The following is a 57,671-nucleotide window of genomic DNA, read 5'->3' as shown; positions in this document are numbered from 1 at the left end:
GTGGACCAGGCGGCGAAGGCCGGGCCCTGATCGTCGGTGACCGCCTCCACGCGCAGGCCCGGGGCTGCGACCTCCACGATTCCGGCCTCGATGAGGGCGATGAGCTCCGCGGTGCGGGAGACGGGCGGACCGATGGAGACGAAGGCGTTGAGCGGGGTGTACCAGCCGTCCAGGTCGTCCCGGTGGGAGTTGCCTTCCAGGCCGCGGTGGTCGACGGCCAGCCGGATCTCGTTCCGCAGGTCACGCATGACGTCCAGGGCCGCCTTCAGGGGGCCGCTGACGTTGCCGGCGCGCGCGTGCACCACGTCGGCGCGCAGGTGGTCCAGCAGCCAGGCGCGGTAGCTGTCGGAGTCGGGGAACTCCCGGTCCCCGTAAGGACGGGATATCCGCTCCCAGTCCCAGTGGTCCTCGGAAGCAATGCCGGCTTCGACGAGCAAGTCAGCGCGCTCGGCGCCCGGTTGGGCCGCCAGGTAGCGTTCGGCGAAAGCGTCCCCGTCTGCGCCGCGGCCGGTCAGCAGGGCGGCGTAGTACACGCTCTCCACCTCGGCGGAGATCATCGGCCACAAGTCGGTGCCGAAGCGGACCCAGTCGCCGCTCTCGGCACGGGCGCGGAACTCGGCCGCCTTCTCCGCGGTGAGCAGCCGAGGCCAGTACCGGCCGTGCGGGCCCTTCTCGTTCTCACCGCGCGAGTGGTACGGAATCCCCCGCCGCGATCCGGTGAAGATGCGGGGCTCACGCCCGGAGGGGTGGTAGACGAGCCGCCCCTCTATGTCCCGCTCGAAGGAGCCCCCGCGACCGGCGGTGAACAAGGCCATGTAGTCGAAGAAGTTGAGGCCCATGCCGCGCAGGATCACGGTCTCTCCCTGCGGAATCCGGTCGACGTCGACGTCCGCGGGGTTGGCGGGCGGCAGGTACTGCAACCCGTTGGCCTCGGCGAACGCGGTGAGTTCCGCCTCGGTAGGGGTGAGCTGGGCGGGCAGGTGGCCCTGGGCGAGGATCACCGCGTCGAGGCCGCCGATGACCGTGCCGTTCGACAGGGTGAGCTGCTGCGCCGGCGCACCTCCGTCGGCACCTTCGGGAGCCATCGCCGAGGCGTCGTCCAGGGCGACGGCCTCCGCCCGGTGCGTACGGATCTCCACGTGGGCGGGTGCGGTCTCCACCAGGCGGCCGAAGACCCACTGGAGGTAGTGGCCGTAGATGGCGCGCGTGGGGTACGAGTCGGGGCCCAGGGCGCGCGCTTCGGCAAGCCCCTCCTCGGTGAGCAGAAGCCCCTGCTCGTCGAGGTCACCGCGAAGTTGGCACTGCAGCCACTCGTACAGGCTGGGTCCCTCCTCGATCGGGCCGTCAATGGCCAGGCTGGCATCGGTGAAGACGCTGACCTGGCAGGCCACGGTGTTCATCAGGAGGTGGCGTGACTGGTCGGTGCGCCAGACCCGGCCCGGTCCGGGCGGTGTGGGGTCGATGACGTGGACGGTGATGCGGTCGCGGGAAGGGGACTTGCGTTCCTGGGCGCAGATGCGCTCCAGGACGGACAAACCCCGGGGCCCCGCGCCGACGATGCCGATCTGTGCGTGTCTGGTATTCACCTGTGAGTCTCCACTTGAACGGTGGGACGGAAGTACTGCGTGCTGCGCTTACGCCGGGGTGTTGTTCCAACCCACGTCCCCCAGGGGCTGGTTGGTCTGCCCGCCGCTACCGATGACGTTCCAGCCGACGTCGCCGGAGAGCACGTCGTACTGACCGGCGGGCGCGGCGTTCCAGCCGACGTCAGCCAGTGGCGCGACCCCGGCCCCACCCAAGCGCCTGGGGAGGCTTCCGGTGGCCGTGCCGACGGCAACGGTCGCGCTGAGGACAGCCCCGAGAACGAGTGCAGCGATGGTGTGCCGCCCCTGGACACGAAGCGGACGTGACGTCAAGGAGATCTCGCCGAGCATGATGTCGCCCTTCATCTTTCGTCCCGAAAATCCGGATCTGTCATTGAGGGTTCTGAATACGAGGGGCGCGCGGTGCATTTTTTTGAGCCGCAGAGCAGAGGAAGAGCGTCCGTCGTGATTGAATACAAACCGACATTCAGACGAACGATTTCAGCATCCGACTCGTAACCTGAGATCTCGCTTGTGGTCACCGAGAATTGGGCTTGTGCGGCAGCCCCCTGTCACGCCAACAAAAGTGCCAGGTTCGGAGAGCGGGTAGAAGATCGCGGATGCTTCGGGTCGGCGCACTGCCGTGAAGCGAGGGATCTCATTGCAGACTTATCCACCTGAATACGGCACATCGGACACGCTCGGACAGTGTCAAAGTGGTACACACCAGGCTGCGACTCCTGATGTCGTAGCCTCACTAGGCTTGGAGGTGTCACAGGCATTGCGTGACGCCGCCACCACCCTTCAGGAGTTGGCGAAGACACTTGAGGTCTATTCGGAGGCCCTTAATCCGCTTCTTTTGGAAGGAATGCGTCAGCAGGCCGGCCACGCAAGATCCGGCACGGCATCCCCTGTCACCCCGGTGACGGCTCCGGGTTCGCCTTCCAGCCCCGCCCCCGGCTCCGCTCCGAGTTCCGCTCCCGGTCCGGTGCCCGGCTCCGCTCCGGGTTCCGCCCCCGGGTCCGCTCCGGACCAGGCCTCCACGCCCCTCGGCGTACCCAGTCCTTCTCCCCTGTCCGGGTTCGCCGGCTCGAGGACAGCGGGCAGCGGCTTCGCCCATGTTCACGGTCTGGCCGAGATCGCGGAGGCTGTGCAGCACGCCCTGGACAACGCCACCACGGAGATCCTCACGGCGCAGCCGGACGGCCCGCGTCCAAGCGCCGTACTGACGGCGGCGCTCAATGCCGTCCGCCGGCAACTCGCCTCCGGGATCTCCATGCGGACCCTCTATCAACACAGCACACGCTTCGATGAACCGACCAAGGAATACGTACGTGCCGTAACGGGCTACGGAGCGCAGGTCCGAACCCTCGCCGAGTTCTTCGACCGGCTGATTATCGTGGATCGTCAGACCGCATTCATTCCCGCAAACGCAGATCGCACAAGTGCGGCCGTGGTGACCGAGCCGGCCGTAGTGAATTTCCTGGCCGATATCTTCGAAAGGGCCTGGGACCGCGCCGAGCCGTATCCATTTCTACCGGTTCGCGCGGCGGACGCCGCAACGGAAATCGGCCCAGCAATACGTGACGCCGTATGCAAACTGCTCGTCGAAGGCCGCTCGGACCGGGAGATCGCTCGCCGCCTCGGATTCAGCCTGCGTTCGCTGCAATCGCACGTCGCGCGCCTCAAGGAGGAGTACGGCGCCGAGCACCGGCTTCAGCTCGGCTACCTGATGGGAGTCAAGGACACCAAGGAGGGCATCGTGACCGGCACCGACACGGCCCACCTCGATGTGGCTCCCGATGATGCCAGAGACATACAAGGGGATCTCACGGAGCCCGGATCCGCCTCATAAGCCCGCGGTAGACGCGGCGCGGCGCGGAACCCACCGCCGAAAACCAGCCTCCAGCCGTGCCGGGAGGATTGAGTGCCATGTGTCTTTGTTCCGTCACGCTCCGCACGGCCTCATCTATGTGTCCCCCCAGCGACCCCGGCCCGCGAGGCTCGTGCACCTCGCACCCTAAGGAAATGCGGGGCGGGACGCATGGCCGCTCACGTGTTCCATTCCCGCCACCCGGCACTGTGCACGCACCTTTGCCGTGCCTGCCCCTTTGACACCTGTATGCGAAAGGTATTCCTGTGGCCTCCTCTCCCTACGGTCTCGCCGCGAATGAGAATCCTCACTCACCCCTGCCCGCGGTCCAGGACCTCCTGGCCACTGAGGCGGCCCGGGTCAACCGCTACCCCGACCGCTTCGCCACCGAGCTCATCGCCGCCCTCGCCGACCGGCTCTCCGTGCCGGCCTCGCACCTGGCCGTGGGCGCCGGTTCCGTCGGCGTCACCCAGCACCTGCTGCACTCCCTCCTTGTCGCCGCCGGACCACTGCAGGGACGGTCCCCGGGCGGCGAGATCGTCTATGCGTGGCCGTCGTTCGAGGCGTACCCGCACCTGACCGCGATGTGCGGCGGCCGGTCGGTCCAGGTGCCGCTGACCGACCACCGCCACGACCTGGAGGCCCTCACCGACGCGGTCACCGCCGAAACCAGGGCTGTCATCGTGTGCAACCCCAACAACCCCACCAGCACCGTCGTACGGCGCCAGGAACTGGAGCGGTTCCTCGACCGGCTCCCCGCCCACACCCTCGTCATCCTGGACGAGGCCTACCGGGAATTCGTCCGTGACGCGGAGGTGCCGGACGGTGTGGAGCTCTACCGGGACCGGCCGCAGGTGGTGGTGTTGCGCACCTTCTCCAAGGCATACGGCCTGGCCGGCCTTCGGGTGGGGTACGCCGTGGCCCACGAACCGGTTGCGGCCGCGATCCGCGCGGCCGCCGTGCCGTTCGGGGTGAGCTCGCTGGCCCAAAGTGCGGCTGTGGCGTCGCTCGACGCCGAACACCAGCTCATGGAGCGGGTGGACACCGTGGTCAAGGAGCGCCACCGGGTTCGTGAAGGTCTCCTCGCGGCGGGCCTCGAAGTGCCGCCCTCGGAGGCCAACTTCCTGTGGTTGCCACTCGGCCGACGCACCCATGGGTTCGCCGAAGCCTGCGCCGCCGCCGGGGCCCTGGTGCGGGCCTTCCCCGGTGAGGGCGCCCGGGTGACCGTCGGCGAGCCGGAGGCGAACGACATCGTCCTCGCCGTGGCCGCCGAACTCGCCAGGCAGAACTAGGGCCGGGCAGGCACCGTCCATCGCCCCGTCGCAACGCCCGGTCCCTGACGGGCGAACGACGCATGCCCCAGGGCCGGAGGCCGGGGCGCCCGAGGGCCCACCTGGCTCGGGCGCCCCGCCGTGTCCGGTGCGGTCGGCGGGCGGCCCCGCCGGACCCCACCGGGCCGCGTCGCCTCCCCGAAGCCTTCCGAAGTGCCTCGCGGCCCCTCGCGACCCCGCGGTACGTCACCTGTTTCGCGGCGTGCGGCTGTCGTCACCGGGTGACCGGTTCAAGTACCAACTCCCCCAGGAACCAGTGCTCCACCTGTTTCAGCCGTTCCACACATTCGGCCCGGTCCCGGCCACTCACCAAGGCCATGACCAGGAAGTCGGACGAGGCCGTCGCCGGACCCATCACCTGGCCCGGCTGTACGAACACCGTGAACCGCTCGATCCAGGGGAAGTCCGGGGCCTCCTGCGGCACCGAAACCACCCGGCCGGGTCGCTTCATCAGCACCATCTGACCGGCCATCCGCCGCGGTAGCCCCCCACCGCTGCCCAAGTCCTCCTGCAGCGGCAGACCGAGCTGCGCCCGTACCCACGCCTCGGTGGGATCCACCCCGGACATGACCCGCACGATGTCCCGAATAGCGGCGCCCCCGGTACGGCAGGCGATCTCACAGAGCACCAGCCGGTCGTCCGGGGTGTGGAAGACCTCCGCGTGGAAGGCGAAGTGCTCGGGCCCGGGCATCGCGTCAAGGAGCCGTTCGGCGAACTTCAGCAGCCGCTCGGCCAACGGATCGTCCGCATCGAGCGTGAGGTCCATCCGGGGGCCGGTGTCGGTGGCGTACGTGGCCAGCGCGTACTGGTACTGCGAGGGCCAGGCGAAGACCGTACGGCCGTCCACCACCAGCCCGTCCACATGGCACATCCGGCCCGGCACATAGGCCTCCACCAGCAGCTGGGACTGGTCGGCCCCGTCGAGGTCGAGGTCCGTCGCCAGGCAATCCCGCAGCGCCTGCTCCGTGTGCAGGATCCGCACGCCCATGGACCCGGCGCTGTCCCGGGGCTTCACGACCAGGGGAAAGCCGAACTCGGCCGCGAAACCGAGGAGCTCGCTCGCGCACTCGACCTCCCGCCACGGGGCCACCTCCAAGCCGGCCTCGGTCGCGATCCGCTTCATCAGCGCCTTGTCACGGAATGGCTCGACCGAGTCCATGCGCTGACCCGGCAGGTCCAGAACCTCCCGCAGGATCGCGGCCCGTTCCAGGTCCCGCTCGTGACAGGCCACCAGGTGTCGCACCTCGTGCTCCCGAGCGAGGTCCAGGGCCCGCTCCTCCAGCAAGCCGCTGTGGTCATAGCCCGGGACGGCTTCGGCCAGGGCGTATCCCGAGCCGGCCGCGGGCAGCTCTTCCGCCACCCCTGCCAGGTTGTCGGCACAGGTCAGCAAGAGGACGTCGCCGTCGTAGTCGGCCAGCCACCGGTCGTACGGAGCGGCTTGCACCGAACCGATCTGGTGCAGTACCAGCACACTCATCTCACGCCACCTCCGAGGTGTTTGCGCTGACCACGGTCATGTCGGTCCGGACTGTGGGGGCCAGCGGGGCGGCCTGGGCGCGGGTCTGCGCACGCAGGTCGCCTGGCCGGTAGCGGAGGCTGTCGATCCGCCAGCCACCGTGCGCCTCGTACGCTGCTTCCACGGCGTACGGGTGCCCGGCCCGGAGCGGCAGCGCGCTCAGCACCGCGTCGGTCACCGCAAGACCCGCGCCCTGGTGGCGGCGTCCGTCCCGTACCGGCTCCACCGTCAGTCCGGCCAGTGCCGAGGCGGCTGTACCGCCCTGCCGTCCTCGAATGAAGGCACGCAGGGCCGCCTCGCCGTCCGGTACCGCCACCACCTCGCGCTCCGGTCCCCTGCGCCGGCGGACCGCGAGGGGGTAGCCCCAGGCGTGGGCGGCCCGGTAGAGGTCCAGCACCCGGCGGACCCCGGCCCGTTCCACCACCGGCAGCCCGGCCCGCCGCAGCCAGGTCTGGGCGGCGACGGAGTCAGCGAGGACCAACGCCTCCTCGCGGCTCTGGCCGGGTAGCCCCAGGGTGTCGCGGAGGGCGGCGGCACGGAGTTGGTCGGCGGGGTGCAGGGCTACCACGGCACTGAGAGTGTGCCGCGCGGCCAGGTCCAGGACGGTGGTTTCCACGGCCGCGGACGAGGGGTAGCCGGCCAGGGCGTGGACCTCAGCGATGTCGGGGTGGATCCCGGGGGTGTCGGTCACGAGCACCAGTTCGTGACCGGCCTCGGCGAGCCATGCGGCGTAGGGCAGCGGGCCCCCGGGACCCGTACGGTCCAGGATGACCACGGTCATCGCTGCTGACCTCCTTCGAGTGGGTGGGGTCCATCGACCCGGATGGTGAGGCGGGTCGCGAGGAGTTCCTCGCAGAGCCGGACTGCCTCGTCGGTGTCGGACGCGGTCACGGCGAGCATGCCGAGCCGGTCCCAGTTGTCGCGGGCCGCCCGGGTCAGCGCTCCGGGACGGGCAGCAACGTCCACGGCGAGGACGGCGGGGTGCAGCCACAGCGCCTCCACGCCCTCGACGGCGACCACTCGGCCGGCGCTTGCCACCAGTCCGCGGGCGCATCCCGCGGCCCGTGGACGCGGACGCTCCGCCAGCGGTTCCACCAGACGGAACGGCCAGGCCAGGCTGTAGTGGGCCAGGTCGATTCCGTACGAGGCCCGCACCAACTCCTGGATGTGCCCGCCACCGTTGCGGTTGTGGCCCTCGATGATCAGGGGGCCACGCGGGGAGAGTCTCAGCTCGGTGTGGGCGGGGCCGTCCGTGATGCCGACGGCATCGAGGAAGGCGGAGACCGCCTCGGTGACCTGCTGTTCGCGCGAGGGCGTCAGACGCGCGGGCAGGGCGTGGCCGAGCTCCGCGAAGTGGTTCTTGTCCACCAGCTTCTCGGTGATGGCGACGACCACGTGGCGGCCCTCGAAGCTGAAGGACTCCACACTGAACTCGGGCCCCGGAATGTACTCCTCCATCAGGAAGTCGGCGACCCGGTACAGCGTCGTACCCCGGTCCACGCCGTGCGCGCGGACAGCGCAGATCTCTTCCCAGACCGTCCCGGCGTCCTCGGGCCCTTCGACCTTGAAGATCCCGAAGCCGGCGGTCAGGTCCACCGGCTTGACCACGAAGGGGTAGCCGTGGGCGGCGCCGAACTCCGTGAGGTCGCCCTGCTCCACCAGCGGCGCTGCCCCGATCGCGAAGCGTGGTGCCGCCTGCGCGAGGTGGCGGCGCATCGCGAGCTTGTCGCGTAGCAGCCGGGCCGGTTCGTACCCGGTGCCGCCGAGCCCGAACAGGTCATTGATCCGTCCGGCGTTCTCCAGGCCCGGCTCGGTCAGCGAGAGGGCCGCGGAGAAGCCCCAGATCTGGTGCGCGGCGCGTGCCAGGGGTTCGACCACCGCCCAGTCGGTGAAGTCGGCGACCAGGGTGACATCGGCCAACCGGGCCTGCTCGGGGTCGAACTTGTCCTTGTGCTGGATGAGGATGACGTTCAGGCCGAGGGCCTTGGCCTGGCGGATCGGGTCCGTGAGGTGGCCCAGGAGCAACAGGGTGCGCTCGGGCACCATGGGCTGGGTGGGTGCGGTGGTGACCGCGTTCACCAGGGGGGCGCGGGTGGTGACGCGCAGTAGTGAGGCAGCTTCCTCGGCGCCGCGGTCGGCTTGTTGGACGTCGTCGGCGCCGAGGATGACGAAGCCGTGGCGGCTGGCCGAGTTGGTGGTCTCCGGCAGCGTGTCACCGGCCTGGAAGTGGAAGGACACCTCGGCCACCTGGGGCAGGGCGCGCACCTCGTCGAGCCCTGCCACGTGTTCCACGGTGCCGGGCTCGAACTGGAAGAAGCGGATGGCTCCGACGCGGGTGGCCGAGCCGAGGACGGCCGCGCGGCCGGCGAGGAGTTCGAAGATCGCCGCCTCGATGTCGAAGCCGGTGGCGATCCGGACGAGGTGGGGGATCCGGTCCCCGCCGAGCCGGGCCTGGGACTCCACGATGCGGGGGCCGTCAGCAGTCAGGATCAGCTCGGTGTGCGCGGGGCCGAAGCGGTGGCCGGCCGCATCCAGCAGCGCCAGGACTTCCTTCTCCATGACCGCCGCCGTGTCCTCGGGCAGCGGAGCGGGGAAGAGCTGACCGGTCTCCACGAACAACGGGGCGGACGTGGTGCGCTTCTGCGTGATGCCGATGACCTGGTGGCTGCCGTTGGCGCTGAGGGTCTCCACACTGTACTCGGGGCCGGCCAGGAACTCCTCGACCAGGACGGGCCCGTGGTAGCCGAGGGCGTCCAGATCGGCGGCCCACTGGTCCAGGTCCGCCCGGCACCGCACCAATCGGACCCCGGTGCTGCCGGAGAGCCCGGTCGGCTTGACGACGGCCGGGTAGCCGAACTCCGCCAGGACCGCGGCGGTACCGGCCGCCGAGTCCGCGGTGACGGTTCGGACCGGGGACAGGCCGTGCTCGGCGAGGACCTCGCGCATGGCCGCCTTGTCATTGAGGCGGCGTAGGGACTCCGGGGGGTTGGGCGCCAGGCCGAGGGCGTCTGCCTCCTCGGCCACCGGGAGCATGGTGCTCTCCTTGCCGAGGTGCAGGACGTGGGCGACCTCGTGCGCGATGGCGGTCCCGCGGATCAGGCGGCGCAGGCCGGCCTCGTCGTCGAAGTCCGTCAGCAGGAGCTCTTCGGAGTGGGCGGCCACCTCGCGCAGGTAGTCCTGGCTCTGCAGGGTGGGGTCCCAGATCGACCACACCCGGAAGCCGGCGGCCACGGCCTTCTCGACGAGTTGCCGGTAGGGCATCACCATCAGGATGCGGTTGTTGGCGGTCATTGCAGTCTCTGCCTTCCTGTGGAGCCCGCGCGGGGCTCCATCGCTGAGGTCCGTGTGCAACGCCCCGGGGCCGGGGGCACCCCCCTTGCGGGGCGGCGTCGGGGTGTCCGCCGGACCGGGGGCCGGTGGCGGGGCCGGCGCGGCGGCCGTTGCAGGGATCGGTGCGTGGGCCGGTGCAGGGGGTGGTGCGGGGGTCGGTGCGGGGGCAGGGACGGTAGCCGGCGTGGAAGCCGAGGCGGGCTGGTCTGGAACGGGGGTTCGCGCCGTTCGTACGTGGACGCCTTCGGGAACGTCCGTCATCACCAGGGTCATGGCGCCGATCAGGGCGCCGTCGCCGACCGTGATCGGGCCGAGCAGGCTCGCGCCGGCGCCGACCGTCACGCCGTCGCCCAACTGTGGGTGGCGGCGGGCCTGCCCCGCGGGCTCCCGCACCCGATCGTGCCACCATCCGGTCGAGCCGAGGGTGACCTGGTGGAAGAGCGACACGTCGTCACCGAGTACGGCAGTCTCACCGATCACCACACCACTGCCGTGGTCGACGAAGAAGCGACGGCCGATGCGGGCCCCGGGATGGATCTCGACACCGCCGGTGAGTACCTTGGCGACCGCGGAGGCCAGCCGGGCGGACCGGTGGTGGCCCCCGCGGTAGAGGCGGTTGCCGATCCGGTGGCCCAGCAGGGCGATCACGGAGGGGTGCAACAGCGCCTCGCTGCGTGAGCGCACCGACGGGTCGCGGTCGACGATCACGTCCAGGGCCTCCATGGCCCGCAGGTGCAGCGTACGCAGCGATCCAGTGCGGGGAAGGCTTGTACGGAGCGGCCTGGCCTGCCCTTTCACGTGGCCACCGCCGCCTTCTGCCGCTCGGCGGCACTGCGGGCGGCAACCAGGTCGAAGAGCGACCGGTAGAGCACCACGGCAGCCACACCGAAGAGGGCGAACAGGCCCGCCATCACCCAGACGCTGGCGACCGCGCTCAGGGTGACGCAGAGCGAGCCCACGAGGAGTCCGAGCCGCACCTGGAGTCCGTAGGCGGCCATGTACTTGGTACGGGACTCCTCCGGTACCAGGTTGGCGAGCAGGGTCTGTTTGACCGGGGCGTTCATCAACTCACCCGCGGTGACCACGAAGGTGGCGGCGATCAGGGTCCAGGCGTTGCCGCTGACGGTCCACACCAGGTAGCCCGTGGTGAAGACGACGATGCCGGAGATGAGGCGGCGACGCTCGTCCATCCCGCCCAGCAGCTTCCCCACCCACAAGGCGCAGCAGACCACCAGCAGGGTGTTGATCGCCCGCATGATCCCGAGCATGTTGACGCCGTCCACGGTGAGTTGCCAGGAGCCGATGTGCAGCAGTACCTGCGGGGTGAAGTCGTGGCCGAGTCGGACGGCGATCGAGGAGGAGATCTGCACCTCGATGGAGCGGATGAGCAGGGCGGCGCAGGCCAGCCGCAGGAACACCCGGTCGCGACACACCTGTACGTACCCGACCAGGGCGGTACGGATACCGCGCGGGTTCTCCACGGTGCCCGCGGGCGCCGTCTCGCTGATGCCGAACCAGGTGACCAGCAGGATGCCGCCGGTGCCGACGGCAGCCGCCAGCAGCAGTTGGAAGAAGTAGCCGCCGTAGAGGAAGCCGCCGATCAGTGAGCCGATCATGAACGCCAGGTTCACGGACCAGTAGTTGATGGTGTACACGGCGGGCCGGGTCGCCGGGGTGGAGACGTCGACGATCATCGTCTCGCTCGCCGGTAGCGCGATCCCGGCGCAGCAGCCCGCACACAGGTAGAGCACGTACAGGGCGATGCCGTTGCCACCCACCAGCGGGGAGAGGACCAGCGCCAGTCCGGCGTAGGACAGGAAGGCGCCCAACTCGCCGATGAGGAGCACCGGGCGCCGCCCGTACGTGTCGGACAGGTGCCCGCCGGTGAGGTTGCAGGCGATGGTGGCGAGGGCTGCGAAGAGGGTCATGACACCGGCGGTGGCCGCTCCGTACAGGCCGGAGAAGTGAATCACCATCAGCGGCACGAGCATGATGTCGAAACACCGCTGGACAAAGCCGACGCCGATGCGCAGCCGGATGTTGGGGTGCAGATCTCGGAACTTCACGCGGACTTCGCTCCCTCGGCGTGTTATCGGTCTTCGGAGCTGGCGGCAGCGCGGTCGTCGGCTCCAGCGTCGGAGCCGGTCCGGAGGCAGGCGCTCCCTTCCTGGGGCCACCAGCTCAGGTAGCGCTCCCCGCTGTCCGGGAAGACGGTGGCGACGACCTTGCCGGACAGGTCATGGCGACGGGCGAGTTGGGCACAGCCGTGGGCCGCGGCGCCAGAAGACACCCCCACCAGCAGCCCGGTAGTGGCGGCCAGGGCACGGGTGGCCGCAGCCGCCTCCGCATCCTCGACGCTGATCACCTCGTCGATGAGGGTCAGGTCGGTGACGGGGCTGGTGAAGCCCCCGTTGAGGCCGGGGATGCGGTGGGGGCCGGGTGCACCGCCGGACAGTAGGGCCGAGCCGGCCGGCTCGACCGCGACCACGACCAGCTCAGGGTTGCGCTCGCGCAGATAGCGGGCGGTGCCGGAGAGAGTGCCGCCGGTGCCCACCGAGCACACCAGGTAGTCCACCTGTCCTTCGGTGTCGCGCCAGATCTCGGGACCGGTGGTCTCGTAATGGGCGCGCGCGTTGGCGGGGTTCTCGTGCTGCCGGGCGTACCAGGAGCCCGGGAGGGAGGCGTGGATCTCCTCGGCGCGCTCGACGCAGCCGGCGAACCCCAGGGCGGAGTCGGTGAACTCGACGGCCGCGCCGAGCATCTGGAGCGTCAGAACGCGTTCCCGGGAGGCGTTGTCGGGGAGGACGATCCGGCACGAGTAGCCACGGGCGGCGGCCAGCGCGGCCAGCGCGATACCGGTGTTACCGGAGGTCGCCTCGATGACGACGGCGCCCGGGCTGAGCTCCCGCGACTGCTCGGCGGCCCGCAGCATGGACAGGGCGGCGCGGTCCTTGACGCTGGAGAGCGGGTTGGCGGCCTCCAGCTTGGCCAGGACGCGGGCGCCGGCGGGCAGCCCGTCGAGACGGAGCCGCAGCATCGGGGTGTTACCGACCAGCTCCTCGAACGAGGAGGCGACCGGGGTGGCGAGGGTGTCAGGCATGGTCAGTTCTCTCGTTCAGCTCGGATCGACGACGATCTGGAGGGTTTCCCGTACGAAGGCCAGGGCGTCCTCGCGTTCGGCGGGCGTGGCCGCGTTGACCAGCACATGGCCCATGCGCTGGGAGGAGGAGGTCAGGGCGCGCACCACGTCGCCCGGGCCCTTGCGGAGCCGTACGCGGACGACTGCCGGATGCGCCTCCACCTCCGCCACGCCCTTGATCTCCCGGATGGTGCCGGGGGCGGCGGTGGGGAAGACCGTGGCGGCGTGGCGGACCGGCTGCCGTGGCAGCTCGGGCAGCGGCAGGTCGAGGGCGAGCCGCAGCAACACCTCGTACAGGTCGAAACCGTAGGTCAGGCCGATGGCGTCGGGCAGGTAGTCGCCGGGGGTGCGCACGGCGATCTCCATGAGGGCGGGCCCGCGGGTCCCGACCTTGAACTCCAGGTGGACGAGCCCGGTGCGCATCCCGATCGCGGACAACACTCCCCGGGTCAACTCGTGTACGTGATGGGCGTCTTCACCATCGAACTGGTGGCCGCAGCGGTGTGCGAGCTCTACGAAGTAGGGCGGTGGGGTGGTCTCCTTGGCGGTGACGTTCTCGAACAGCACCTCGCCGTCCCGGACCAGGGCCTCCCAGCTGTACTCCGGCCCCTGCACGGCCTCTTCGATCAGCACGGGTCCCTCCGCACCGCGGCGGGCCAGGACTTCCTCGGCGGCGGCCTGGTCACGAACCAGTTCCACCCCCTCGCTGCCGGCGAGAGTGAGCGGCTTGACCACCACGGGCAGGTTGTCCCGCAGCCAGTCGGCTCCCTCGGCGAGGGTGGCCACGTGCCGGAACTCCGGCTGCGCGATGCCGTACGCGGCGAACGTGGTCCGCTGCAGCGCCTTGTTGCGGGAGATCACGGCGGCGTGCAGGGACGGTCCGGGTAGCCCGAGCCGCTGCTGGGTGAGCGCTCCGGCCAGCACGTGCGGCTCCGCGAAGGCGATCAGCCCTCCCGGGGCCCGCTCGGCGGCAGCACGGGCAACGGCACCCACCCAGGACTCGTCACGGCTCCCTTCGACCCGGTAGAAGCGTTCCGCGAGCGCGGTGGGCCGGTTGTCCCAGGCTGCGGCGGACTCGACGGCCCGAACGGGTACGCCCAGTCGGGCGGCGGCATCCAGGTACGGACGGCCCATGGTGCCCACGCCGACGAGCAACAGGTCTGCGGGGTGGTGCGGCAGGTGTGCGGGTACGGCGCTCATCGTGCGGTTCCTCCCGTGGGCTGGGACGGGTTGGACGGATTGGACCGAGCGGTCTCGGCGGACCGGCTGGGGCCGGCGGAATCGGCGGACGTGGCGAGCTCGGGGGTCCACGCATCTCCGGTCGCCGGTGTGGCACCGGTGGCCGGTGTGGCACCGGTGGCCCCGGCCGGGACGGCCGACCGGTGCAGAGCCCGGGTGACGGGGCCGACGAGCAGCGCCGCCACGCCGAACAGCACCGCCAGTCCGATCCAGCCGGCCGGACCGGCGGCCATCACCACGGAGGTGAGCAGCAGCGGTCCGGCGATGCGCTGGGCGGTACCGCCGAGGCTGAACACGGACAGGTAGACGCCCTTGCGATCCTCGGGCGCGAACTCGTAACTGAGCTCCCACCCACCGGTGGCCTGCCACATCTCACCGAAGGTCAACAGGGCGCAGGACAGGAGGAGCACGGCTGCCGCGGCCCAGGCCGAGCCGGAGCCGGCCGCCGCGGCCAGGGCCAGGCAGCACAGCACCATGGCGAAACCGCCGTACCGCAGGGAGCGGGCCGCGCCGCCGTCCCGCTCGACGATCCGGGAGATCGGGACCTGGAGCCCGATCGACATCACGGTGTTGACCAGGACGAGGAAGGGCAGCAGCCCCGGCGGCATGGCGGTGGCCTTCAGCGCCCACAGCGGGATGCCCACGGACAGGATGGTGACGTGCAGGTTGAGCACGCCGTTCAGTGCGGTCAGCCATGCGTACCGGCCATCGCGGAACTGCCGGATGGCGGTGAGCGGGCTCAGCTTGCGCTGCGGGGTGTCGGCCCCGGCGATCCGCAGTCCGAACAGCATCAGCGCGGAGCAGACGAAGGCCCCCGCCGTGCCGAGCACGATGCCCCGGTACGCCCACACGTCGTCGGCGGCCAGGAGGGGAGCGGCGAGCAGCGCGCCCAGGGAGAAGCCGGCGTTGCGGACCGTGCGGATGACGGCCATGGTGTGGGTACGGTCGGTACCGGCGACCGTCGCCGAGGCCACCGCCTGAGTCATCGGCTGCGTCGCGGCCTCCGCGGCGGCGAGGCAGCAGGAGACGACGGTGAACGCCACCATCCCCTTGACCAGGCAGAGGCCCACGAAGCCGGCCGCCCGCCAGAGTTGGAGCGCGATCAGGGTACGACGGGCACCGAACCGGTCGCCGAGCGCCCCGATCGGCACGGTGGTGAGGAAGCCGGCGACGCCGGATATCGCCAGTGCCAGACCCACCTGTGCCTCGGAGAGCCCCACCGAGCGAACGAAGAACACCGCCGAGGCCGCCAGGTACAGGCCGGTGCCGATGGCGTTGACCAGGGAGAGCAGGGCGAAGGTGCGCCCGGCAGGGGTGGCGGGAACGTACTGCCGCCACGAGGGGACAGGCAGGAAGCTCACTGCTGGGCCTCCTGGACCGTGCGGATGTCGATGAGGGAGACCGCGTGCTCGGCGCGTCGGGCGGCGTCAGGTGCGTCCTGGCCGGTCGCGATGACGAAGCCCGCCCGCTCCCAGGAACTGGTGGTGGCCCCGAGGACGGTGCCGGTCGCGGCCGTCAGGTGGACCTCCTGCACACCGTCCGCGGTGCGTGCCAGATCCGTGCCGCGGACCTCCTCGACCCGGCCCGGTGCGGCGGTCAGGAACCGCACCGCCGCGGCCGAGCCGGCCGGCAGGGGTTCGACGCTCCCGCGGCCCTCCAGGACGTACAACAGGTGCGCCAGGATGTCCGTGTCGTAGCTGAGGTCGATGAGGACGGTGATCCCGCCGCCCGGCAGCCGGCCCGCGCACTCCACCAGACAGGGGGTGCGGCCCCCGTCGGTGAGGATCCACTCCGAGTGCAGGACGCCGGAGCGGAAGCCGATGGTCTGCGCAAGCCGGGCCAAGGCGCCGCGCAGCGCGTCGGCGGTGTCCTCCGGAAGCGGGGCGGGCACCACGTGACCGGTCTCCACCGGGTACGGGGAGTCCAGTACGGACTTGGCCGTGATGTTGGTGAAACCGAGCACACCGTCGTGGACCACGGCCTCGACGCTCACCTCGGGCCCGTGCAACCGCTGCTCGACCAGGTACCGGGCGCTGCCGGCGTAGCGGGCACGCAGGGTGGGCTCGTCGGCTCCGGTGGTGTGCTCCCAGGCCGCGGCCACGTCGTCGGCCGGGCCGAGCAACTGCACGCCCAGGCTGGCCTGCCGGTTGGCGGGCTTGAGGACCGCCTCACCGCCGTGCGCGGCGCGGAACGCAGCGACGTCCTCGGGGCTCTCGGCCACCGCCCAGGCGGGCTGGGCCACAGCGCTGTCCGCCAGGGCCTGGCGGAGCAGCCCCTTGTCACGCAGGATCCGCGCGGCCTTGGAGCCGGCGCCGGGCAAGCCCCACTCCTCGGCGAGCGTCGCCGCGACGACCACGCCGTACTCCACCACGGGCACCACTGCGCGGACCCGGGGCGGGCGCGGCACTGCGGCGGCAACGCGCTCCGGGTTCCGCTCGTCCTGGGAGGGGGCGGGCAGCAGGGCGGCCACACAGGGATGCCGCTCGGCGAGGCCGGAGAGGCCGCGGGCCTCGATCACCGAGGGCTCCTCCAGCACCAGCACCGAGTCCTTCGGGAACCGGCCGTCGAGCTTGCCGAGCATGACCGGGCTGTAGCCGACCAGGACGTGGGTGACGCTCTCGGGTATCTCGGCGGGGGCGGGCGTGATGTGCAGCGTCACGGCCTCCCGCACCCGGGTCTCCAGGTCGTCGAGTTCTGCGAGGGTGGGCGCGTCGATGAAGAAGGACACGGCCCGGTCCTCGGAGCTCGTCAGTTCGCCGAGGAGGGCACCGCGGTCCTTGTGCACGAGTACGGTGCGCAGTGTGGGCGCCGCGTCGGCGGGACCCGGAGCGATCCGCGGCCACAGTCCGCCCTCACCGACCCATGCGGGGCTGATGTCGTACCCGTCCACGGTGACGTCCGTGAGGATGCCGGGGACGTGCTCCAGGTACACCTGGCGGGCCACCCGGGTCGGGGCCGGGTAGGAGGCGGGCTCACCGAGGGCGATGCGTACGATTTCCGGCTCCAGGGGAACTCCGGTGGCCAACTCGTAGAGCACGCACAGGCCGTCGCCGGGGGTGCGGGCCGCCACCTCCATCAGGACCGGGCGGCCTGCCGCGTCAACGCGCCACTCGGCGTGCGCGATGCCGTCGCGGAAATCGAGGGCCTCCAGCATGCGGGCGTTGGCGTCCAGGAGGACCTGCTGGTGCAGGGGCCGGTCACTGGGCACGGTGTGCGACAGTTCCACGAACGTGCTGGCGTGCGAGTCCGTGGTGTCCTTGCGGGTGGCGGAGGCGAAGAGGATCCGGCCGTGCTGGACGAGGCTCTCGACCGAATACTCCTGGCCGACCACCTTCTCCTCCACCAGCACGGTCTCGTGCTCCGGGTAGGTCGCGAGGCGGGCGATGAGCTGCTCGGGGGAGGCCACCGTCTCCACCCCGGAGCTGGAGTGGCGGCCGGCCGGCTTGACGACGGCCGGGAAGCGCACGGCGGACGGGTCGACCCCCGTGCGTTCCCCACCGGGGACGATCAGGGAGGTGGGGCTGAACTCGGGCAGGTACCAACGCTGGAGGTACTTGCTGCGGCAGGCGCGAGTGGCGCGCAGGCCAGGGGTGGGAACGCTGAGGGCGTCTGCGACCAGGCCGGTCGGCTCCACCTGGGTCTCGCCCACCGCGTAGGCACCGACCAGGGTGTACTGCTCGCGCCAGCGGCGGGCGGCGGAGATCACGCCGGGCAGGTAGGAGTTCTCCGAGGCCACGCTGCCGTCGACGAAGGCGAACTCGTCAATGGCGGAGGCCGGGTGGGCCGGGTCCTGGGCGGCCCGCAGGGCCTCCTCACGCCAGGCGGTGGGGGTGATGAGGAGGATCTTCAGCCCGCGGGCGGCCAGTTCGGAGAGGTAGAGCGGCGCCCGGCACACGACCAGGAAGGATCCGGTGAGCACAAAGGCCCTCGGGCGCTCTTCGGCACGGTGCGTCTTGTCCATCAGTCCGGCTTTCCTAGGTCGATGACAGCATTCGGTGGGGGAATTCAGCGGTCGGTGGGGCAGCGGGAGGATGCGCGGGAAGGCGACAGGATGCGTGCGGCGAGCGGAACCGGCACCCGCCGGCCGTGCCCGCCCGCAGCGGCGGCGCCCCGAAGGGCGCCGCCGCTGCCCCTGCCCGCCTCGACCGGGCCGGTCCACTCAGTCGAAGCGGAGCTTCCCGGTGCGGGTCCGCTTCAGCTCGAAGAAGTCGGGGTAGTTGGCGAGGGCGCGCGCGCCGTCGAAGAGCCGCGCGGCCTCCTCTCCCCGTGGGATCGAGTTGAGGACCGGGCCGAAGAAGGCGACTCCGTCGATGTGGATGGTGGGCGTGCCCACCTCCTCGCCGACCGGGTCCATGCCCTCGTGGTGGCTCTTGCGCAGCGCCTCGTCGTACGCGTCCGTGTCGGCCGCGGCGAGCAGGGCTTCCGGCAGCCCCTGCTCGGCCAGGGCCTCGGCGGCGACGGCACGGTAGTCCTTGTTGCCGCCGTTGTGGATGCGCGTGCCGAGCGCGGTGTACAGGCCCGGTAGCGCCTCCTCGCCGTGTTGCTGGGCCACGGCCGTGCAGATCCGGGTGAGCGCGAGCGAGTTGTCCACCAGGGTGCGGTACCACTCGGGAAGCTCGCGGCCTTCGTTGAGCACGTACAGGCTCATCACCCGGAAGCGCAGGTCGATCTCGCGCAGTTCGGCCACCTCCAGGATCCAACGGGAGGTGATCCAGGCGAAGGGGCAGGCCGGGTCGAAGTAGAAGTCGACCTGGGCGCGGTTTCCGGTGCGACGGGCCGGGGCGGCCGTGGTCTGCCCGGCGAGGGTGGCGGCGGTGTCGGTCATGCCAGGACCCCCGAGGCCGCGGCGAAGGACTTGCCCTGCGGGGCCTTGGCGTGGGCGCGCAGGTCCTCGTACTTCTCCCGGAGTCGGCGCTTGAGGACCTTGCCGGTCACCCCGACCGGGAAGTCGGCCTCGTCGCTGACGATCTCCAAGAAGCCGAGCAGCGGGTGTCCGGCCGCCGCCAGTGCCTCGTTGGCCTGCAGCAGCAGCTTCTCCGGCTCCGGCGCACCCTGGCCGACGGTGACCACCGCCACGGGGACGACCCGGCCGTCCGCGCGGCCCGCGATGACGGCGACGTCACCGGTGTCCGGCACGTCGTTGAGGATGACCTCTTCCATGAAGACCGAGTAGCCGGTACCGCTCTCGGTGTGGATGGCGTCGGCGGCCCGGTCCACGAGGAAGTAGTCGCCGTTGGAGTCGCGGTAGGCCATGTCTCCCGGCAGCCAGTAGCCGGACAGCTTGTACCGGTAGGTGGTGTCGGAGTCGCCCCAGTAGCCGGGGGTGATGGCCGGACCCTTCGCGGCCAGGTGGCCGATCTCGTTGTCGTCGGCGTGGCTGCCGTCCCTGCGCAGGATGGTCACCTCGGAGACGCCGACCGGCTTGCCCGCGCAGCGGTCGTTGCGCTCGCTGTCCAGCGTACGGATCTTCAGCAGCGCGCCCCAGCCCAGTTCGGTGGTGCCCAGACGGTCGTAGAAGGCGGAGGGCTTGAGGTCCGTGCTGCGCATCGACAGCACCTTGGTGATGTGAGCCTGGTGGACGGCGTCCCCGATGGACACCCACACGTCCACGGAGTCGACCGCGCCCGGCTCCAGTTCGGCGTTGGCCAGTTCGGCGTAGCCATGGGCGAAGGACATCACCGCGGTGGGACGGTGCTTGAGGACCGCGGCGGCCAGTTCCTCGCCGCTGCCGTCGCTGAGCGCCACGATCGGGGTACCGCCGAGAACCGCGAACACCGTGAAGGCGACGCAGCCCAGGTGCGACTGGGGCAGGGCGGTCATCATCACCGAGCCCGGCTGCTCCACGTGGTCGACCAGGCGGAACTTGGGGCCGGCGACGATCGAGCGGTGGGTGTGGATGGTCGGCTTCGGACGACCCGTGGTGCCCGAGGAGTGCAGGATCGCAACCGGGTCCTCGTCGTGGTGCTTCCAGTACGAGGCCTCGTCGAGGGTCGCGGCCGGCGGGGCCGGCAGTTCCTCGGCGGACTGGACCCAGGCCAGGCCCAGGTCGCCGACCGCATCGCCGAGCAGGTCGAGCCGGTCCCGGTCGGCGTACAGGCCGACCGGGGAGGTCTGCTCAATCAGCGAGGTCGCGATGGCCTTCGACGCGTTGGAGTTGATCAGCAGGGCCACGGCACCGATCTGGGCCAGGGCGTAGAAATGCAGCGAATAGCTGATGGAGTCCTCGAACCAGACCGCCACCCGGTCGCGGAACTGGACGCCCTGGGCCAGGTACCAAGCCGACCAGCTCTGCGCCAGGGCATCGAACTCGGCGAGGCTGAAGTCGTGCTTGGTTTCGCCCTCGCAGGTGGTGATCGGGCGGGCGGCGTGGATGAACGGCTCATTGGGCGCCGGGTTCACGGCCAGCGCCGAGCGCAACAGGTTGCCGCCGCCGATGCGGTCGTCGGCCGCCACGGCGGCACGCTGCTCCGGAGTCAGGACGGTTGGAGCGAAGGTGGTCATCGGAAACCCTCCAAGGGGCGTCGGGAGAATGGGAAATGACAGCTGAAGACGGGTGAGGGGAGACGGTCAGACCTGCTCGAAGAGCGCGGCGCAGGTGTCCCGGTGGTGGGCGAGGTCCTCGCCCAGGTGCTCGCGGAGCGTGGCGAGGGCCTCCGCGAAGCTGGCCTCGGTGCCGTGCTCGACGATCTCGGCCAGCCGGCGGACGGAGCCGGCCAGTGCGGAGCGGGCGGCGGCGGCCTCGGGATTGCCGTGCTGAACGTCCCAGTACACCTCGGGTGTTCCGGAGGCGATCCGGGCGAGCAGCGCGAGCAGCGTGTTCGCGGGCGGCGGCGCGGCCGCGCGTACGTCCGCGGCAGGCACGTCCAGTTCAGCCAGGGCGAGCCCGAAGCCGAGTACGGCGGCGTGGACGAGGGCCTGTACGGAGGCGGCAAGCCGGTCGTGGCGCTGGGCGTCGACCCGGACCACCGTGGCCCCCCAGCTCTCCACCAGGGTGAGCAGGTCCCCGGTGCGCTGGCCCTCGGTGACGACCACCGCTGCCACCGGCCGGCCCTCGAAGCCGAGGGAAGGGGCGAACATCGGGTTCAGACCGACGGCTTGGACACCGGGTGCCCGGGCGCGCAGTGCCGCAGCCATGGACTGCTTGACGGACAGGGTGTCCACGAGCAGGGCATCGGGCCGCAACTCCTCGCAGATCTCGTGGACCGCGGCGATCGCCACCGGCTCGGGCACGGCCAGGACGATCAGGTCGGCATGACCGATCTCGGCAGCCAGGCGGAAGTCCATTGCGGTGATGTCACCGCGCATCCAGGTGGCGTGTTCCCCGGTCCCCGTCCCGACCACTGCTCCGTCCGGGGTCTTGCCCGGTGCCACCGGATCCACGATGGTCACCGCCGCGCCCGAGGCGAGGAGCCGCTCAGCGAACAGCTGCCCGACGGCTCCGGCACCGCCGACCACCACGGCACGCTTGATCACGGTGCCTCCCCAGCGGACTGGACGGTCACCGCGGCCAGTTCCGCCGCCGCTTCCGGGTGGGCGTCCGCGTCAGCACCGGACGGGTCGCGCCGCATGGTGGCGAGCACGGCACTCACCATCGCTCGTGACTTGACGTCCGTCTCCTCGAACTCCTCCTCGGGGTCCGAGAGGGCCACGATGGCGCCGCCGACCCCGAAGCTGACGGTGTCCTCGGTGGCCACCAGCGTGCGGATGACGATGTTGAGATCGGCCGCGCCGCTGAGCGAGAACCAGCCGAGCGAGCCCGAGTAGACCCCGCGGGCGCTCCCCTCCAGCCGGTCGATGATCTCCATGGTGCGCAGCTTCGGCGCACCCGTCATCGAGCCTCCCGGGAAGGCGGCCCGCACGCAGGTGACGGCCGTCTCACCGGAGCGCAGGGTGCCGCGGATGGTGGACACCAGCTGATGCACAGGGGCGTAGCTCTCGACGTGGAAGAGTCGCGGCACGTGCACCGATCCGATCTCGGAGACCACATTGAGGTCGTTGCGGATCAGATCCACGATCATCAGGTTCTCGGCGCGGTCCTTCTCCTGGCCGAGCAGGTCCTGGCGCAGCGCCTCGTCCTCCTCCGGGGTCGCGCCACGCGGGCGGGTGCCCTTGATCGGCTTGGACTCGGCGACCCGGTCCGTGCCGATCGTCATGAAGCGCTCGGGAGAGGCGCTCAGGACGGCCACGCCTGGGTAGTCCAGCAGGGCGCCATAAGGAACCGGGCTGATCTGGCGCAGATACCCGTAGGTGGTCAGGGGGGCGATGGTGGCGTTCATGGTGACCGTGTTGGTCATGCACACCTCGTACGTCTCACCCTGCCGGATCTCCTCCATGCTGCGGACGATCCGGTCCAGGTAGGCCTCGCGGTCGTGGCCGAGGTGGACGATGCCGGCGGCGGCCGGATCCGTCATGCCGGTGCCGTTGAACCGGGCCTGTCCCTGCGCCGAACGGCCTGCGGGGGTGGGAAGGCGGCGCAGCGACTGCTCGGTTTCGGCCAGCCAGCTCAGGGCGTCGGCGTCATCACCGCCGTGGGAGAGCGCCAGCAGGTAGCAGTTGCCCTCGGCGTGGTCGACGGCGAGCATCCGGTCCGCGAAGAGCACTGCGGCGTCCGGGGTTTCTGCCTTGTGCGTCGCCACCGCGCCGGCCTCGGCCTTCAACTCGTAGCCGAGATAGCCCACGTAGCCGAGGTTGAAGTCGAAGGGCAAGCCTTCCGGAGTCGGCACCGCCCGCTGGCCGAGCTGCTCGTCCAGGTAGTCGAAGAACCCCTGGGAGATGATCTCCCCGCCCGCCTCGGGCTGACCGGGGCGCTGGACGCTGACGACGCCGTCGGCGATCCGGTAGGTGACGTATTCGGCGAGCGGACCGCTGCCGTTGCCCAGGAAGGAGAAGCGGGACAGTCCGTCGATGACCCTGCTGCTGTCCAGCCAGAAGCCGTGCGAACCGGTTGCGAAGAGGGCCTGGTACGCGGCCTCGGTGTCGGGCAGCGCGTCCACCTTCGCGACGTGCACTGCGTACGGGGCCGTGGCGCTCGCGCCCGACGCCCCGACGGCGGTGTGGGGGGCGCGGCGGCCGTGGGCGAGTGCCAGGTCGCGGAAGTTCGCCAGGAGTTCGCGGCCGTACTGGCTGCTGATGGACTCCGGGTGGAACTGCACGCCCCAGATCGGCAGGGTACGGTGGCGCACCCCCATCACCACGCCGTCGTCGGTCCAGGCGATCGCCTCCAGTTCGCCCGGAAGGCGTGTGGCGGCCAACGAGTGGTAGCGGACCACGTCATAGGGGCTGGGGAGGCCGGCGAACACGTCTACGCCGGTGTGGCGCACGGCGGAGACGCGTCCGTGCATCGGCTCCGGCGCGAGGCCCACCTCACCGCCGAAGAGGTGGGTGATGCCCTGGTGGCCGAGGCAGACCCCGAGGACCGGCAGACCGCTGTCCAGGATGGCGCGGGCGCTGATGCCGAAATCACGTTCCCGGTCCGGCCTGCCCGGCCCGGGGGAGACGACGATGGCGTCATACGCGTCCAGGTCCAGGGCATTCCAGTCCTCGCCGTGCTTGACGACGACCGGAGGGATTCCGTTCACCTCACCGAGGAGTTGATAGAGGTTGTATGTGAAGGAGTCGTAGTTGTCTATGAGAAGCGTTCTCATGAGGAATCCCCGATCACCTGGTTCTCCACCCGGCAGGTCTCCTCTATGACCAGATCATAGAGCCTGCGCAGAAAGTCCTGATCGATGCCGTATGCTTCGCCGAATCGCGCGGCGCGCTCCTGCACCACACCAATGCGGTGCGGTTGCATCATGGGCACCTTGTACTCTCGCTTATAGTGTCCGATTTCCACACACTTTTCGATCCGGTCGCGAATCGTGGTGAGGAGTACTTCGTCGATCGAGTCGAGTTCGGACCGCAGCCCTTCAAGCGTTTGCACGGAACCTTGATTGACCAACATGAATCGCCCTTCCCGCCTTTCCACGCTTCGACTCTGCCGAACCGTGTGGCCCTGGTGCCACCGGCGCGATGGGTCGGGTCCACGCACTGCACTGAATCCGGGGGTGCATATTTCCCCAAACCGGGCAAACAGGTTGCGTGGTGATGGCTGATCGCTGCGCTGCGCACCGCCGGATTGGCTGAGAGTGTGCGACTGCGCACCCCTTTACGAAGGATATATGCGGATACATCATGTTCCTTGACCCTTCCTGATTATCCGCATCATGGCCAGAGCTTGCCAAAAGCGTTGTTCGACTTTCATAGTTCCTGCCGTCGAGTGACTGTTGAGGCATTTGAATCAAGGGGGAGTAATGGACGATCCCGGCGGCGGTTCGACCGGCGGTGCAGGTGTTGTGGAACGACTTGCCAGCCAAGCCGCGGCACACCCGAACGGGCTTGCCGTGGTCCACGAAGCCGAGAGCCTTACCTATCGTGAGCTGCGGGAAGCGGCTGCGGATCTCGCCCGCTACCTTCGGCATCTCGGCGTCGCTGGCGATACCGTGGTGGGCGTGTGCGCAGAGCCCTCGCTCTGCCTGATGGTCGGAATCTGGGGAGTTCTGCATGCGGGAGGTGCTTATCTACCACTGTCACCCGACTATCCGGACGAGCGCCTTCGTTACATGGCCGAGAATTCTGGTGTGCGCGTGGTGTTCGCCCAGGAGGAACTTCGTGAACGCCTCGCGGGGGTGGTGCCACCGGATACTTTGATCGTCACCATCGACGAAGCCAACCACTATCTCAAGAAGCTCGACAATCGGGGGGGAGTAAACGAAGCGGAGAAGCAACTGGCCAGTGTGGACACCGACCCGCTGCCGTCCCCGCAACCGGGTGACCTCGCATATGTCATCTACACCTCTGGAAGCACTGGAAGACCCAAGGGTGTGATGATCGAGCACCGGTCCATCACCCATCAGATGCACTGGTTCGCAACCACCTACGGGCTAGGCGCGGGTGCTGTCGTCCTCCACAAGACGCCCATGAGTTTCGATGCGGCCCAATGGGAGATCCTGGCCCCTGCCTACGGCGCCCGAGTGGTCGTCGGAAACCCTGGAATTCACCGCAATCCGACGCAGATCGTGGAAATGTTGGTGCGCCACCAGGTGACGGCTCTGCAATGTGTTCCCACGCTCCTCCAAGCCCTCGTCGATACCGAAGAACTCCACCGGTGCACCTCCCTTCAGTATCTCTTCAGTGGAGGAGAGGCCCTGTCCCGGTCCGTGGCTCGCGGTTTTCTCCGCGTGCTCCCGGAATGCACTCTGGTGAACCTCTACGGCCCCACCGAGTGCACCATCAACGCCTCGGCCTGCACCGTGGGGCCGGACCTCCCCGCCGAGGGTCCGCACTCCCTGTCCATCGGCTCGCCCGTGCCCGGCCTGCGCTTCCACATCTTGGACGCCGACCGCCGGCCGGTCGCACCGGGCGAGGTGGGCGAGCTCTACATCAGCGGCATCCAATTGGCCCGTGGATACCTGCGCCGGCCCGATCTGACGGCGGAGCGCTTCCTGGACGGTCCCGCCGACAGTACGTCGCCGCACCACCGCCTCTACCGAACCGGCGACCTCGCCCACCAGAACCCCGACGGCACCGTGCAGTTCACCGGGCGCGCCGACAACCAGGTCAAACTGCGCGGCTTCCGGGTCGAACTCGACGAGATACGCCTGGCCATCGAGGCCCACGACTGGGTGCGCGGCGCCGCCGTGCTGGTCCGGGACGACCCGCGCACCGGCTTCCAGAACCTGGTCGCCTGCATCGAGCTCAGCCCCCGCGAGGCCGCCCTGATGGATCAGGGCCACGCCGGCGACCACCACCTGTCCAAGCAGTCCAGGCTCCAGGTCAAGGCCCAGCTGGCGGCCCCGGGTACCCGCACCGACGTCGCCGGCCGGCCCACCGTCCCCCTGCCGGGCGCCGAAGCCACCCCCGAACAGCGGCGGCGGGCCTTCGCCCGGAAGACGTACCGCTTCTACGAAGGAGGCGGTGCCACCGCGGGCGAGGTGCTGTCGGCGCTCGCCCGCCGAGTCCCCGCAACCGCCCCGCGCCGCCCCGACAGCCTCACCCGGGACGAACTCGGCACCATCCTGCGGGACTTCGGCCCCCACCACAGTGAGGAGCGGCTGCTCCCGAAGTACGCCTACGCCTCCCCCGGCTCCCTCTACGCCACCCAGCTCTACGTGGAGGCCGCCGGCGGCGCCGCCGGGTTGGAACCCGGCACGTACTACTTCCACCCCCAGCAGCACCAACTCGTCCGGGTCGGGGACACCACCTTCGTCCCCGACGAGTCCGGCGTACGACTGCACTTCCTCGGCCGCAGGAGCGCCATCGAGCCCGTCTACAAGAACAACATCCAGGAAGTCCTGGAGATGGAAACCGGCCATATGCTCGGGCTCTTCGACGAGATCCTCCCGGGTCACGGCCTCACACTGCGGGAACTGGACCACCACCCAGACACCCTCGACCGGCTGGACTGCGCCGACGACGACATCTACCTCGGGTCCTTCGCCCTGGCCCCGTACGCCCCGGCGGACGGACCCGACCCGGTGGACGTCTACCTCCAGGTCCACCCGGGCGGCGAGATGGGACTGCCCAGCGGCCAGTACCTCCACCGGGAGGGCCGGTGGGAGCGGATCTCCGACGACCTGGTCCTCAAGCGCCACGTCATCGCCATCAACCAACAGGTCTACGAGCGGGCCTGCTTCGGGATCACCGTGGTCAGCCGGTCCGGCCCCGGCTGGCGCCGGTACATCGACCTGGGCCGCACCCTGCAGCGTCTGCAGCACAACGACTCCGGCCTCGGGTTCATGTCTTCCGGGTACAGCTCCCACTCGGGCCACGACCTGCCCGCGGCCCGTCGTATCGCCGCCGTCCTGGACGCCGGGGGGCGACCCACCGGCCCCTGCTACTTCTCCGTCGGCGGCAAGACCAGCGCGGAACAGCGGGCCCACCAGGGCATGCAGGAGGACGCGGTCCACATGAGGGGCCCGGCCGAGATGATCAAGGACGATCTCGTCTCGTTCCTCCCGGACTACATGGTCCCCGGCCGCGTCATCGTGCTGGACCGACTGCCCCACACCGCCAACGGCAAGGTGGATGTCCAAGCACTCGCCGCCCGGGTGGATGCCGCCCTCATCAGCGAGGACCGACCCGTGGTCCCACCGCGCACCCGTACCGAGGCGCGGCTGTGCGACCTGTGGAAGGCCGCCATGAAGCGCGAGGAGGTGTCGGTCCGGGACGACTTCTTCGCCTGCGGTGGCAACTCCCTGATCGCGGTCACCCTCGTGCACCGCATCAACAGCGAGTTCGGCACCGCGCTGCCGCTCCAGGTGTTCTTCGAAGCCCCGACCGTGGAGCAACTCGCCGAGCGGGTGGACGCTTCCTCGGGCTCCTCCGCACCCCGGCTGCTCCGGTTGCACACCGGGAGCGCCGGTCATGCGGTGTTCTGCTGGCCCGGGCTCGGCGGCTACACCATGAACCTGCGCCTGCTCGCCGCCCGCGCGAGCGGCGGCCGGCCCTTCTACGGCATCCAGGCGTACGGCCTCAACGAGGGCGAGGTCCCGCACGGCAGCCTCACCGACATGGCCGCCGCCGACGTCCGCGCCCTGCGCGCGGTCCAACCCGACGGCCCCTACACCCTCTGGGGGTACTCCTTCGGCGCACGCGTGGCCTTCGAGGCGGCCCGGCAGCTCGAACGAGCGGGCGAGGAGGTGGAACGACTGATCCTGATCGCCCCCGGCTCCCCACGGCTGCGTCTCCCGGTCCCGGACACGACGCCCACCGGCCGACGCACGGCCAGGGCCGCCACCGAGGCCGGGGGTGACCGTGCCAGCGGTAGCGCGGGCGACCGTAGGGACCTGTTCACGGACCCCGCCTTCCGCACCATCCTCTACTCCGTCTTCGCGGCGGCCACGAAGGGCCCCCTGTTGGAGGAGTGCCTGCGCACCGGCCCTGACGAGGAGTCCTTCGCGGAGTTCGTCACCCGGCGTCTGCGCTGGCCCGACCCGAATGTGGTCCGCCGCATCATCCGCCTGGTCCGCCGCACCTACGGCTGGCTGCCCGAGGGCGACCGGATCTCGGCCCCCGTCGGCATCATCACCGCTGCCGGCGACGGGGAATCCCCTCTGGAGCGGCTGCTGGCCCGCACCGGGCCCCCCATCGCCGCGATCCGGCTTGAGGCCGACCACTACGGCGCCCTGAAGGACCCCGGTGTGGACGAACTCGCCAAGGCCATCCGCCGCGTGAGCCAGCGGGACGGAGGAGGCACCGGGGGCATCGCGCCCCGGCGGCCCCCGTCCCGCTGAGGTGCACCCCTGACGGACCCATTGGAAACAACTCACTGCAATCCGCGGACCTTAAGGAGAACCCCATGCCCCATGTGACCATCAAGCACTTCCCCAAGCACCTCGACGAGCCCCAGCGCGAGCGCCTGGTCGCCCGCCTCACCGAGGCGGTCCAGGACGCCTTCGACGTGGACGCGGCGGTGATCTCCATCGCCCTCCAGGAGGTCGCTCCCGAGGCATGGGACAGCGAGGTCTACCAGCCCGAGATCGCCGCCCGCCCCGACCTGCTCGCCAAGCCGCCCCGCTACTGATCCCTGTGGTCCTCACGGAGCGGCTCACCGGCCGTCGGCTGGTGAGCCGCTCCGTGCCTCCGTGGCCCCGGGTCGGTCAGTTCTCGTCAACCGCCGTGAAGGCGGCTTCGAGGCGCGGGACGTAGTCGGCGAGGGCGGGGGCCCAGCAGCCGTAGTTGTGGCCGCCGTTGCAGGTCGGCGCGAGCGAGCTGCCGTCTCCGTAGTCGATGAGGCGACTGGGGATGCCGAGGTGGTCCAGGCGGGTCTTCACGGTTCTGGAGGCGATCTCGGTGTGGGCGTCGATGATGTCGTTGCCGCCCGTGTAAAGGGTGATCGCGGTGTGGGACAGCTTGGCCAGGTTGACGGGAGCGGCCGGGTCGACGGCCTTCCAGACGCGGTCGGCGTTGAGGACCGGGTAGGGGGAGCCGAAGATCGCGTCACTGTCGACGTAGGGGCCGTCACCGGTGCAGTCGGCGGTACTGCCGGAGGAGTTGGCGGAGGTGCTCACCGCGCACCAGGCGCCCTCGACGTTGAGTTCGGTGGCCAGGACGGCGGCACGGATCTGCCACATACCGAAGTCGATGCCCCCGGACAGCGCAGCGGTGTGGCCGAACAGGTCGGGCCGGTCCTCGGCGTAGTGGAGGGCTCCGAAGCCGCCCATGGACAGCCCGACGACGGCCCGGTGGGCGCGGTCCGGAAGGGTACGGAGGCTGGCGTCGATGAACGGCACCACCTGGGACAGGTGGAAGGTCTCCCAGTTCGCGGCGCCCTCGGCGGTGTTCTGCATCAGCCAGTCGGTGTACCAACCCTTCAGGCCGCCGTCCGGCACCACCGTGATCATGGAGTCCGAGTGCAGCGCCGGTGCGGCTGCGACGTCGTCCACGGTGCCGCCACCGCCGTGCAGGAAGTAGGTGACCGGCCAGCGGCGATCGGGGTCGGCCGTGTAGCGGTCGGGGAGGAGGATGCGGATCCGGTGCGTTCCGGACACCTGCTTCGTGGTGACGGTGATCGTGAAGTCGGTCGGTGAGTGCACCTCGGTGGCCCCGGGGACCACGGTCAGTCCGTGACCGTCGGCGAAGGCCGGAACGGCGGGGGCCGAGGCGGCTGCACGCCCCGTGGCTGGTGCGGCGGCGCGTGCCGGGCCGGCGCCCGCCAGGGCGGCGAGCGCCAGGGATGCGCCGGCTGCGGTCAGGCGGAGAGGCGTCATCGGACTCCTTCGTCGGGGTGTCGAGTGTGTCGGAGGTCGCGGCACGGCCGAGTGCCGTGGGCTGGACCCCTTGATCCTGCTGTTCCGGGGTGCGGGGGGACAGGTCGATCGACCGGCCATGCGTGACCGGCTGCTCAAGAACGGGGAACACGGGCGACGCGGCCACGGTCGGCCGGTGCCGAGCCCCGCCTGTCGGGGCACCCCGGTCCGTACGCGGGGACGAGGGAGCGACGGGGCGGTATCGGGCCACCGCCGGTGAACCGTGCGGCCGAGGTGATCGTGCAGCCGGACGCCGCGGAGCGGGTACACCGCGCCGATCTGGCTGCAGCGCTCCGCGAAGGTGGGCGCAGTCCGGGAAGGCGGCGGGGTTCCGGAGCAGCCGACCGGTCATCGACAGCCAGACCATATTCGAACATACACACTATGCACTGAGTGTATAGTCCGGGCATGTCTCTTTCGACCGACAAGACCCCGACGCCGAAGCGCGCGACCAAGAAGACGCGCGAGACGCGCCGGACGTTGCGTCTGCCCGCGTTCGCCTCGGCTGCGGTCTGCCTGGCGCTCACCCTGTCCGGTTGCGCGCAGGTTGACACGACCGCGCCGAGCGCAGCGCGCACGGAGGCGGTACACGGGGCGCCCGCGACGTTCGGGACCGTCGACTGCCGTGAGGCCAAGTGCATCGCGCTCACCTTCGACGCGGGGCCCAGCGAGAACTCGGCACGACTGCTGGACGTCCTCAAGGAGAAGAAGGTTCCGGCCACTTTCTTCCTGCTGGGCAAACGGCACATCGAGAAGTACCCACACCTGGTCAAGCGGATGGCCGCCGAGGGCCATGAGGTGGCGAGCCACACCTGGGACCACAAGATCCTCACCCGGATATCCGACGCACAGATACGCGACGAGCTCAAACGCCCCAACGACGCCATCGAGCGGCTCACCGGCCGCAAGCCCACGCTGATGCGTCCACCGCAGGGCCGTACGGACGCCCACGTGCACCGGATCGCCAAAGAGATGGGTCTGGCAGAGGTGTTGTGGAGCGTGACCGCGAAGGACTACACGACTGACGACTCCGCCCTGATCACCAAGCGCGTGCTCGCCCAGGCGGACCGGGACGGGATCATTCTGCTGCACGACATCTACCCGGGCACGGTGCCCGCGGTACCCGGCATCATCGACGCCCTCAAGCGGCGCGGATTCGTCTTCGTGACGGTCCCCCAGCTACTGGCGCCCGGCAAGGCCGAGCCGGGCGAGGTGTATCGGCCCTGACGCCGCGGCAGCCGGGCAAGGGTTCCCGGCGGTCGTCGGAAGCCCGGGCGGTGTCAACACCGGGATGACGAAAGACCGTTGCCCGGGATCATGTTGCCTAGGATCGTGCCGTGCCGATCTTCTCTCTCTCCCGCACAGCCCCGCTTCCCCTGGACGAGGCGTGGCGCCGGCTCACCGAATGGCCGCACCACGCCGGCGCGGTCCCGCTCACCCGGATCAGGATGCTCACGCCCCCGCCGACCCGTGCAGGAACCCGCTTCGTCGCCCGTACCGGCATCGGCCCGCTGGCCTTTGACGACGTCATGGAGGTGACGGTCTGGCGTCCGCCCACCGACGGCGAGCCCGGAATGTGCCGCCTGGAGAAGCGCGGTCGCGTCGTACTGGGCTGGGCGGAGATCGAGGTGCAACCGGGGCCTGGGGGCCGCAGCCGGGTGCTGTGGCGCGAGGAGGTGCACGTACGTTTCCTGCCCGGTGTCTTCGACGGCGTTCTGGAGCGGTCGGCGCGCTCGGTGTTCGGGCGTGCGGTGAACCGGCTCCTCAGAGGGGTCTGACGGGGAACAGGGCGTACGGGACGTGCAGCGGCCGCGGAAGAACCGCGATCACCCGGGGACAGCACGTGATCGCGGAACTCCGCCCGGTACAGCTTGCTAGGCCACCGATGCTAGGCCACCGACCCGATCCTCCCCGCCGGCGCGGTGGCGGCGTCGTGGTGGATCGGAGTGTGCGCGCCGGTCAGGGAGACCCCGCTCCCACCGCGCCGACCCGCGACGATCTCGGCGGCGATGGACAACGCCGTCTCCTCAGGCGTACGGGCGCCGAGGTCGAGGCCGATGGGTGAGCGCAGACGAGCCAGCTCCAGCTCCGTGACACCGACCTCGCGCAGGCGCTCGTTGCGGTCGAGGTGGGTGCGCCGGGAGCCCATCGCACCGACGTAGCCGACCGGCAGACGCAGGGCCAGCCGGAGCAGCGGCACGTCGAACTTGGCGTCGTGGGTCAGGACGCACAGGACGGTACGGCCGTCGACTCCGGTGTGCTCCAGGTACGTGTGGGGCCACTCGACGACGACCTCGTCGGCCTCCGGGAAGCGGGCGCGGGTGGCGAACACCGGGCGGGCGTCGCACACGGTGACGTGGTAGCCCAGGAACTTGCCCACGCGGACCAGGGCGGAGGCGAAGTCGATCGCGCCGAAGACGATCATCCGGGGCGCGGGCACGGAGGATTCGACCAGGACGGTGAGCGGGGAGCCGCAACGCGAGCCCAGTTCACCGATCTCCAAGGTGCCGGTACGACCCGTGTCCAGGAAGGCGCCGGCCTCGGCGGCCACGGTGCGGTCCAGCTCGGGGTGGGCGCCGAAGCCACCCTCGGCTGAGCCGTCGGGACGGACCAGGAGGGCGCGACCCCGCAGTTCGGCCGGGCCCCGGACGATCCGTGCGAGGGCCGCCGCCCGTCCCCGTGCAGCAGCGGTCAGCCCGGCCGCGAACGCCGGCCGGGCGGGACCGTCCGCCCGGACCGGCGTGACCAGGATGTCGATGACGCCGCCACAGGTCAGGCCGACGGCGAAGGCGTCCTCGTCGCTGTACCCGAAGCGTTCCAGCACGGTCTCACCGTCCTGAAGCGCCTGCTGGCACAGCTCGTACACGGCACCCTCCACACATCCGCCGGAGACCGAGCCGATCGCCGCGCCACCGGCGTCCACCGCGAGGGCGGCGCCGGGTTGGCGAGGGGCGCTGCCGCTGACGGCCACCACGGTGGCGACGGCGAAGTCACGGCCCTGCTCGACCCACCGGTTCAGTTCCTCGGCGATGTCCAGCATCTGATCGGTCTCCTCACGGGGTTGTGTGCCAGGTACGCAGCGGCGGGCTAGTGCACGCCCATCCAGCCCTCGATGGGGTGGAGGGCGAAGTAGACCAGGAAGACGATCGTCAGCCCCCACATGAAGGCACCGATCTCGCGAGCCTTGCCCTGGGCGGCCTTGATGGCCGTGTAGGAGACGACGCCGGCGGCGACACCGGTGGTGATGGTGTAGGTGAACGGCATCAGGACGACGGTCAGGAAGACCGGAACGGCAGTCGCGCGGTCGGCCCAGTCCACGTGCCGGGCGTTCATCAGCATCATGGCGCCGATGACCACCAGGGCAGCGGAGGCGACCTCCTGCGGGACGATCGCGGTAACCGGGGTGAAGAAGAGGCAGGCCGCGAAGAGCAGGCCGGTGACGACGGAGGCGAGGCCGGTACGGGCGCCCTCACCGACGCCGGTGGCGGACTCGATGAACACCGTCTGACCGGAGCCGCCTGCCACACCGCCGATCGCACCACCGGCGCCGTCGATGAACAGCGCCTTGGACAGACCGGGCATCCGGCCCTTGTCGTCGGCGAGGTCGGCCTCGGTGCCGACGCCGATGATGGTCGCCATCGCGTCGAAGAACCCGGCGAGGACCAGCGTGAACACGATCATGCCGACCGTCATCGCCCCGACCTTGCCCCAGCCGCCGAACTCCACGTGCCCGAAGAGCGAGAAGTCAGGCATCGAGACCGCCGATCCGTGCAGCTCGGGGGCTGCGCCACCGGCCCACTGCTGGGGATCGATCACGCCGAGGCCGTTGAGGACAGCGGCGACGACCGTGCCGGTGACGATACCGATGAGGATGGCACCGGGGGTGTTCCTGGCCTGCAGCATGAAGATCAGCAGCAGGGTGCCGGCGAAGAGCAGCACGGGCCAGCCGGCGAGTTCACCGGCGGGACCGAGGGTGACCGGGGTGGCCTTGCCCTGGTGCACGAAGCCGGCCTTGTAGAAGCCGATGAGGGCGATGAACAGGCCGATGCCCATCGTGATGCCGTGCTTGAGCGCGAGCGGGATCGCGTTCATGATCAACTCACGCAGGCCGGTGACGACCAGCAGCATGATGACCACGCCGTACATCACGCACATGCCCATGGCCTGCGGCCAGGTCATGCTGGGGGCGACCTGTGAGGACAGCACACCGGAGACGGAGAGGCCGGCGGCGAGGGCGAGCGGCACCTTGCCGGCGAAGCCCATCAGCAGCGTGGTGAAGGCCGCCGCGAACGCCGTCGCGGTGATCAGGGCCTTCTGGCCGAGCGTGTCGCCGGCCGCGTCCTTGCCGGACAGGATGAGGGGGTTGAGCAGGAGGATGTACGCCATCGCCATGAAGGTGGTGATGCCGCCACGCACCTCACGCGTGATCGTCGATCCTCGTCTGGATATGTGGAAGTACCGGTCGAGCCAGGACCGTCCGGCCGGGACGCGAGTTCCTTCGCCCGCGTCTTCGGCTGCGGTCCTGGGCTCCACTGACTGCTGGGTCATGGTGCCAACTCCCAAGGTTCACAGGGGCACCCGTGCAACCGCTTCGCCGGCCACGGGATTTGGGAATGGACGACCCGGGGGACGGCCCGAGACGTACGAATTTCCTGGTACTTCAAGGACCGCGAGCGGAGCGGAACTCAAAGGGATTCCTCCGGGCGGCGCGGCAGAGTGTGTGACGTTCCCTGCGCCGCCCGGAGAGTTCGGGGGTTACGCGGTTCCCGTGAGGTGCTCGGGCCGTACCGGAGTGCGGTTGAGCTCCAGCCCGGTCGCGTTCCGGATCGCCGCGAGAACGGCCGGCGTGGACGACAGGGTCGGGGCCTCGCCGATGCCACGCAGCCCGTACGGGGCATGGTCGTCGGCGAGTTCGAGCACGTCGACCGGGATGGTCGGCGTGTCGAGGATGGTGGGGATCAGGTAGTCCGTGAAGGAGGGGTTCCTGACCTTGGCCGTCTTCGGGTCGACGATGATCTCTTCCATCACGGCCACGCCCAGGCCCTGGGTGGTGCCGCCCTGGATCTGGCCGACGACGGAGAGCGGGTTGAGCGCCTTGCCCACGTCCTGGGCGCAGGCCAGTTCGATGACCTTGACCAGGCCCAGCTCGGTGTCGACCTCGACGACCGCGCGGTGCGCGGCGAAGGAGTACTGGACGTGTCCGTTGCCCTGGCCGGTGCGGAGGTCGAAGGCCTCGGTCGGCCGGTGCCGCCACTCCTCCTCGACCTCCACGACCTCGCCTTCGAGGACGTCGGCCAGGTCACCGAGGACCTCACCACCGTCAGTAACGACCTTGCCGCCCTCCAGGAGTAGTTCGGCCGTCGCCCACGCCGGGTGGTAGGCGCCGAACTTGCGGCGCCCGATCTCCAGAACCCTCTCGCGCACCAGCTCGCAGGCGTTCTTCACGGCGCCGCCGGTGACATACGTCTGCCGGGAAGCCGAGGTCGAGCCCGCCGAGCCCACCTGGGTGTCGGCCGGGTGGATGGTCACCTGGGTGACGCCGAGCTCGGTGCGGGCGATCTGCGCGTGGACGGTGACACCGCCCTGGCCGACCTCCGCCATCGCAGTGTGCACGGTAGCGACGGGCTCGCCACCCACCACCTCCATGCGCACCCGGGCCGTGGAGTAGTCGTCGAAGCCCTCGGAGAACCCGACGTTCTTGATACCGACCGCGTAGCCCACACCGCGGACGACGCCTTCACCGTGCGTGGTGTTGGACAGGCCGCCGGGCAGTTGTCGTACGTCGGCGCCCTCGCTGGACTCCCACTGGCGCTCGGGCGGCAGCGGCATCGTCTTGATCCGGCGCAGCAGTTCGGCCACCGGGGCCGGGGAGTCGACCGGCTGTCCGGTCGGCATGATGGTCCCCTGCTCCATGGCGTTCAGCCGCCGGAACTCCACCGGGTCCATGCCCAGCTTCTTGGCCAGCTTGTCCATCTGCGCCTCGTAGGCGAAGCACGCCTGGACCGCGCCGAAACCACGCATGGCACCGCAGGGCGGGTTGTTGGTGTAGAGGGCAATGGCCTCGATGTCGACGTCGTCGACGACGTACGGGCCCACCGACAGCGAGGAGGCGTTGCCGACGACCGCCGGGGAGGCGGAGGCGTAGGCGCCGCCGTCCAGGACGATCCGGCACTTCATGTGGGTGAGCTTGCCGTCCTTGGTGGCGCCGTGCTCGTAGTACAGCTTGGCCGGGTGGCGGTGGACGTGTCCGAAGAAGGACTCGAACCGGTTGTAGACGATCTTCACCGGCTTGCCGGTGCGTAGGGCCAGCAGGCAGGCGTGGATCTGCATCGACAGGTCCTCGCGCCCGCCGAAGGCTCCGCCGACGCCGGACAGCGTCATGCGCACCTTCTCCTCGGGCAGACCGAGCACGGGCGCAATCTGACGCAGGTCGGAGTGGAGCCACTGGGTGGCGATGTAGAGGTGGACGCCACCGTCCTCCTCGGGCACGGCGAGACCGGACTCGGGGCCGAGGAAGGCCTGGTCCTGCATGCCGAAGGTGTACTCGCCCTTGACGATCACGTCCGCCCGCCCGGCGGCCCGGTCCGCGTCACCGCGGACGATGGGCTGGCGGTGCACGATGTTGGGGTGCGGGACGTGACCGATGTGGTGGTCGTCGCGGTTGTCGTGAACCAGGATCGCGTCCGGCGCGGTCGCGGAGGCCTCGTCGGTGATGACGGGCAGCTCCCGGTAGTCGACCTTGATCTTGGCAGCGGCGCGGCGGGCCGTCTCCGGGTGGTCGGCGGCGACGATCGCGACCGGCTCGCCGTGGTGGCGTACCTTGCCGTGCGCGAGCACCGGGGTGTCCTGGATCTCCAGGCCGTAGTTCTTCACCCCGGCGGGCAGGTCGTCGTACGTCATGACGGCGTAGACGCCCGGCGTCGCCAGTGCCTCGGAGGTGTCGATCGACACGATCTCGGCGTGTGCGACGGTGGAGCGCAGGATCTGGCCCCACAACATGTCCTCATGCCACATGTCGGACGAGTACGCGAACTCGCCGGTGACCTTGAGGGTGCCGTCCGGACGGAGGGTCGACTCACCGATGCCACCCTTGGTCTGGGAGCCCTGTGTGATCTTCGTAGGAGCGCCGTTGGCCGGCATGTCAGACCCCCTCGGCCTGGCGGGCGGCCGCGAGGCGGACCGCGTCCATGATCTTCTCGTAGCCCGTGCAGCGGCACAGGTTGCCCGACAGCGCCTCACGGATGTCGGCGTCGCTCGGGTTCGGGTTGCGCTCCAGGAGTTCGTCGGAGGCGACCAGCAGGCCCGGGGTGCAGAAGCCGCACTGGACGGCGCCGGCGTCGATGAACGCCTGCTGGATCGGGGAGAGCTCGGTGCCCTCGCCGGTCTGTGAGTCGGTGGCAGGTGCCTCCGGCGGGCGCGCCTGCCACTGCTGGGCGTGCTGCAGCGTCGTACCGCAGGCGCCGGTCGCGCAGCCGCCGTCGGCGCGTGTCCTGGCGAAGTCGGCGAGGCCCTCGACGGTCACGATCTCGCGGCCCTCGGCCTGACCGGCCGCGACCAGACAGGAGCAGACCGGCACGCCGTCGAGCCGCACGGTGCAGGATCCGCATTCGCCCTGTTCACAGGCGTTCTTTGAGCCCGGCAGGCCCAGGCGCTCGCGCAGGACGTACAGCAGGGACTCGCCCTCCCACACGTCGTCGGCTTCCTGCGGACGTCCGTTGACGGTGAAGTTGACGCGCATTACGCAGCTCCCTCAGAGGCGCGGCGGGCGCCGCGGTACGACTCCCAGGTCCAGGTGAGCGTCCGTCGGGCCATGACGCCGACCGCGTGCCTGCGGTAGCTCGCGGTGCCCCGGACGTCGTCGATCGGGTTGCAGGCTCCGGAGCACAGCTCCGCGAACTGCTTGGCGACCGACGGGGTGATGATCTTCCCGTTGTCCCAGAAGCCGCCCTCCTCCAGGGCCGCGTTCAGGAAGTCCTCGGCGGCCTTGGCCCGCACCGGGGTGGGAGCGGCCGAGCCGATACCGGTGCGCACGGTCCGCGTCTCGGGGTGCAGGGCGAGGCCGAAGGCGCACACGGCGATGACCATGGCGTTGCGGGTGCCGACCTTCGAGTACTGCTGCGGGCCGTCCGCCTTCTTGATGTGCACGGCGCGGATCAGCTCGTCGGGCTGGAGCGCGTTGCGCTTGACGCCCGTGTAGAACGCGTCGATGGGGATCAGCCGGGTACCGCGGGCCGCCGATTCCGCCTCGACCTCCGCGCCGGCCGCGAGCAGGGCGGGGTGGGCGTCACCGGCGGGCGAGGCCGTGCCGAGGTTGCCGCCGACGCCACCGCGGTTGCGGATCTGCGGGGAGGCGACCGTGTGCGAGGCGAGCGCCAGTCCTGGCAGCTCGGCACGGAGACACTCCATGATCCTGGTGTATGGGACGGAGGCACCGAGCCGTACCGCGTCCTCGCCGATCTCCCACTCGTAGAGATCGCCGACGCGGTTCAGGTCGAGGAGGTACTCGGGCCGGCGGTGGTCGAAGTTGATCTCGACCATCACGTCGGTGCCACCCGCAATCGGCACAGCGGTGGGGTGCTCGGCCTTCGCGGCGAGCGCCTCCTCCCAGCTGCCAGGGCGAAGGAAGTCCATGACCGGCTCTCTTCTTCGTCTCGTGAGTCGTACAGATTGAGCCAATCCGTGTGCGGCGGGCCCGGCTCGTTCATGTGCTGTTGACGGGGAGTGGAGTCAGTACACCGCCCCGTGCTCCAACGGAGTCAGTCACCGAAACCATGAAGGAGTTGGCTGGCCAGACCGGGCATCTTGTAGATTCGTATGAACAGAGGTCATCGGTAACCTCTCCGTTTCCCTGGAGAAACACAGGAAACAGCGCGGAGACCCCAGTGTGCGCCCCTGCACGCCGGGTGCCGGGTCCCTCTCCCCACCCTCCAAGATCCATCGTAGGTTTCGAGACAAAGAACGGCGGCGACGAGATGCGGCTGCGCGCTCTGCTGAACACCGATGCGCTGGGCCTGCGGCTGCTCGGCGGCGAGGACGAGCTGGACCGCTCGGTACGCGGTGTCATGACCACCGACCTGCGCGACCCGAGTCGCTACCTCTCGGGGGGCGAGCTGGTGCTGACGGGTCTGGCCTGGCGCCGGGGCGCCGCCGACTCCGAGCCGTTCGTCCGCATCCTCGTGCAGGCCGGTGTGGCCGCCCTCGCCGCGGGCGAGGCCGAACTCGGCGACGTACCGGAGGACCTGGTCCTGGCCTGCGCACGACACCGGCTCCCGCTGTTCGCGGTGCACGAGTCGGTCGCGTTCGCGACGATCACCGAGTACGTCGTCCGCCAGGTCTCCGGCGAGCGCGCCGGAGACCTGGCGGCGGTGGTGGACCGGCACCGCCGGATGATGACCTCGGGTCCGGCGGGCGGCGGTCCGGACGTGGTCCTGGACCTACTCGGCTCCGACCTGGACCTGCGTGCCTGGGTCCTGTCCCCCACCGGCCGGCTGATCGCCGGCTCCGAGCTCACGGGCCCGGCGCTGCCGCCGGAAGTCTGCGCAGGGCTCGCCGCAGAGCACCTGGCGGCCACCCGCACCGGACGGCGCGGCCCGCACCGCGTGCTGCTGGACGGCACCACCTACTCGCTCTTCCCGATCCGCTCCTCGGGTCGCTCTCCACAGGCCGCCCGCGACATCCGGGAGACGGTCCTGTCGGACTGGCTGCTGGCCGTCGAGGCGGACGCGGGCGACTGGCCCGAGGAGCGACTGGACCTGCTCCAGGGGGTCACCCAGCTGATCGCGGTCGAGCGGGACCGCCGGGACGCGGCACGCACGGTGCGACGCCGGCTCGCCCAGGAGGTGCTGGAACTGGTGCAGGCGGGCGCCGCGCCCGCCGAGATCGCCGCCCGCCTGCGGGTGGCCGCGCCGGTGCTGCTGCCCGGACTCGGGGCGGCCCCGCACTGGCAGGTGGTCGTGGCCTGTGTGGAATGGGATGGCGTCGAGATCGCGGGCGGCCCGGTCGCCCAGTCCCTTCTGGAGGAGGTACTGGTCGACCCCCTGGCGACCGGCCCGGAACCCTCCGACCGCATCGCGGTGGCGCACACGGGTGACGAAGCGATCGCCCTGGTCCCGTTGCCCGCGGTCACTGCCGAGCACGACGGTTCCGACACCGGTCTGCTCGCCGACGTCCTGCTGCGGTCGGTGCAACAGCCGTTGTCGGCGGGCCTGGACGACGACGGACGGCTCACGCTCGGCGTGAGCGCGGCCGTGCACTCGGCCGAAGGCCTGCGCGGCGCCCTGGAGGAAGCCCGGCACGCCCGCCGGGTCGCCGCGGCCCGCACCGGCCGGGTGTGCGCGGCCGGACACCAGGAGCTGGCCTCCCACGTGCTGCTGCTCCCGTTCGTCCCGGATGACGTCCGCCGTGCCTTCACCGCACGCCTCCTGGACCCCCTCAAGGACTACGACCGCCGCCACCGGGCCGAGCTGATCCCGACGCTGGAGGCGTTCCTGGACAGCGACGGGTCCTGGACCCGCTGCGCCGCCCGCCTCCATCTGCACGTCAACACCCTGCGCTACCGGGTCGGCCGGATCGAGCAGTTGACGGGCCGGGACCTGTCACGACTGGAGGACAAGCTCGACTTCTTCCTGGCGCTGCGCATGAGCTGAGGCCCGCGGGGCGTGCACCGGCCGAATTCGGTCACACCCACCCCCGACTTTGTGAAAACTTTCACCCATCCCCTTGGCCCGGCCCGTCGGTTGGTGCTGGAATGCCGCCACCACTCAACAGCTCGATGGCGTGCTCGGGGAGGGCAACGTGGCGCATTCCGCCATGTCTGGTAACGGAACGACCGCCAATGACGACCCCCTCCAGACCGCGGTGTGGCGGTTGCGCAGCCGGGCCTGCTGGGCCGACGCGGCGGCCCTCCTGCCGTGCGGCACTCCCGCCGCCGCCTTACAGCGGGCGGCGCTGCTGGTCGAACGGTGCCTGTACACCGAGCGGGGGTGGGAGGAGGCCGAGGACGCCCTGCGGACAGCGGAGGCCCTCGCGCACACCGACGAGGAGCGGGGCGCGGCAGCCTGCGAGCGGGGCCAGCTCGCCTACGCGGCGACGCTGCACGGGGTGCGGGACCGCGCCGACGAGGCGCGGGCCGCGCTCGGCCGGGCCGCGGCCCTGGTCCCTCCAGGGGCGGGCGGGCGGGCCCTGCTGGACTTCCGTCGGGGGCTGCTCGCCGAGAACCTGGGCCGTTCGCCACAGGCTGCCCGAGCCGCGTACCGAAGGGCACATGCGGGCGCCACGTCCCACGCCGACCCACTCCTGCTCTCCTTCACCTGGCGCCACCTCGCCGGACTCGCCCTGCGGGAGGGTGAGGTGGCCGAGGCTCGACACGGCTTCGCCGAATCGCTGAGGATCCGTGAGGAGTTGGGATATCTCGTGGGTACGGCGCCCGCACTGGTCTCCCTCGCCGACACGGAGTCCGAACCGGAGGCGACCCGGCTACGGGAAGAGGCCCGACGGCTGTTCCGGCTGCTCGGGGGTGTCCCGACGTGGCTGGCGAGGCAGCTGACGCCGCCCACTCCGGGAGTGGCCACCGCGTGAGAACGCTCTGAGAGGGAACTGAGAGCTTCTTGTGCCAGGGTGACACGCTCCGACTACCCCCTCAGGAGAGCGACTGATGAGCCTCGTCAATGGCCTGCCTGCCCATGTGCTGCTGGTCCATGTCGTCGTCGTACTGGTCCCGTTGACCGCACTTGCCCTGGTGGCCGGCGCCCTGTGGCCGTCCGCCGCCCGGCGTCTGGGCCTGCTGCTGCCCGTGCTGGCCTTCGTCGCCCTGGTCAGCGTGCCGCTGACGACCGAAGCCGGCGATTGGCTGGAGCGGCACGTGGAGAACGACGCCCTGGTACGCCGCCACGCCGAACTCGGCGACGGACTGCTGCCGTGGGCGCTGGGCCTGTTCGTGCTGGCCGCGCTCGTGTGGTGGGCCGCGCGGCGCGGCGCGGCGGAAACCGGGAGCGGGCAGGGCGGCGGGCTGCGCTGGTCCGCCCTGCCGGTGCGGATAGTCGTGGCCGTGTTGTCCGTGGCCGTCGCCGCGGGAGCGGTCGTGGACGTGTACCGGGTCGGCGACTCGGGCGCGAAGGCGGCCTGGCACGACGCCTACTCCAAGACCGCGCACGGTGACACAGACGGTTCCTGAACGACCTTGATCGACACCGGCCGGTGGCCGCTGCACCCGTCACGACCACCGGCCGGCCCCCACCGGGCATCATGTGCCGTTGCTCCTGCTGCTGGCAGACAGGCGAAACCCGCCCGGCACCAACAGGAGCGCCAGGGCTGTCCGGGCTATCCCGGCTCTCCCGGCCGCGCGGGGCACCGCGCTCAGCGCGCGCCCGCGAAGTGCTCCCGCACCACGTTCCGCACCCCGTCCAGGTCACGGGCGGCCAACGCCTCCAACAGGGCCATGTGCTCCGCCGCATCCGCGACCAGACCGGTACGCCCCCGCCGGACCGGGCCGCCGGCCGGCGGCCACTGAGACCGGCGGTGCAGGTCCTCCGCGACACGCACCAGCTGCTCGTTGCCCGACAGGGAGAGCACGGCCCCGTGGAAGACCCGGTCGGACTCCGCGTACGCCGCCGGACAGCCGGTGGACGCCGCGCGCACCGTCGCCTCCGCGAGGGGACGCAAGTGCGCCCACCGCTCGGCCGGCAGGGTCCGCGCGAGCCGCAGCACCACCGGCACCTCGATCAGTGCGCGCACTTCAGCCAGCTCGGCGATCTCCTGGGATCCGCGCTCAACGACCCGGAAACCGCGATTGGGCACGACTTCGACGGCGTCCTCCAGCGCAAGCTGCTGCATGGCCTCCCGCACCGGCGTGGCCGAGACCCCGAAGCGTTCACCGAGCACCGGTGCCGAATAGACCTCGCCAGGCTTCAGCTCCCCGGTCACCAGTGCCCTGCGCAAGGCGTCCAGGACCTGCCCGCGCACCGAGGGCCGCTGCACAGCGGACTGCGGCCCGGGAACCGGCCGCTCACCGTGCGTGTGCTCGCCCCGCGCGCCCGGGACGGCCATGTCCCGCTCCCGGACGCCGTCCCGGGGAGTGGCCGACCGCTGCTGCGGTGGTACCCGGGCCGTGTTCGGCGTCCCGCACTTCGGGGTCCCCGCCCCGGCGAAGCCCTGCACGCCCTGCTTCACGGGTCCTCCTGGCGACTTGTCGGCACTTGGGTCATTAACGACGGGTTGTCGCTTGCCCGTCAAGCACCATAGGCGCACCGGGCTGCAGTGCACATTCCAACAAGATAACTAAGGTCAGCCTCACCTATACGGTCTCAGCGATCACTGCACCACCGGGCCCGCGGCAGGCAGCGCCGCGACCCCCGGCCAGCATCCCCACACCCCAGCAGGACCGGGCCGCACCGGCACGCAGTGCACACCGGCCGGCCCGGGCAGCACCGACAGATGACGGCTCACCGACCGCCCCAAGGCACCCCAAGGCATCCCGAACCACACCAGCACACCGACCTGGAGGTGACCTGAGCACTCACCGCACCGGCCGACGCCGTCCCTCAACCCTGCTACCCCAAAGTCCCCCTGAGGGGCCTTCAGGGTCCACAGAACCTCCCGCGTCGACTAGGATCGCCGCCAGCGGGCCACCCACCCGCGGATCGGTTCACGGACGGTGATTCACCACTTCCCCACCTGTCGCAAGAACTTTCCGAGGAACCATCCGTACGGGTAGTCTTATTCGAACTCAACTCCCACCCCTCAAACACCAGTTCGAGCGGAACGCCGCCCTGGGCATCCCCTTGCACTTCCTTGGCGGCCTCTTGCCCCGAAACCCCCCTGAGGGTCGGCGGGGTTGGGCCACTATGGCGGGCGTTACGCCCTATCCCAATGCAAGGGACCCCTGATGAGACTGACCGACATATCGCTGAATTGGCTGCTTCCGGGCGCCGTACTGCTCCTGGGCATGCTGACGGCGGTGGCGGTACTCGCGCGCAGCAAGCGCTCCTCCGGGGAGAAGCCGAGCGCGGACGACTCGTGGGAGCGCAGCGAGGAGCGCCGCAGGCGCAAGGAGGCCATCTATGGCACGGCCTCCTACGTTCTCCTGTTCTGCTGTGCGGCGGTCGCGGCCGCCCTGTCCTTCCACGGCCTCGTCGGCTTCGGCGAACAGAACCTCGGGTTGACCGACGGCTGGCAGTACCTGGTGCCGTTCGGCCTGGACGGTGCGGCGATGTTCTGCTCCGTCCTCGCAGTACGCGAAGCCAGCCACGGTGACGCCGCCCTCGGCTCCCGGATACTTGTGTGGATGTTCGCCGCGGCAGCGGCCTGGTTCAACTGGGTGCACGCGCCCCGGGGCATCGGCCACGACGGTGCGCCGCAGTTCTTCTCCGGCATGTCACTGTCGGCGGCCGTCCTCTTCGACCGGGCGCTCAAGCAGACCCGCCGCGCCGCGCTGCGCGAGCAGGGCCTGGTGCCGCGTCCGCTTCCGCAGATCCGGATCGTCCGCTGGCTGCGGGCCCCCCGCGAAACCTACCGGGCCTGGTCGCTGATGCTCCTGGAGGGCGTGCGCAGTCTCGACGAGGCGGTCGAGGAGGTCCGCGAGGACAGGCGGCAGAAGGAGGAAGCACGACAGCGGCGGCGCGACCAGCAGCGCGTGGAGCGAGCCCAGCTCAAGGCCATCAGCCGGGGCCACCGCGGGTTCGTGGGCCGGGCCGGCCGGCAGGTCGAGGTGCAGGCGGTCGAGCGCGCCCCGGCACCAACGACCGCGGAGCCTGCCATATCGAGCGCGGAGCAACTGCCCGTTCGCGCTCGGCCCTCCCTGCAGCCGGTCCGCAGCGGTTCTGAGCCGGTGACCGTCGACCTCACCGCGGAGGACGACACCATGGCCCTGCCGCGCCTGGACTCACTGGAACGCAAGCTGAAGGACCTGGAGCAGCAGTTCGGCTAACGGCCCTGGGCCATCACCGCGGCCGGACCGCAACACGGGAGGGGGCGCGACCCAAGTGGGTCGCGCCCCCTCCCGTTTCCCGCTCTCGTAGTGCCTGTCTCAGGCAGCCTCGGCACCGAGTTCGAACCACACCGACTTGCCCACCCCGTGCGGCCGCACGCCCCAGGCGTCCGCCAGGGACTGCACCAGCACCAGCCCCCGCCCGTGGGTGTCCTCCCGGGTGTCCGGGGCACATAACTCCGGCCTGCGGGACACGAAGTCCCTCACCTCAACGTGCAATCCCCCGGGTGTCACCACGGCCGTGAGAACGGCGTCGTCGTCGGTGTGGACGAGTGCGTTGGTGACCAGTTCGCTGGTGAGCAGTTCGGCTGTGTCCGAGCGGCCTGGCTTGCCCCAGTGCCGTAACAGCCGGCGCAGCTCCCGCCGGGCCTCGGGCACCGCCTTCAGATCCGCCCGGCCCAGCCTGCGCCGGAGCAGGCACGTGTGTTCCGTGATGGTGTCGGACTCTTCTCCCGCCTTCGCCGGGAAGGCCCCCATCACCCCGAGACCGCCCCCTAGCGCCTGCCTCTTCATGACCCCCGCCCACACGCCGCCGGTGCCTGCCCTCCTGGTCGAACACGTTCACGGAGGATGCTTGCCCACCAGACTCACGGGCAGTCATGGCGCCTCGTCGATGACCGGCGGTTCGGCCACTTGCGCAAGCCACGGCGCCCGGTACCCGGAGTCCGGCGATCACACGATGGCGTACTCCCGTACCGTTACCGGACGTCGCCAACGTCCGGTGATGGCATCGCAATTGCACCCGGCACTGGCAGTCGGGGCGCGGTAACGGGCCGTGAAACTGGCCGAAATTCAACCCCGAATGGGCGCATCGGCAGCGCCGCGTGCGGCCGTTGCTTCACGTTCCGCCGGGCAGGATATCCCGGGTGCTGCGCCCCACGGGGAGGGGTACGGTTCCATCCGCCCCGGGAGGGGTGCGGCCAATCCTGACCAGCGCAGCGAGGCGCCGCAGGGTGGAGCGGTCACGATTCCCAGACGGCCGCCGCCGTACGGTCGTCGGCGTACCCCTTCACCCGTACCTGGGCGTCGGCGAGGAACGCGGCCAGGCCTGGAGCGTCCCGGCCCGGCCGCGACCAGCGGCGGGCCAGGTAGGCACAGAGGGCGGGTTCGCCGCGCAGCGCGTCGGACAGGCCTTCGGTGCACATCACCAGGGCGTCACCTGACCGGGCCGGTGAGGCTCGGAAGCGGAACGGCGCGCGGGGCACCCCCGGGGCTGGCTCATGTGCGCCGGACGGGCTGGGGATACCGAGGTCCGTGGTGAGGGGGTCGCCCTCGGGGAGTTCCATGGCGGGCGAGCCGGAGCCGCCGACCGCGGGAGAACCAGTCTCCACAACGGGCGCCTGTGGCTCGATGTCCTGCCATTCGCCGTCCCGCAGCCGGAACAGCCCACCGCCGCCGATGCCGAAGAACACGCGGATATGACAGGCGGGGTCAGCAGGCAGCAGCAGACAACGCAGGCTGGCCGTGTACTCGTCCGGGTGAACGCCTTGCTCGGCGGCGCTCGTCCGCAGCCTGCCGAGGCTGCGATCGGTCAGCCGGTGCAGGCCGGATTTGAGGTCGCCGCGCCGGGCGGCCCGGATATCCTCCACGAGCCGCTGCTGGCTGCGGCCCACGGCCCGCCCGATCCACCGACAGGCCTCGGCCGCCGCCAGGTGCGCGCCCGGTGTGGCCCGCGCACCGGTCGCCATCGCGACCAGGACCAACGCCTGCTCGCCCGTCCCGAACCGCGCGGTGAGCAGTGCGTCCCTGCGCGGTTCTCCCCGGTACCGCGCGGAGTCCCCCCGCAGGGACGCCGCACGAAGCGTGCACGCCCCGTACCGCGCCCCGTCCAGCACGGTGTCCGGGACCAGTTCGCCGAGACCGTCCGGATCTGCGGCCGGGAGCGCGGCGGGCTCGGGGTCATAGGTGGGGGGGCCAGTGCCCACGTAATCGGTGCCCACGTAATCGGTGCCCGTGCCGTCCGCGATGGTGTAGTCAGTGGGGGCTGAAATGGTGGCGAGGGGCTCGGTGGGGGCGGGAGGCGGGTCAGCGGGTGCTGCGGGCCCGCCTGGCGACGCGGGCTGAGCGGATCCGGCGGATACGGGACGCGCGGATGTGTTCCGCCCGGCTGCCGCCGTGGCGGACGGCGCCTGCGCGGCGCGCTGTGCCGGCACCGCAGGTTCCCGGGCCACCCGCCTCCCCGCGTCGCCGCCATCGCCACGCCCGTCGCCCTCACCGTCACCGCCCCGTCCGGCCGGCTCCGCACCGTGCGCCGGCGTCTGTGCCGGACGTCCCGCCACCGTGTTCTTCGCCGAGGCGAAACGGTCGTCCAGGGAATCCGACGCGGCCGTGGGTCCGGTGTCCTCAGTGGAGTCGTCGTACAGCTGACCCCACCAGTCGTCCTCATGGCGGGAGACCCTCCCCCCCTGCTGGCTCATGCCCCTAATTGTCCACCGCACGGGCCGCATGAAAACGGCGCATCGGAAAAATCCCGTGCATCCGCCTGCACCGAACGGCGTGTCGAGTGAATGGACGAACAAGAGTACGAGCATCGGTTGGCGGCTACCGGGCGGCCCTCCCCGCGCAAGGACCATCCGGCGTCGGCCGGAATGGCCCGGTCCCGGGTTCCCTTCGTGCGCTCCCGCAGCTCCGGGTCCGCACCCCGCCGCTCCCTCGAACGGGCGCCACTCCAGCTGGAGCGGCACGGCTCGTCGTCGCGTACCCGCGGGACCGTGGACCACCGGGTGCGTCCGCTGAGGGAGCCGGTCTGCCCGACGGCCCGGCCGCACCCCGGTCGGCGCCACCGCGAAGGGGAGCTGGATGGCCAGGTCCGCGACGGCTGACCTGATATTTCTTCCGTTCTCCGACACCCTGGGCAGATGGGAGCAGGGGAGCTTGTGCTGGTCGGCGTGGTGATCGCGCTCGGCCTGTGCGGGGTGCTGGTGCCCGGCGTGCCGGGGTCGTGGCTGGTGTGGGCCGCGGTGCTGTGGTGGGCGCTGACGGCCCCACAGCCGGTGGCCTGGGGTGTTCTGGTGGGGGCCACCGGGGTACTGCTGCTGTCGCTGGGGGTGCGCTGGGCACTGCCGCCGCGCCGCCTGCGACAGAGCGGTGCCACGCCCCGGATGGGGGTGTATGCGGGTGCCGGGGCATTGCTCGGCTTCATCCTGCTGCCAGTGCTCGGGGCACTACCGGGCTTCATGGCCGGGATCTACCTCCACGAACGGCTACGGCTGGGTGGCCACGGCCAGGCCATGGCCGCGCTGCGCACGGCGATGCGGACGGGCGGCTCCAGCGTGCTGGCCGAGTTCTTCGCGTGTCTGCTGATCACGGCGGCGTGGCTGGGCGCGGTGGTGTGGGGGTGAGCCGTCAGCGCGCCCCGGTGAGGGCCAGCAGGACGGTGTCGGCGACGGCTGCCATACCCGCGTCGTCGAAGTGCAGATGGTCGCCGGGGTCGTAACGCGGCAGGATGCGGGTCGGATCAGCAGGGTCGCGTACGGCGGCGTCGGCGTCGGCGACGGCGTCGAAGGCGCCACCGGTACGGAGGAAGGCGTTCACCCGCTGCCGCACGGACTCGCGGGCGGCCGTGTAGGCGGGGTAGCCGCGGTACGGGGTGAGGGTGACGCCGATGACCCGGATGCCGCGGGCGTGAGCGCGGGCGACGAGGGTGCGGTAGGCGTCGGCGTACGCCTCGGCGTCGTTCGCCTCCGGGGTGCCCTTGATGTCGTTGATTCCCTCGAAGACGACCAGGGCGCGCACCCCCGCCCGGTCCAGGGCATCGGCGTCCAGGCGGGCCAGAGCGCTGGGGCCGGTGCCGTTGTGCAGCAGGCGGTTGCCGCCGATCCCCGCGTTGAGGACGCCGAGCCGGCGGGTGCGCAGTTGTTCGGCGAGCCGGTCGGGCCAGCGGTGATTGGTGTCGGGGGTGGAACCCTGACCGTCGGTGAGGGAATCACCGAACGCAACGACGCTGCCCGTTGCGGCCCCTCGGACGTCGACGCCCGTGACGTAGTACCAGCTGCTGATCGTCCTGGTGTACCCGGTGGCGTCCGGGTCGGTGGCCCGGCCGGCACCGACGGGGGCCACGTAGCTGGTCTGCAGGGCGGTCCGGTGGTGGGTGGCGGGTCCGTCATCGTCAGGCGTGTACACGGTGACGAGGAGGTCGGCGGCGGCCGGAACGGTCAGCGCCACCGGGTCGGAGACCGTGTCTCGGCCCGGTGGGACGGTGACGGTCGGGGAACCGTGGAAGGTGGCGGTGCGCATCGAGCCGGGCACGGCATCCGGACCCGCCGCCCGGCGCAGGGCGACGGTGACCGCCCCGAGCCGCAGGGGCCGGGAGCCGAGCCGGTTGCTGACCCGGATCCGCACGGCGGTGCCACCCACGCTGAGGTGGACGACGTTGCGGACGGCTGCGCCGCGCAGTGCGGGGGCGGTTCCGGAGGGAGCGGTCTCCCAGCTGCCGGTCCAGGACGACGCCGGTTCGGCGACGGCCCTCGCCGGGGCGACCGGCAGCAACGCCAACAGGAGAGCGGCGAGAACCCGTCCGGCTCGGGCCATGTGTACGTCCGCCTTTCCCCGTCTGCTCATCGGAGGCGACCGTGACACACGACGGGGTCGCACCGCTGGAACATCAGCGACGCTCCACCCGCTCGGCGTAACGGGCGGGACGCGGGCGCGAAGACGGCGGTTGCCTGGTGCGGGCCCCGGTGGGTGAGCCGCAGCCTGGTACCCGCGCTCAAGATGGAGTCGCCATGCCCCGTGTGGCGGCATCCCGAGCCCGGCCCACCCGGTACCGGGTACGGGTTCGTGCCGGACGCGAGCGCCCGGGACGGCAGCCCCGGGGCGCTCTCACCGGCACCGACCTACGTCCAGCGCCTGCGCTTCGCCGCCATCGCCGCCCGGCCCTCGGCACCCCTCCGCTTCCAGTCCCGCCGCAGTTCCGCACGGGCCCGCGCGTCGGTCTTGGCCACGATCCACCGGTTCTCCCGCGTCAACTTGCGGTAGCTCTCCAGCCGCCGGACCGGCAGGTCCCCGTTCTCCACGGCGGAACGCACCGCGCAGTCCGGCTCGCTCTGGTGGGCACAGTCGTGGAACCGGCATGCCTCGGCCAGTTCCTCGATCTCGGCGAAGACCTGACCGACCCCGCTCCCGGCATCGAACAATCCGACGCCCCGCAGTCCGGGAGTGTCGATGAGGACACCGCCATCGGGCAGGGCGAGCAGGTTGCGCGTGGTCGTGGTGTGCCGCCCCTTGCCATCGACGTCGCGCTCCGCCTGTACGTCCATGACGTCCTCCCCGAGCAGGGCGTTGGCGAGGGTGGACTTGCCCGCACCGGACTGACCGAGCAACACGCTCGTGCGGGAGCCGACGAGCGCGGCGAGGGCATCGAGCCCGTCACCGTGCAGGGCGCTGACGGTGAACACCGGCACGCCGGGGGCACTTCTCTCGACGTCCTCCACCAGGTGAGCGAGGGTGGCCGGGTGTACGAGGTCGGCCTTGGTGAGAACGACGACCGGCTCGGCGCTGAACTCCCCGCAATCCACCGAGTCACGCAGCAGTGCCTCACCACTCGAACAGGACATGGCAAGCGCCAGGAACCGCTCGATGCGTCCGAGGTCCAGTTCGACCGCGAGCGACACACAGATGACGACGTGATCGACGTTGGTGGCCAGTACCTGGCCCTCGGAACGCTTGGACGAGGTCGAGCGCACGAATGCGGTACGGCGAGGCAGCAGCGTCCGTACGTACCGCGGATCGCTGCCTTCCGGGTCCACAGCTACCCAGTCCCCCGTGCAGACGACCTTCATCGGGTCATGGGGGACAACGAACTCGGTGTCGGCGCGGACCATACCGGTCGGGGTGACGATGTCGCACTGCCCGCGGTCGACACGGACGACGCGGCCGGGCAAGAAGCCACGCTCGGCATGGGGGGCGAACTCGGCTTCCCAGCCTCGGTCCCAGCCATAGGCAGCGAGCGGGTGCAACGAATCCGAAGGAGAAGAGAAATTCAAGGGGAACCCTTCACACGGGCGGCCCCGGCTCCGCGCACGTGTGCGTGGTGAGAAGGTTCAGCCGGAGACCGTGGAGGTGGAATAGATGATCTTCTGGTTGCGGGCAGCGCCCCTCACAAAGACGGTCATCGGTCACACCTCCCATTCCTCACTCGGTCGACAACGGCGACCGGCGGCTGCGGTACGAAGCAGTCCTCACCCTAGAGCGGCAGATATCCGAGTGCCACCGATTTAGCTCCGGGCCGGAGCACGCCCCGTCGAGGTGAGGTGGGCGAGGAATCGTGGTGGCCAGCCACGCGGTGCTCGGCGAGGTACCGGCCGAGCGCATCGCAGGTACACCGCCACGGGCTGTCGTCCGGGGCGGCCGCGTCCGTGCGTCGGTCCCCGACGTTCCACGCGGAGTTCCGGACACGGGTCTGGGCTCGACACCCCTGGCCGGCACGCCGATGGGCAGATGTCGCACCCGTTCAGGAAGGCACGGTCCTCACGGAAGGACTGGGCCATGGTGCACGTTCCGCCTCGACACTGTCGCCGGCATCGCCGTACGGAGCCTGGTTGACGCAGGCCTCAACCGGTCCCACAGGGCTTCCCGTTGAGGGTGAAGGCGTACGGCGGCCGGTTCCCGCCCCGCAGGCCGGCGACGAAGCCGAAGGACAGGGTGGCGTGCGCGGCAAAGGTCCTATGGTGGCCAGCGACGATGGCAGTGACCCGGTCACCGTTCTGACGGACCGTGGCGTCCCACACCAGGCGGACCTGTTGGCCGTCGGGAAACCTCCAGGAGACCCGCCAGCCGGCGAGGGCTTGGTCAGTGGTGACGGTGACGCTGCTCTGGAAGCCGTCGGACCACTGGCTGACCAGGTCGTACGTGACCTGGCAGGCGCCCGCCGCGGCCGGGGCGGGCGCGCTGGTACGGCGGGCGTCACGGGGCACGGAGGAGGTGCCCTGAACGTGTGGGGCGGACGCCGTCCGATCGCGCCCCTTACGGTCTGTCCCCTTACGGCCGGACGCCTCCGGGGCGCCCGTCGCGGCGGGGGTGGTGGGGGCGGACGGCGTGCGGGGATTGGCGGGCACGCTGGAGGTGACGGACGCACTGGGACTAGCAGGCACCCTGGAGGCGACGGACGCACTGGAAGTAGCAGGCACCCTGGAGGCGACGGAGAGGTCGGCGGGCGGGGACAGGTGGGCGGCGCGGGGGACATCGGGATCGGCGACCGGCCGGCCGTCGTCGTGGACAGCTCCGGTGCCCGCTCCGGATACGCCGAACGGCATCATCGACACTGCGAGGGCCAGTACTGACAGCAGCACGGCGGCAGCGAGCAGACCGCGTCGCAGGACCTTGCCACCGTCCCCCTCCTCCCCCGGGCTGGGGTCAGCTGCGCCGGGGCGGCCCTCGTCGAGGCGGACCTCGGCGAAGCGGCGGCGGCGCTCCAGGTAGGCGAGGCCGCCCCAGCCGATCACTCCGTCGGCCAGCACAGCGGGCAGGTCGCCGCCGTGCAGGCGCAGACAGGCGGCGGCCTCGGCACATCGCCCGCAGCCCGCTAAGTGCCGGTAGAGGTCGTCGGGGATGTCGACGGCGGCCGAGCGCGTGACCGCATCCAGCAGGTGGGCGTAGCTGCGGCACTGTGCGTCCATCGGGGTGTCCAGGTGGGCGCGGCGGCAACAGTCCCGAAACACGGCACGGGCCTGGTCGAGTTCGTCGGCGACGGTGTCGGGGGCCAGGCCCAACCGACGGGCGATGGTGGGCAGAGGTAGCGCCTCCACCTCGGCCAGCCACAGCAGCGAGGCGTCGGCCTCCCGCATATCCCGGAGGCCGCGCAGTGCGACCGGGCGGCACAACGGCGGCCCCGAGAAGGCCGACTCCCCCGAGGTGAGCCACAGTCTGAGCTCGGGATCGAGCCTGTGGCCCTGCCCGTCGGCCTCCCAGGCGGCGGCCGTGTCGCGCACGGCGGTGAGCAATGCCGGGATCGTCGGCAGCCGCGCATCGCGACGGCAGGCGCCGCGCACATGGGTGCTGGCCGCGGCGCGGACCGCGCGTCTACCAAGCGTGAACGCCTCGGTCGCCAGCTGATGTGCCGTCAGGGATCCCGAGGTGCACAGGTCCGCGTAGGAGAGCACCGCGTCCCAGCCTTCCGAGAACAGCGCGGCCTCGGTGGCGTCCTGGGCGGTCGGCAGGTCGGGCATGGAACTCCTGCATCCACAAGCGAGGTCAACTCATCGCATTTGCAAGGCAGTTGAAGGGCCTCGCGGCAGGACACAAAGCCTTTCACGTACTCGACACAACTGACAAGCGAACCGTCCACATTCGGTTGCCCGGCGTGGCGGGATGAGCGCGCAGCGCGATCACCCTGCGGTCCGGGCCCGCGGCGAAGGCGCGGACGCCGTTCGGTTCGCCGCGCCGCCGGACCGCTGACCGAAGCACGGCCGCTCCGGCGTCACACCTAGGCCGGTTCGTCCGTGGGTCCGTCCGCGGATTCGCCCGCCGACAGGCTGTCCATGAAGGAGCTAACGGAGAACACCGCACGGCCAGGTCCGGGCGGGCCGTATCCGGGCGGGGAGGACAGCCCGAAGTCGTCCATCGTGGCCCGGTAGGCCTCCAGCAGTCGGATGTGGTACTCCAACGGCGCACCCTGCGGGTTGGCCCGTCCGAGCGGGGTGGTGGGCTCCGGGCACCAGGTGGTGAAGCGGGGTGTGATGCCGTGCGACATGAAGAAGCGCAGACCCTCCGTAGTGGAGGCGATCGCATCGTCCACCGAAGTGAACCCGAACGGCTCCGCCATCTCCACGCCCGCCACGAAGTTGGGGATCACGTTGCGCGCGCCGAACACATCGGCAGAGTCCAGGACGCGCCTGTGCCACTCGTCCCGGCCGACGTACCGCTCCTTGCCCGGGCAGTACAGCTCGAACAGCCGCCGGTCCCACACCTCGAAGTTAGGGTGGTAGATCTGCACGCCGTAGTCCTTGAACCGCTGCACATCCGCCTTGGGCAGCGCCTGCGCGACGACCTTGCCGATCCAGCGGCCCGGGAAGCGCTCCTCGATAGCCTTGGCGTAGTGGCCGTAGAAGTCGGCCTCGTCGCGCCCGGCGACCGTCTTGGTGATCGCTCCACCGGTGAGGGTGTAGGCGGTGGAGGCCTTCTGGGTGTCGTACCGGTCGATGATCTCCAGTGCCTCCAGCACCTCATCGGCGTCCTTCACGCCGGTGTACGGCCGACCGGCCGCCTTGTGCTGGCGCCAGTTGTGGTTGATGTCGCAGTACTGGCACTCCTCCTTGGCTCCGAAGTACTGGCAGACCCTGAAGACGGTCAGATAGATCAGATAGCCCCACTGGATGGTGGGGGCCACCTCCATCACGGACTTCCCGCTGGAGAGGGTGTGCCGGTAGTACTCGGGCATGGGCGGCACACCGACGTCGGCGATGCGCTTGCCGTCGAGGTAGAGCCCGAGCAGTCCTTCGTCGTCGGCGGCGACTCGGTACGGCGAAGCCGGGTTCACCCGGACGGAGACCACCGTGCGGCGCAGATCGTACGGGCCACCCGTGAGGATGATCTCCTCCGGGGGCCGGCGCAGCGCGGCCTCGCCCAGTTCGGGCAGGGTGCCGTGGTCGAAGGAGAAGATGAAGTACGACTTCGGTTTGACGTCACCGGTCGCCTCGTTGGCGGTATCGCTGAGTGCCGACTGGTCGAAGGCGACACCACCCCGGAGCAGGTCCTCCTTGAAGACGGCTTCCCGCGGCACCTGCGGGAAGCGCTCCATCAGATCCTCGACCAGCGCGGTGCGACTACCCATCCGCAATGTCTCCTCCCGGCTCAAGCGTTCGCCCCTCACCGTATGCCCCCGGTCCCCACTCAGTCGTGCCGGGTCCCCGCACGACGCGCGATGTGTTCCGGTACGTCGATCCCGGGCATACGGCATGCTCCGGCACCGGGGGCCCGCACCCGGGGCAGCGGCAGGACACCGACGCAGACCCAGTTCCGCATCGGAGCCGTCACCGTCGTCCACGACACCGCTGTGGATCTTGACGGAGGCGTCGCGCAGGGAGAGGGCGGGGAGCGTGGTGGCGGCGAGTTCCCTGCGGTCGGGGGCGACGGGCGTACACGTACGACCACTCCCGGCGCGGAGCTCTCAGTGGTCGACGTGAGCCCGCCACCGCCACGCCTCACCGCCTCACTTCCTCCGAACCCTTTTCTAACCCTTGTAGAAAGTCTCTCGCAGCCCATAGCCTGCCGCTCACACCGGTGGCGATGCGCCCCGGCCCGGGCGGCATGGGAGGAACAGGTACGTGAAGCGCACATCACGTGACATCCGCACCGCACACCGCTACGAGGTGCTGCGCCAGGTCATCGCCGCGTCTCCCGCCTCCCGTCAGGGGCTGGCATCCGCCACCGGGTTGAGCCTGGCGACGGTCGCCACGCTCGTCGGAGAGCTGCTGGACCTCCGCATGATCAGCGAGGTCGGCTTCGAGGACTCGGCCGGCGGCCGCCCCCGGGGCCTGGTCGCCGTCAACGCCTCAGGGGGCGCGTTGATCGGCGTGGACATCGCGGAGACGTACGTCCATGTTGAACTGTTCGATCTGGCATTGACCGTGCTGGCCCGCGCCGACGAGGAGATGCGGCCCGGCGAGAGCCAGCCCGAGCGGGTGGTCGGAGTCGTTGCCGCAGCGATCGCTTCGGTGGTGGCACGGGCCGGGGTCGCGCCGGATCGCGTGCTCGGTGTCGGCGTCAGCGTGCCGGGTCAGGTGGACCGGGACACCGGAGTCGCTGAGTACGCGCCCAACTTGGACTGGCACGACGTGCCGTTGCTCGATCTGCTCGCCGAACACACCCCGTACCCACTGCACTTGGACAACCCGCTGCGGGCCTGCGTGGTGGCCGAGCTGTGGTTCGGAGCCGCCCGGGGACACGAGGACGCCGTGGTGGTCAACCTCGGCACAGGAGTCGGCGCGGGACTCGCTCTGGGCGGTGGGTTGCACCGCGGGGTGAGTAACAGCGCCGGTGAGTGGGGGCACACCACACTCGTGTTGAACGGACGGCTGTGCCACTGCGGCAACCACGGCTGTGTGGAGACGTACGTCGGGGCGCCCGGGATCATGCAGAACCTGCACGAACTGAGCCCGAGTTCAGCTCTCTTGCACCCCGGGAACCAGACGGCCACCATCGACGCGCTGGCCCGCGCCGCCGCGGAGCACGACCCGGTCGCGCTGAAAACCGTCCAGGACACCGCCCGTTACCTCGGTGCCGGCATCGCCGACCTGATCAATCTACTCAATCCGGAAGTGGTGGTGCTCAGCAGCTGGGTCGCCTCCCGGCTGGGCGAGCCGCTGCTCGACGAGGTCCGCCGGGTCGTCTCCCGACACGCCCTGGGCCGGCCGCTGGCCGCCACCGGAATCGTCCTCTCCCCGATCGCCACCGATCCGGTGTGCCTCGGCGCGGCCACCTTCGCGCTGGAAGGGGCGCTACGGACTGTCGGGCAGAGACAGGAAACCGTCAGGGGCACCGCCCCCGCAAGGAGCCGTACCGCACCGCCTTCATGACGACGGAAGGGATGCACGTGTCTCATCCCGGCAAGCGATCCCTCCTGGTGGCGGCCTCGGCCGCGCTGGCTGTCACCAAAGTTCTCCTCACTCCCCGCCGGGCTAACCGCGGGGCCCTCGGCCGCGGCCGAGATCTCGCCCCGCGCCGCCCAGATCATCGACGACACCAGCGCCTCGGGGGGCCTGGTGGGTCAACGACTCGCAGAACTTCGCTCCCGAGGTCCGGTCACGGGTCCCCCCGGCACCGGCATTCTCCCGGATCGCCGGCCGGCCCTCGGCCACCCCTCTGATCCGGTGGCCCTCGTTGCCCGTCCCGGTGCCCAGGTCCGGATCACGAACCGGACCCGACACCTTCGAACGAACCTCTTCCCCTTCTACCAGCGCAGGCTGGCAGAAGGGGAACACGCAGACCGGAACCAAGAGCTCAGCCCAGGAGAACGATGTCCTTCCATCACCGCACCGCCCTTGACTACGTCGAGGACACATCACCGGGTACCGGAATGCTCCCACCGCGTGCCTGGTATGCCACCTCGGACTCCACATCCCTTTCCCTGAACGGAAGTTGGCGTTTCAGACTGTCACCGACAGCCGATGCCGAGGACGACTCCTTCACGGAGGAGGGGTACGACGCCAGCGACTGGACAGAGGTCGCGGTCCCCGGTCACTGGGGTCTGCAGGGGCACGGCTCCCCCATCTACACCAATCACCTCTATCCGTTCCCGGTCGACCCGCCGCACGTCCCGACCGAGAACCCGACCGGTGATCACCTGCGTGTCTTCGACCTGCCCCAGGACTGGCCGGGGTTGACCGAGGGCGGTGCCGTACTGCGCTTCGACGGGGTGGAGTCCTGTGCTCGGGTATGGCTGAACGGGACGGTCCTCGGTGACTTCAAGGGATCCCGACTCCCGCACGAATTCGCGGTCGGCCACCTGCTGAAGTCCGTGGGCAATGTGCTGGCGGTGCGCGTCCACCAGTGGTCCGCGGGCTCCTACCTGGAGGACCAGGACCAATGGTGGCTGCCCGGTATCTTCCGGGACGTCACCCTGCTGCACCGCCCCACCGGCTGCGTCCTCGACTTCTTCGTACACGCCTCCTACGACCACCGTTCCGGAACCGGTACCCTGCGCGTCGACTCCGACGTGGACGGCCGGGTCACCGTCGCGGACCTCGCGATCGACGTCAAGACCGGCGAGGCGGTGACCGTACCGGTCGAGCCGTGGTCCGCGGAGACGCCGAGGCTGTACGACGGAGTGCTGGTCACCGAAGGCGAGCGGGTACCACTGCTCATCGGCTTCCGGACCGTGGAACTGTCGGACGGACTGATGAAGGTCAACGGCACGCCCATACTCCTCAAGGGCGTCAACCGGCACGAGTGG

The 57,671-nt window shown here is 70.5% G+C and carries 41 protein-coding genes (2 of these 41 cut by a window edge); 13 read left to right on the top strand and 28 right to left on the bottom strand.

Annotated elements, in window-relative coordinates:
* Nucleotides 1-1,586 carry the 5' portion of an FAD/NAD(P)-binding protein gene (locus LK06_RS27275; protein ID WP_063891051.1) on the bottom strand. Its footprint begins 514 nt before the window's first position, so the window shows 1,586 of its 2,100 coding nt (coding positions 1-1,586); it begins with the start codon at nucleotides 1,584-1,586; the stop codon falls past the left edge of the window.
* A 48-nt stretch (nucleotides 1,587-1,634) separates the two neighbouring features.
* Entirely contained in the window at nucleotides 1,635-1,949 is a 315-nt protein-coding gene (locus LK06_RS27270) for a hypothetical protein (protein WP_039648379.1), read from the bottom strand.
* A gap of 397 nt (nucleotides 1,950-2,346) precedes the next feature.
* Between LK06_RS27270 and LK06_RS33475 the strand changes: the two genes are divergently transcribed.
* Both LK06_RS33475 and LK06_RS27260 read left to right on the top strand, forming a co-directional pair.
* Nucleotides 2,347-3,438, top strand: coding sequence for a hypothetical protein (locus LK06_RS33475; protein WP_159025061.1), 1,092 nt, complete (start codon nucleotides 2,347-2,349; stop codon nucleotides 3,436-3,438).
* Nucleotides 3,439-3,701: 263 nt separating this feature from the next.
* A complete protein-coding gene (locus LK06_RS27260; protein WP_052269687.1) occupies nucleotides 3,702-4,748 on the top strand; it encodes a histidinol-phosphate transaminase in 1,047 nt (348 codons plus the stop codon).
* A 253-nt stretch (nucleotides 4,749-5,001) separates the two neighbouring features.
* Here LK06_RS27260 and LK06_RS27255 read toward each other — a convergent pair whose 3' ends face one another.
* From LK06_RS27255 to LK06_RS27180, 13 genes are all read right to left on the bottom strand, one after another.
* On the bottom strand, nucleotides 5,002-6,264 hold the full coding sequence (locus LK06_RS27255; protein ID WP_039648381.1) for an ATP-grasp domain-containing protein: 1,263 nt from the start codon (nucleotides 6,262-6,264) through the stop codon (nucleotides 5,002-5,004).
* A gap of 1 nt (nucleotide 6,265) precedes the next feature.
* Complete coding sequence (locus LK06_RS27250) at nucleotides 6,266-7,084, bottom strand: ATP-grasp domain-containing protein (protein ID WP_039648383.1); 819 nt, start codon at nucleotides 7,082-7,084, stop codon at nucleotides 6,266-6,268.
* Nucleotides 7,081-10,356, bottom strand: a complete 3,276-nt coding sequence (locus LK06_RS34595) for an ATP-grasp domain-containing protein (protein ID WP_089516738.1) — start codon at nucleotides 10,354-10,356, stop codon at nucleotides 7,081-7,083. The genes LK06_RS27250 and LK06_RS34595 overlap by 4 nt, the downstream gene beginning before the upstream one ends.
* 71 nt (nucleotides 10,357-10,427) lie before the next feature.
* Nucleotides 10,428-11,699: an MFS transporter gene (locus LK06_RS27225; RefSeq protein ID WP_039648385.1), complete on the bottom strand. Its 1,272-nt coding sequence runs from the start codon at nucleotides 11,697-11,699 to the stop codon at nucleotides 10,428-10,430.
* A gap of 23 nt (nucleotides 11,700-11,722) precedes the next feature.
* Complete coding sequence (locus LK06_RS27220; protein ID WP_078859006.1) at nucleotides 11,723-12,733, bottom strand: PLP-dependent cysteine synthase family protein; 1,011 nt, start codon at nucleotides 12,731-12,733, stop codon at nucleotides 11,723-11,725.
* 15 nt (nucleotides 12,734-12,748) lie between these two features.
* Nucleotides 12,749-13,972 carry an ATP-grasp domain-containing protein gene (locus LK06_RS27215; protein WP_052269688.1) on the bottom strand — a complete coding sequence of 408 codons (1,224 nt, stop codon included), beginning with the start codon at nucleotides 13,970-13,972 and terminating at the stop codon, nucleotides 12,749-12,751.
* Nucleotides 13,969-15,372, bottom strand: coding sequence for an MFS transporter (locus LK06_RS27210; RefSeq protein ID WP_063837848.1), 1,404 nt, complete (start codon nucleotides 15,370-15,372; stop codon nucleotides 13,969-13,971). The genes LK06_RS27215 and LK06_RS27210 overlap by 4 nt, the downstream gene beginning before the upstream one ends.
* Nucleotides 15,369-17,972, bottom strand: a complete 2,604-nt coding sequence (locus LK06_RS34590; protein WP_078859005.1) for an ATP-grasp domain-containing protein — start codon at nucleotides 17,970-17,972, stop codon at nucleotides 15,369-15,371. Before LK06_RS34590 ends, LK06_RS27210 begins: the two co-directional genes overlap by 4 nt.
* Nucleotides 17,973-18,170: 198 nt before the next feature.
* Nucleotides 18,171-18,836, bottom strand: a complete 666-nt coding sequence (locus tag LK06_RS27200) for a mycothiol-dependent nitroreductase Rv2466c family protein (protein ID WP_052269689.1) — start codon at nucleotides 18,834-18,836, stop codon at nucleotides 18,171-18,173.
* On the bottom strand, nucleotides 18,833-20,512 hold the full coding sequence (locus LK06_RS27195; RefSeq protein ID WP_078859004.1) for a class I adenylate-forming enzyme family protein: 1,680 nt from the start codon (nucleotides 20,510-20,512) through the stop codon (nucleotides 18,833-18,835). Before LK06_RS27195 ends, LK06_RS27200 begins: the two co-directional genes overlap by 4 nt.
* Nucleotides 20,513-20,578: 66 nt before the next feature.
* Nucleotides 20,579-21,484: a prephenate dehydrogenase/arogenate dehydrogenase family protein gene (locus LK06_RS27190; RefSeq protein ID WP_039648387.1), complete on the bottom strand. Its 906-nt coding sequence runs from the start codon at nucleotides 21,482-21,484 to the stop codon at nucleotides 20,579-20,581.
* Nucleotides 21,481-23,655 carry an aminodeoxychorismate synthase component I gene (pabB, locus tag LK06_RS27185; RefSeq protein ID WP_063891050.1) on the bottom strand — a complete coding sequence of 725 codons (2,175 nt, stop codon included), beginning with the start codon at nucleotides 23,653-23,655 and terminating at the stop codon, nucleotides 21,481-21,483. The genes LK06_RS27190 and pabB overlap by 4 nt, the downstream gene beginning before the upstream one ends.
* Nucleotides 23,652-23,978, bottom strand: a complete 327-nt coding sequence (locus LK06_RS27180; protein WP_234367519.1) for a chorismate mutase family protein — start codon at nucleotides 23,976-23,978, stop codon at nucleotides 23,652-23,654. Before LK06_RS27180 ends, pabB begins: the two co-directional genes overlap by 4 nt.
* A gap of 325 nt (nucleotides 23,979-24,303) precedes the next feature.
* Between LK06_RS27180 and LK06_RS27175 the strand changes: the two genes are divergently transcribed.
* Both LK06_RS27175 and LK06_RS27170 read left to right on the top strand, forming a co-directional pair.
* On the top strand, nucleotides 24,304-28,284 hold the full coding sequence (locus LK06_RS27175) for an amino acid adenylation domain-containing protein (RefSeq protein WP_052319009.1): 3,981 nt from the start codon (nucleotides 24,304-24,306) through the stop codon (nucleotides 28,282-28,284).
* A 65-nt stretch (nucleotides 28,285-28,349) separates the two neighbouring features.
* Nucleotides 28,350-28,574: a tautomerase family protein gene (locus LK06_RS27170; RefSeq protein WP_039648391.1), complete on the top strand. Its 225-nt coding sequence runs from the start codon at nucleotides 28,350-28,352 to the stop codon at nucleotides 28,572-28,574.
* A 76-nt stretch (nucleotides 28,575-28,650) separates the two neighbouring features.
* On the opposite strand, the gene LK06_RS27165 is transcribed toward LK06_RS27170, so the two are convergent.
* Entirely contained in the window at nucleotides 28,651-29,760 is a 1,110-nt protein-coding gene (locus tag LK06_RS27165) for an alpha/beta hydrolase (RefSeq protein ID WP_052269691.1), read from the bottom strand.
* 447 nt (nucleotides 29,761-30,207) lie between these two features.
* On the opposite strand from LK06_RS27165, the gene LK06_RS27160 reads away from it, so the two are divergent.
* Both LK06_RS27160 and LK06_RS27155 read left to right on the top strand, forming a co-directional pair.
* Nucleotides 30,208-31,026 carry a polysaccharide deacetylase family protein gene (locus LK06_RS27160; protein ID WP_039648395.1) on the top strand — a complete coding sequence of 273 codons (819 nt, stop codon included), beginning with the start codon at nucleotides 30,208-30,210 and terminating at the stop codon, nucleotides 31,024-31,026.
* Nucleotides 31,027-31,136: 110 nt separating this feature from the next.
* Entirely contained in the window at nucleotides 31,137-31,577 is a 441-nt protein-coding gene (locus LK06_RS27155; RefSeq protein ID WP_039648397.1) for an SRPBCC family protein, read from the top strand.
* A gap of 110 nt (nucleotides 31,578-31,687) precedes the next feature.
* Here LK06_RS27155 and LK06_RS27150 read toward each other — a convergent pair whose 3' ends face one another.
* The 5 genes from LK06_RS27150 to LK06_RS27130 form a co-directional block, all read right to left on the bottom strand.
* Nucleotides 31,688-32,839: an XdhC family protein gene (locus LK06_RS27150; RefSeq protein ID WP_039648399.1), complete on the bottom strand. Its 1,152-nt coding sequence runs from the start codon at nucleotides 32,837-32,839 to the stop codon at nucleotides 31,688-31,690.
* 47 nt (nucleotides 32,840-32,886) lie between these two features.
* Entirely contained in the window at nucleotides 32,887-34,347 is a 1,461-nt protein-coding gene (locus tag LK06_RS27145) for an NCS2 family permease (protein ID WP_039648404.1), read from the bottom strand.
* A 207-nt stretch (nucleotides 34,348-34,554) separates the two neighbouring features.
* Nucleotides 34,555-36,939: a xanthine dehydrogenase family protein molybdopterin-binding subunit gene (locus LK06_RS27140; RefSeq protein ID WP_039648406.1), complete on the bottom strand. Its 2,385-nt coding sequence runs from the start codon at nucleotides 36,937-36,939 to the stop codon at nucleotides 34,555-34,557.
* Between the two features lies 1 nt (nucleotide 36,940).
* On the bottom strand, nucleotides 36,941-37,537 hold the full coding sequence (locus LK06_RS27135) for a (2Fe-2S)-binding protein (protein WP_039648408.1): 597 nt from the start codon (nucleotides 37,535-37,537) through the stop codon (nucleotides 36,941-36,943).
* On the bottom strand, nucleotides 37,537-38,430 hold the full coding sequence (locus LK06_RS27130) for an FAD binding domain-containing protein (RefSeq protein WP_039648410.1): 894 nt from the start codon (nucleotides 38,428-38,430) through the stop codon (nucleotides 37,537-37,539). The genes LK06_RS27135 and LK06_RS27130 overlap by 1 nt, the downstream gene beginning before the upstream one ends.
* 341 nt (nucleotides 38,431-38,771) lie before the next feature.
* Between LK06_RS27130 and LK06_RS27120 the strand changes: the two genes are divergently transcribed.
* The 3 genes from LK06_RS27120 to LK06_RS27110 all read left to right on the top strand — a co-directional run bounded on the left by LK06_RS27120 (nucleotide 38,772) and on the right by LK06_RS27110 (nucleotide 41,971).
* A complete protein-coding gene (locus LK06_RS27120; protein ID WP_039648412.1) occupies nucleotides 38,772-40,445 on the top strand; it encodes a PucR family transcriptional regulator in 1,674 nt (557 codons plus the stop codon).
* Between the two features lie 163 nt (nucleotides 40,446-40,608).
* Complete coding sequence (locus LK06_RS27115) at nucleotides 40,609-41,376, top strand: hypothetical protein (protein ID WP_039648600.1); 768 nt, start codon at nucleotides 40,609-40,611, stop codon at nucleotides 41,374-41,376.
* Between the two features lie 76 nt (nucleotides 41,377-41,452).
* On the top strand, nucleotides 41,453-41,971 hold the full coding sequence (locus LK06_RS27110; RefSeq protein WP_039648414.1) for a DUF2231 domain-containing protein: 519 nt from the start codon (nucleotides 41,453-41,455) through the stop codon (nucleotides 41,969-41,971).
* 182 nt (nucleotides 41,972-42,153) lie between these two features.
* Here LK06_RS27110 and LK06_RS27105 read toward each other — a convergent pair whose 3' ends face one another.
* Complete coding sequence (locus LK06_RS27105; protein WP_043407858.1) at nucleotides 42,154-42,966, bottom strand: GntR family transcriptional regulator; 813 nt, start codon at nucleotides 42,964-42,966, stop codon at nucleotides 42,154-42,156.
* A gap of 715 nt (nucleotides 42,967-43,681) precedes the next feature.
* On the opposite strand from LK06_RS27105, the gene LK06_RS27100 reads away from it, so the two are divergent.
* A complete protein-coding gene (locus tag LK06_RS27100; RefSeq protein ID WP_039648419.1) occupies nucleotides 43,682-44,722 on the top strand; it encodes a DUF2637 domain-containing protein in 1,041 nt (346 codons plus the stop codon).
* 99 nt (nucleotides 44,723-44,821) lie between these two features.
* Here the strand turns inward: LK06_RS27100 and LK06_RS27095 are convergent, their stop codons facing one another.
* Both LK06_RS27095 and LK06_RS27090 read right to left on the bottom strand, forming a co-directional pair.
* On the bottom strand, nucleotides 44,822-45,295 hold the full coding sequence (locus tag LK06_RS27095; protein WP_174673943.1) for an ATP-binding protein: 474 nt from the start codon (nucleotides 45,293-45,295) through the stop codon (nucleotides 44,822-44,824).
* 449 nt (nucleotides 45,296-45,744) lie between these two features.
* The gene (locus LK06_RS27090) at nucleotides 45,745-47,199 is read right to left on the bottom strand and encodes a protein phosphatase 2C domain-containing protein (RefSeq protein ID WP_039648423.1); all 1,455 of its coding nucleotides are present in this window, start codon (nucleotides 47,197-47,199) and stop codon (nucleotides 45,745-45,747) included.
* 441 nt (nucleotides 47,200-47,640) lie between these two features.
* Here LK06_RS27090 and LK06_RS27085 point away from each other — a divergent pair, with 441 nt between their 5' ends.
* Nucleotides 47,641-48,123, top strand: a complete 483-nt coding sequence (locus LK06_RS27085; protein WP_039648427.1) for a DUF456 domain-containing protein — start codon at nucleotides 47,641-47,643, stop codon at nucleotides 48,121-48,123.
* 4 nt (nucleotides 48,124-48,127) lie between these two features.
* Here the strand turns inward: LK06_RS27085 and LK06_RS27080 are convergent, their stop codons facing one another.
* The 4 genes from LK06_RS27080 to LK06_RS27065 form a co-directional block, all read right to left on the bottom strand.
* Nucleotides 48,128-49,312, bottom strand: a complete 1,185-nt coding sequence (locus tag LK06_RS27080; RefSeq protein ID WP_039648429.1) for an SGNH/GDSL hydrolase family protein — start codon at nucleotides 49,310-49,312, stop codon at nucleotides 48,128-48,130.
* 305 nt (nucleotides 49,313-49,617) lie between these two features.
* Complete coding sequence (gene rsgA, locus LK06_RS27075; RefSeq protein WP_039648431.1) at nucleotides 49,618-50,739, bottom strand: ribosome small subunit-dependent GTPase A; 1,122 nt, start codon at nucleotides 50,737-50,739, stop codon at nucleotides 49,618-49,620.
* 594 nt (nucleotides 50,740-51,333) lie between these two features.
* A complete protein-coding gene (locus LK06_RS27070) occupies nucleotides 51,334-52,947 on the bottom strand; it encodes a cellulose-binding domain-containing protein (RefSeq protein ID WP_043434775.1) in 1,614 nt (537 codons plus the stop codon).
* Nucleotides 52,948-53,204: 257 nt separating this feature from the next.
* A complete protein-coding gene (locus LK06_RS27065) occupies nucleotides 53,205-54,551 on the bottom strand; it encodes a radical SAM protein (RefSeq protein ID WP_039648435.1) in 1,347 nt (448 codons plus the stop codon).
* A 493-nt stretch (nucleotides 54,552-55,044) separates the two neighbouring features.
* Here LK06_RS27065 and LK06_RS27060 point away from each other — a divergent pair, with 493 nt between their 5' ends.
* Entirely contained in the window at nucleotides 55,045-56,295 is a 1,251-nt protein-coding gene (locus tag LK06_RS27060; RefSeq protein ID WP_043407845.1) for an ROK family protein, read from the top strand.
* A gap of 440 nt (nucleotides 56,296-56,735) precedes the next feature.
* Nucleotides 56,736-57,671 carry the beginning of a glycoside hydrolase family 2 TIM barrel-domain containing protein gene (locus tag LK06_RS27055; protein ID WP_043434774.1) on the top strand. 1,941 nt of this gene lie beyond the right edge of the window, so the window shows 936 of its 2,877 coding nt (coding positions 1-936); the start codon lies at nucleotides 56,736-56,738; its stop codon lies beyond the right edge, outside the window.

Source organism: Streptomyces pluripotens, assembly GCF_000802245.2.
GTDB lineage: Bacteria > Actinomycetota > Actinomycetes > Streptomycetales > Streptomycetaceae > Streptomyces > Streptomyces pluripotens.
This window is presented reverse-complemented; position numbering and strand designations above follow the sequence as displayed.

Coding starts and splice junctions, on each gene's coding strand:
- LK06_RS27270 (WP_039648379.1), bottom strand. CDS start 1,949: ATGAAGGGCGACATCATGCTCGGCGAGATCTCCTTGACGTCACGTCCG.
- LK06_RS27255 (WP_039648381.1), bottom strand. CDS start 6,264: ATGAGTGTGCTGGTACTGCACCAGATCGGTTCGGTGCAAGCCGCTCCG.
- LK06_RS27250 (WP_039648383.1), bottom strand. CDS start 7,084: ATGACCGTGGTCATCCTGGACCGTACGGGTCCCGGGGGCCCGCTGCCC.
- LK06_RS34595 (WP_089516738.1), bottom strand. CDS start 10,356: ATGGAGGCCCTGGACGTGATCGTCGACCGCGACCCGTCGGTGCGCTCA.
- LK06_RS27220 (WP_078859006.1), bottom strand. CDS start 12,733: ATGCCTGACACCCTCGCCACCCCGGTCGCCTCCTCGTTCGAGGAGCTG.
- LK06_RS27215 (WP_052269688.1), bottom strand. CDS start 13,972: ATGAGCGCCGTACCCGCACACCTGCCGCACCACCCCGCAGACCTGTTG.
- LK06_RS34590 (WP_078859005.1), bottom strand. CDS start 17,972: ATGGACAAGACGCACCGTGCCGAAGAGCGCCCGAGGGCCTTTGTGCTC.
- LK06_RS27200 (WP_052269689.1), bottom strand. CDS start 18,836: ATGACCGACACCGCCGCCACCCTCGCCGGGCAGACCACGGCCGCCCCG.
- LK06_RS27195 (WP_078859004.1), bottom strand. CDS start 20,512: ATGACCACCTTCGCTCCAACCGTCCTGACTCCGGAGCAGCGTGCCGCC.
- pabB (WP_063891050.1), bottom strand. CDS start 23,655: ATGAGAACGCTTCTCATAGACAACTACGACTCCTTCACATACAACCTC.
- LK06_RS27175 (WP_052319009.1), top strand. CDS start 24,304: ATGGACGATCCCGGCGGCGGTTCGACCGGCGGTGCAGGTGTTGTGGAA.
- LK06_RS27170 (WP_039648391.1), top strand. CDS start 28,350: ATGCCCCATGTGACCATCAAGCACTTCCCCAAGCACCTCGACGAGCCC.
- LK06_RS27165 (WP_052269691.1), bottom strand. CDS start 29,760: ATGACGCCTCTCCGCCTGACCGCAGCCGGCGCATCCCTGGCGCTCGCC.
- LK06_RS27160 (WP_039648395.1), top strand. CDS start 30,208: ATGTCTCTTTCGACCGACAAGACCCCGACGCCGAAGCGCGCGACCAAG.
- LK06_RS27150 (WP_039648399.1), bottom strand. CDS start 32,839: ATGCTGGACATCGCCGAGGAACTGAACCGGTGGGTCGAGCAGGGCCGT.
- LK06_RS27145 (WP_039648404.1), bottom strand. CDS start 34,347: ATGACCCAGCAGTCAGTGGAGCCCAGGACCGCAGCCGAAGACGCGGGC.
- LK06_RS27140 (WP_039648406.1), bottom strand. CDS start 36,939: ATGCCGGCCAACGGCGCTCCTACGAAGATCACACAGGGCTCCCAGACC.
- LK06_RS27135 (WP_039648408.1), bottom strand. CDS start 37,537: ATGCGCGTCAACTTCACCGTCAACGGACGTCCGCAGGAAGCCGACGAC.
- LK06_RS27130 (WP_039648410.1), bottom strand. CDS start 38,430: ATGGACTTCCTTCGCCCTGGCAGCTGGGAGGAGGCGCTCGCCGCGAAG.
- LK06_RS27120 (WP_039648412.1), top strand. CDS start 38,772: ATGCGGCTGCGCGCTCTGCTGAACACCGATGCGCTGGGCCTGCGGCTG.
- LK06_RS27115 (WP_039648600.1), top strand. CDS start 40,609: ATGTCTGGTAACGGAACGACCGCCAATGACGACCCCCTCCAGACCGCG.
- LK06_RS27110 (WP_039648414.1), top strand. CDS start 41,453: ATGAGCCTCGTCAATGGCCTGCCTGCCCATGTGCTGCTGGTCCATGTC.
- LK06_RS27100 (WP_039648419.1), top strand. CDS start 43,682: ATGAGACTGACCGACATATCGCTGAATTGGCTGCTTCCGGGCGCCGTA.
- LK06_RS27095 (WP_174673943.1), bottom strand. CDS start 45,295: ATGAAGAGGCAGGCGCTAGGGGGCGGTCTCGGGGTGATGGGGGCCTTC.
- LK06_RS27090 (WP_039648423.1), bottom strand. CDS start 47,199: ATGAGCCAGCAGGGGGGGAGGGTCTCCCGCCATGAGGACGACTGGTGG.
- LK06_RS27085 (WP_039648427.1), top strand. CDS start 47,641: ATGGGAGCAGGGGAGCTTGTGCTGGTCGGCGTGGTGATCGCGCTCGGC.
- LK06_RS27080 (WP_039648429.1), bottom strand. CDS start 49,312: ATGGCCCGAGCCGGACGGGTTCTCGCCGCTCTCCTGTTGGCGTTGCTG.
- LK06_RS27070 (WP_043434775.1), bottom strand. CDS start 52,947: ATGCCCGACCTGCCGACCGCCCAGGACGCCACCGAGGCCGCGCTGTTC.
- LK06_RS27065 (WP_039648435.1), bottom strand. CDS start 54,551: ATGGGTAGTCGCACCGCGCTGGTCGAGGATCTGATGGAGCGCTTCCCG.